Origin of the sequence: Enterococcus sp. DIV0421 (genome assembly GCF_051713745.1) — a bacterium.
GTDB lineage: Bacteria > Bacillota > Bacilli > Lactobacillales > Enterococcaceae > Enterococcus_D > Enterococcus_D casseliflavus.
The window spans coordinates 403701-461371 of sequence record NZ_JBIOQM010000002.1 but is presented as its reverse complement, the minus strand read 5'-3'; the positions used below and the strand labels follow the sequence as shown (position 1 = coordinate 461371).

Below are 57671 nucleotides of genomic sequence, written 5' to 3'. Positions count from 1 at the left end.
GGTGGTTTCCAGCAATAACTGATCTTTTTCGGACAAAGCGTCGATGCCGACAAGTCGAACGATCTCTGACAACTCAGATTCTTTTTGCAGCATCCGCATGGCTTCTGTTACTTGTTTGGACCAATCTACTTGCATTTGTTGGTCCAAAAAGGCACCCAATTCGTTTTCGTATAATGAATAGCTCTTCAACCAATCGATCGATGGAAAATGACGCTTTTGCGCTAAAGTGGCATCTAAGCCCCAAAAGACTTTTACGACCCGCAACGTATTTTGGGTAACTGGTTCTGAAATATCGCCGCCTGATGGTGAAACGGCGCTGATGGCAGTGATACTGCCTTCTTGATCAGAACCTAAGCAAATCGCTTTTCCAGAACGCTCATAATACTCTGCCAAGCGGCTGCCTAAGTAAGCTGGATACCCTTCATCCCCAGGCATTTCTTCCAGACGACCAGACATTTCTCGCAGTGCTTCTGCCCAACGTGAGGTGGAATCCGCCATGATCGCCACTGAATACCCCATGTCTCGGAAGTATTCCGCAATCGTGATCCCAGTATAAATCGACGCTTCCCGAGCGGCTACCGGCATATTGGAGGTGTTAGCGATCAACACGGTTCTCGCCATTAAAGATTCACCACTACGAGGGTCGATCAACTCTGGAAACTCGTTCATTACATCGGTCATTTCATTGCCGCGTTCGCCGCAGCCGACATAGACGACCAGATCGACATCCGCCCATTTGGCGATTTGGTGCTGAACGACAGTTTTCCCTGCACCAAAAGGTCCTGGAACGGCTGACGCCCCGCCTTTAGCGATTGGAAAGAAGGTGTCGATCACTCGCTGACCAGTAATCATTGGTTCGACTGGATTCAGTTTTTGCTTTACTGGACGGCTATGACGAACGGGCCATTTTTGCAGCATCGTGAAAGAACGTTCTCCTTTGGGTGTATCTAAAACATAAATCGTTTCATCGATGGTAAATTCCCCCGCATAAACAGCCTTGACTGTTCCTGAAACGCCATGAGGAACCATGATCTTGTGATTGATCAACGGTGTTTCTTGCACGGTGCCGATGACCATCCCGGTACTGACTACTTCGCCGACTTCGACTGTCGGTACAAAGGGCCACTTTTTCTCATGATCCAACGCAGGCAATTGCACCCCACGCGTCAAGAAGTTGCTTTGGGTGACAGACATGAAGGTTTCTAAGGGACGTTGGATGCCATCAAACATTTGTGACATGATCCCAGGCGCCAATTCGACGGATAGCGGTTCACCGGTGGTTTCGACTGGTTCACCAGGTCCGATCCCAGACGTTTCTTCATAGACTTGGATCGAAGCGACGTCGCCGCGCATTTCGATGATCTCACCGACCACGCCTAAATCTCCTACATAACAGATATCTTCTAAACTTGCATGGCCCATATTTTTGGCTAGCACCAATGGACCAGATACTTTAATAATTGTTCCTTTTTCCACAACATCGGCTCCTCTCTATAGTATGTTTTGTCCAACTGCTTTTTCGACATTTTCTTGAATCATTCGCTTGCCGATTCCTCGGGAACCATCATAATCAGGAATCAAGATGACTGCAGGTGTCATTTTTTGTTGGACTTTTGCTAATTCATCGGGAATCAGCTCGGCACATTTTTCAGTCAGGTAGATGATCGTACTGTTCTTCATTAATTTTGCCAACGCCTGCTTCACTTCTTTTTCTTCCGAGGCATAGCAGACCTGAAAGCCAAATAATTGAAAAGGAATGACGGATTCTTTCTCGCCGATTACGCCGATTTTATGAGTCATAGTGCCGCATCCTTTCTCTGAGTTGTTCTTCCGTAAAGCCACTGCGTTTGCCTACTAGCAAGATACGCAGATTTTGCAGTTCCAAAACCTTAGCATTCAAAAATGCGAGTAAAGGCAGTGGTCCTAAAGCATCTGTTTGGGCTTGGCCATAGCTTTCTGTGATCAAATTGTCTTGCAAAAGTGCCAAGCCAGCAAAGTCGATCACCTGTTCATGAATCAAAGGCCGCAACACTTCCTGATAATCACTTTCTAATAAGAAGGCTAAAAAGTCACTATAGGACGCATCCGCAAACGCTAAAAATTCTTCTTTCGGGATACTGCCGACACTCACTAAGACTGCCTCCATAAAACTACGCGATCGTTTTTGAAGTACACAACGAGCGGCAATCGTTATATTGGTCAGATCGATCATCTTGATGACAGCTTCTTGTAGCTCAGGGATCTTGATTTCATCTGCCAGTCGCCGTTGTTCATGTAAATACCGGCGATCGTAAATGATATCGATGCCTTGCAGCACGGCGCCGCCTTCTAAGTACTCCCGCACTTCTTGGATTGTAGTCACGATTTTCTCAGGCAATACCTCTGAGGTTCCCGTTTTGATGGCGGTCCGACACTCATCGATCGTGTAAAAACCATCTTCGATCAGTAGATGATCATAATCTTTTCCAGTGACTGACTCTTTGGTCAAGACTTTTAGATTATGGAAAGTAAAAGGCATCATATACAGTCGGAGGATCTCTTGATCAGGAACCAGCTCGGCCAATTCTTTGATCGTCTTTAACAATTCTTCATCGAGATAGGTTTCGAATCGTTCATGAAAATCTGGCTTCAAATAGCGTTGATAATGGGTCTGCTGCAAGACAGCTTCGACTTCAGCAAACCCTTCTGCCGCAATCATTTGCTCGACTTCTTGCGGCTTTAGCAACGTCATCTCTTTCAGCCGAATGATTGGATTCAATTGATGATAGTTCCTCATGGATCAACCTCCTTGTTGTATGATCTGCAACCACCGTTCCCGGGTTTCTTTCTTGTATTCATCAAGCAAAACCTGATAGGTAAAATTGTATTGAATGCCGTTGTCATCCACCAAAAAGCCTGCTTCTGACAATGGTGCGCCTGCTTTGATTTGATACGGTAGTTTTGATTGACAAGACGTAAGCCAAGCGGCATCTAGATGGGCTGCTTGCTCAGGACCAGCGTGGAAGGTCACCGTCCCGCTGATCGGCAGCTGTTGCAGCACATTTTCAGCAAATGACTGCAGCTCTTCTGGCGTCCAGGCAACCATTTGTTGATACGCTTGCTCAAAAAGTTGTGTCAGGTATTCGTTTTGTTTCACCATTTGCTGCTGCTTAGCGGCACTTGCTTGGCGATTCAGCGCTTGCTGATAATTTTTTTCGGCTTGCTTTTTTGCTTGCTGGGCACGAAGCTGCAAGTCCGACTCTTTTTTCGCCCAGTCACGTGCCATCGTTTCACTGATCCTAGCACGTTCAGCGGCAGCCAAACGTTCCCGTTTTGTCTGCGCTTCTTGGTCTAGTTCAGCAATCATTTTGTCGATTGCATCCATACCTTCGCCCCCTTTAAATCGTTCCTAAAAGTAAGAAAGAAATAACAAAGCCTAAGATGGCATACATCTCAACCATTACTGAGAACATGACCCCTTTAAAGAAATGCTCTGGTTTCTTCGCTAAAATTTGAATCCCAGCTGCAGCGACCTTCCCTTGGGCCATTCCTGAGAATAAGCCAGTAAAGGCAACTGGCAGTGAGGCCATCAAGTACGCCATACCAGTCACTGTCGACATTTCACCACTTAAGCTACCATAGATCATAAACGCAATAACGAATCCGTAAAGTCCTTGCGTTCCGGGAAGCAATTGTAAAATCAAGGCTTGTCCAAACTTCTCCGGCTGATTCGTCGTTAAGGCTGCCGCTGCTTCACCAGTTTGGCCCACCCCTTTGGCTGAACCGATCCCAGAAAAGATCGTAGCGATCCCCATTCCGATAATTGCAAACACCATACCACCATTATTATTAATTAAGTAATCAATCATTTATTGTCTCCTCCATTTTCTTTATCAAAATCAACGTATTTCTCACTTGGCTTAAAGGTTTCAAATTGGCGCCCCCCACCAGTGAAAAATTTTCCGAAAAACTCTACATATTGTAAACGAGCGGCATGCACATACGCACTCAGTAACGATAAAAAGATGTTTAAAGCTTGTAGGACAACCAATAAGAGAATGCCTACAGAAAAACGAGCGGCTGGCGGCAAATAGCCCACCAATAAGTTGAAGGCTGCTGCGATACTCCCACCAGAGATCCCTAATGCCATCAAGCGGCTATAGCTGACAAAGTCGCCGATGTAACTGGTCACACCGTATAAGTCATACAAGCCTAAAAAGAAGCCGCCCACTTTGGTTTTCCCTTTCAGAATCGGTACCACGATGATCAATAAGGCACTAAAGCCTGCTAAAATCAAGCCGACGGTTGTTAGTGCTGGGACATCGATCAAAAGATTGCCTGCGGCTGCCACTAAAAGACCACTCAAAAGTCCTAGCCACGCAAAGCCTTCGTTGACTGCACCTAAAAGATCCTTTTTGCGGATATTTTCTTTGGCTGCTAAATAAAGGCCTGTAAACAGTTGGATGCCACCAAAAATCATGGATAGACCAAAGATCGCCATAAAATCTTCGGAGGGCGATAAAAGTTGGAAGGGCAATGTAGCACCAAAGAAGGAGCCGTAGATTGCGCCCCAAATCATAGTTGGCACAGACAAAATCTGGAACAATTTCAGAAACCGTTTGGTTCCTTTGGGCAAACGCAAGGCGTGTAGCCCAATCGTGGTCGCGACAGCCATTAATGCACCATAACCTAAGTCAGCCACCATCATACCAAAGAAAACATAGTAAAAAGGCGTCATCCATGGGGTTGGATCGATCTCATCGTATTTTGGCAAGCTGTACATTTCCGTCAACATTTCAAAGGGTTGAATAAACGAGGCGTTTTTTAGCTTCGTTGGCACTTGATTGGCAGCGATCTCCTCTGCAGTGGGTTCTTCAAATGAATAGTAAATCTCGTTGGCAAAGGATTCTTGGACCATTTCCGCCACTAACGGCTGATCCTTTTCTGCAATCCAGCCGCGCAAGAGGGCAAAGGTCTGACCAGCTGCTAAACGCTGTTGCATCATTGCCCGATTCTCACGAGTCAAAAAAAGTTCTTCCGCTTGCTGCAGCAGGATCAGCCGTTGTTTGTGCTGACTAATTTCTGTAATCAGTTCTTTGCGCTGCTGCGTCAAGGAAGTCAAGGCTTGTTTCGCATTTTGCAAAACCACTTTTGGTGATTCGGATGTCAGGCCAGTTTCTTTCTTCACCCCATATCGGTGAAACAATTGGAACACTTGCTCTTCGATCGCTGTTAAAAACAGGCAGCTGAAATTGACTTTTTTGGGTTCAGAATAGATCACTTCGATATGAACCTCTTCCAATTGACGCAAGGCTTCAGCTAGATCTTCCCAGCGTGGGCCTTCGACACTCCCAGCAAAAAAACTTGTATGTGCAGGCGCTTCGATCTCCAAGGGTACGTCAAGATTTTGCCATTGTGTCGCCCATTCTTCCGACTGCGTCGCTGCTTCGATCGCTTCGATCGTCTCTACCCAGCGCTCCTGCAAATTCTCGATTTCAACCAGCTCCGTTAATGCTGCGGCTTCATCGAAGCTTGTTTCAAAGTCCGACAGCCGCAAGGCATCTCGTTGCCATTCCGTGCCTTTTTTCGCATCACCATTTTGACGAATAAAGCGGATCGCTTCTTGCAGTCGACGAATCATTGGTTGATGAGAAGCACCTTCTGGGGTGGCTCCTGCAAAAAATTCCTGCAGCCAAGTTTCGTTGGCTTCCTGCTCAAATACGTTCTCGATTTCAACAAACTGCATCGTTTGCAGCTTCGTCAATAACCTTTCTTGGTAGTGCTTCGGGGTGATCAACGTTAGTTTATTTAGTTTGGTTACTGCCATAAGTCCCGATCACTCCTTCAACGATCTGTTGAACCGCTTGCTCTTGGAAGCTTTGCATATTTTTTTGGTAACGATCTAACACTTGCTGGTTCTCTTTTGCCAGCTGCTGCTTTTGTGCTGCTAGTGACTGTTGCAACTGCTCTTCGATTGTTGCTTGTTCTTGAGCAAGCGCCTCTTCCAAAGCGGCTGATCGCTCTTGCAATACTTGTTGCTGCTGCGCTTCTTCCGACTGCAATTCTTTTTTCAAAGCGCGCAATTGCTGTTCATTGGCTTCTTCTGCTTCTCGTAAACGAGTCAAAGCTTCTCTCATCGATTCCCCTCCTATAATGATTTGTATTCTCAACTGAAAAATAAACAAAAAAAGCATACCTCACGAAGAAGTATGCTGATATGAAAAAAGGCCAGCATTCCTCCAAGAATGTTTGCCTCACCCCTTGGCAAACCTGATCCTTGAAGCATAAAAAATGCTCAACCTTTGTCTATTTTATTTTTCAATTCCTGAACTATTATAGCAAAAAACGGCGTTCTATTCAAGTAAAATCATCTTTTGTGAGAAAAAAGTGTTTTTCACCTATTACTGATCCACTTGCTACCTGCCCAACTTTCCACCTAACATTTGCCAGGGATCGGATTGTTCTTACTAAATTGAAATCGGTCAAAATCAATTTAAGACTTAGAATGGTATGAATGAAGAACGTTGAGATTTTTTGAAAATGCTAGACATCATTTGATTGGTACCCAAAAGGAGATAACAGTTCCAACAACCCATTCGATCCCTGACAAATCTTAAGTGAGAAGTTCGCTTATTTCACTTCTCTTTTTATCGGTGGCAGAGGTTGGCCCTTTTCTTCACAAATGAAATAACCGCCTCGATATAGGCATGTGTAAATTTTACCTGGTTCCATTATTAAAGGAAGCCCATTTTTTAAATACATCGGTTTTCTTTCCATTGTGCTCACCTTGTCTTTCGTGGGAAAATCAGTCAAAATAAAAAACAACAGCTATTTCTAATCTTATCTTCAAGATTACCAAAAAATAAATCATTTTTCTAGTTTTTTAATCAAAATATCGCAACTCTATCAATTATTTTATATAAAGATGGATATTTAACGAAGTGTGTGTGTAAAGAATGAACAGGAGGAAAAAAGGATGTCAGATGAACGTTGGTTTAAAATTAGAAGAAAGCGAAACATCGAATTGGTTCTTTGTTTGCTTGTCGTCCTGCCGATGGTCTATGGCTTATGGTTTCAGCTCGCTTTTTTGATCCACTACATGTCGTTTTTGTTTCTGGTAGCTGTCTTCACTGCAATCTATGAAGGAATTCGTTGGATCTGGGCTTTTATTAGAAAAAAACGAGCGTGAAAAAGCTTGGCTCTGCTATAATAAATGAAACGAGCAGAGAGGAGTGCTTCTATGAAACGAATCATTATGGCTTGTGACTTACAACATGCCCCCAAAGCTTTACAAGAATCCGCCCTTTCTTTTGAGCCTTTTCTCCCGAATTCTCGAAGTGTCGCAGAGCTTTTTTATTCCGCCTATCATGAAACGACAGATGACGAAGGGGAATCGCTTGCTGACTGGCAAAGAGAGCTGAGAGAGACTGCTGACGGAAAATACGGTCCCTTGATCCCAGAGCTTTCTTTTCAGTTACAAAAGGATGATCACCCTATCGGTGCCGTAGTAACCAGCACGTTTCAAGAGCTTCCCCTGCTATTATTTGTCGTTATGGACGCAGCCTTTAAAGGCAAAGGCTTATCCAAGCTGCTGATGAAGGAAGTGATCCAACGAGCAAAAGCCATGGGACTCACTCACCTTTACTTGGTAGTGACGGTTGAAAACCAGCCAGCCTACAAGCTGTATGAAGCATGCGGTTTTTCTTTTGCAGGTGAAAGCTGGGCTGATCTTTCTCCTTAGCTAAGCTTGCAAGTTATCTAAGTCATTTTCTACTATTTGAAAAGGAGCTTCCAACCAATGAATGAACGACTAGCTGCTGCGATCCAACTGCGGACTGAAAAAAAACTGCAACAATCAAATGAACAATTGATTCAATTAGCTGCCGAAAATCCCCAAGATGCCTTTGTGCAGTACCAAACGGCTTGGAGCTATGATCTTTTAGGGGAAGAACAACAGGCAATTCCTTATTATGAACAAGCAATCGCTTTAGGGTTATCAGAAAACGACTTGCCAGATGCCTACCTAGGTCTAGGCAGCACTTATCGTGCCCTCGGCACTTATCAAAAAGCCGAAGAAGTGTTTTTACAAGCGATGAAGCAGTTTCCAAAAAATCATGCTTTGCAAACCTTCTATGCCATGACACTGTTTAATCTCGCCGAGTATGAGCAAGCCACTAAACGATTATTGACCCTGCTTGCCGAAACCTCTAGCGATCCAGACATCCAGTCTTACCGACAGGCACTTTTGTTTTATGCGGATAAACTCAATGAGACATGGGCATAAATATCCCCTATGAAGCAGCTCCTCTGCTCCCTTTTCTCGTAAAAGGGAGTCTTTCTTTTTTCATTTTCCCACGATCATCCTTTGCTACCACCGACTCTCCTTTGAACCTTTTCCTCCAAGCAACGCTACCCATCATTATCGAATTTTTCGATAAAAAACCAGTTGACGGCTCTCAATAAATCTGTTAGTTTATCTATGTTTTTTTAATAACAGATTGGAGGAATGACTATGCCCTTTATTGTCTATTTTTTCCTATCCTTATTGATCATTTATATTCCGACACCAACCCTTTTGCTGTTTTTTCAAAAACTCGCCTCGCAGCATGACAATCTGACGGCTTTCAGCAAACTTTTTCTATTATTGATGATCTTGCTGGATTATTACTTAAGCTATTATTGGTTAAAAAACTGCAAAGTCAAAAAAGCGCACTACCTTTATTTAGTCTTTGTCAATGTCTTCGAATGGCTGATCCACTTCTATCTTTATTCACGATTTGAAACGATCAATCTACTAGTCATTTTGTTGTTCCAGACTGTGCTTTTGTGCTGCATGGTTTTCTTCCCTTTGTCGGAGAAGTTCCGACGTTTCTTATTTACATAGTCAGTGAGAAGAAGGGTTCACAGTTTTCGGTTTCCTTGATACACTATCCTTATCTATTTGCGAAAGGAAGTGCGCGTATCCACACACCGGAACAAGCTCTTGAAGGCTATATTCAAGCAACCAATACCCACGATTTTCGTCAAGTTCAGCCATTCCTTGGAAAACAGGCGATCTATTACTTTTCTGATGCAACCTGTCGAACACCTATGGAAATTTGCCAATATTTTGAGAATGCTTGGGACTTAATCAAAGACGAACATTATCATATTTCAGATGTACAATGGCTCCACAAATCTGCTCAATCCGCAGTCTGTCTTTATACGTATCACTATGAAGGTTTTCTGAATGAAGAATTTATTGAAGGCTCGGGTAGAGCCACGAATGTTTTTGAAAAGATCGAAGGAAACTGGGTTTTGGTCCACGAACACTTAAGCTCCTCAGTTACCCCCTAGCCTACGTCATGATTTAAATGATCACAAGAACTGATTTACATTGCAAACCACCTTTGTTACGATTGATAAAAAGGATGTGTTGTGATGTCATTGATCGTCTTGATTGGCGCACAAGCCGTAGGGAAAATGACTGTGGGCAAAGAACTGGAAAAACGATTGGATGCAAAGCTTTTATTCAATCACCAGACCATTGATCTTTTTGCGAACTTTCTTGGCTATAGCCCCGCAGCATTCGCTTTGTCTAATCAAACGCGGATCGAACTCTTCAAAGCCTTTGTTCAAAATGAAGCCAATAATACGACAAAATCAATCATTTTTACGGTCTTGATTGGTTTCGATCAAGCGGGAGATTTAGCTTTTTTACAAGAGATCGCCCAACTATTTACCGATGCCCAGCAAAAGGTCTATTTTATCGAATTAGTGGCTGATATTGAGGAACGCTTAAAGCGCAATTGCCATGAGGACCGTTTAGCCGCAAAGCCGTCAAAAAGAGCGCTGGCTTTTTCTAGAAACGAGCTTTTGTCTTCGTTTGAAAACTATCGCTTAGAAAGCCTGCCACAGGAATTAGCTACCCTTTTTCCAACGATTCCTTCGCTGAAAATCAACAATACCCACTTACCACCTGATGAAGTGAGTCAAACAATTATTGCCCATTTTTCCTTGACTTAAGTCTAAAAGAAACGCCATTTTCAAGCTTTGCTTCAATACGAAATTGTCTATTGACTTTGACGCTGCGTCAAGCGGTATCCTCTAATTAAGAGGAGGTGTCAAAATGAACGTTTATGTTATGCCAATGTTTTATCAATTGAAGACAAAAGATATTGAACAATCATCAAAATGGTTTGCTGAAATCTTGGGGTTCCAGTCATTGTATCAGTTTCGCAATCAAGAAAATCAAGTGACGATGGACCATCTGCGTCTTGCTGACTACCAAGATTTGATGCTGATTGCCGCAGACTCGTTCACTGTTGGCGATGGGGCAATTTTGAATGTAGCGATGATTGATCTTCAGAATATCGCTCAGAAAATTCCCGAAAAGTGGATCGTGGAACCTTTGATGGAAAAGCCGTGGAATGCCCTTGAAATGACCATCAAAGACCCCAACGGTTATTTGTTTACCCTAACAGAGGCGATAAGAAAAAACGAATCAGACTTTCAAACCTTGATGGACCAAACCAAGGATTACTTACAATAAAATGGAACCGAGTAAGAAGGATGGCTTTCTTACTCGGTTCCTTTTTTATAAAACTTGATTCTGGCAACAATGACAAAAACGAACGCTCCCTAGATTTACCTAGCGAAACTTTTTATCCCATCAGATATACCGTTTTAGTATATTTTTAAATATTGAAGTTAATTATTAACACACTTAACTCAGAACATGCTACACTATTTAAAAAGGAGGAGTTCCTATGGAAAAGAAATCGCAGCTTCCGTGGTACAAGCGCAAAACGTTCTACCTTCCAGTTGCCGTCGTCCTCGGCGTGATTGGGGTTCTTCCCAGTCTCGTTTCTCTTTTCGGAGTCTCGATCGATGATGAATTCAATCCTGATTACTATTCTGATCCAAATGAACCAATGTTCAAGAAAAAACAAAACTGACTGTTGCGATGCCGTATGCAGGTTTTTTGACCAACAAAAAAAGAGCAATCACTCGCTGTTGTGTTTGCTCCTTTTTTAAAAGGGATTCGGCAAACCTACGCACCTTGACAGGGTAAGCTGTTTGGGGAGAGGGCGTTTGAATGCACGAATGAACAGTAACTTATTACGTGAAACCACTTATACTTTTTCCTGTTAAAAAATCAATTGCTAACCAATCACAAAGGATCGATTATTTGAAGAAAGAAAAAACGTTAGCCATTAGTTCTACAACTTCCCAGGGAAAACTAAAAAAATCAAACATCCATTTCTCCTCCTTTAATTGACTTTCTTCAAGTTTACCCGCAAAATAAAGCTGTAACATATTTGGACTATTTTTCCGTCCACTTTTTTTAGGAGGGATTTTTTGAAGGCCAATGACTTGTTAAAAGAGTTACGAACGGAACGAAATATCTCACAGCGAAAATTGGTTGAGAACATTTCAGAACGCAGTACACTGGCAACCTTTGAACAAAAAGGGCACCGCATCGCCTTTGATATTTTGCACCAATATTTGGACCGCTTAAATGTCACTTTGGAGGAATTTGAGTATCGCTTGGATGACAATCAAGTCAGCGAGAAAAAGCAGCTATCCAAACAGTTGACCACCGCTTACTATGAAAGCAAGTATTCTGAAGTCCTCTCTTTGATCAACAAAGCCCAAGCGCTGTATAAAACCACGAAGGATTTCTTCTATTATGTCCTGTATAGTCAATTCTTTTTGATTTTAGAGAAAAAAGGCGTGGTTACCGACGAGGAAGAACGGCGCATCATCGAAGCGACCATCAAGAAATACTTGGAACGCATCGACACGTGGGGAAAATTTGAAATCTCCTTATTTACCAATCTGCTCTTCCTCTTTTCTGACGAGTACATCTTGTATCAAATGAAACACCTGAATAAAAAAATTTTTTACAGCAATGCGTTAAGTATCAATTATCAAATCTACACAAAATTGCTGACGAATGCGGCTTTCTTGTTTATCGATCGCAAAAAACCTGCCGAGTTGGCGCATGTGCTGACGTATCTAGCCGATCACCTGCCGCCGGACAATGATCGTATCCGCTTGATGATTCGTTATTTCGAAGGCATCTACGCCTTGTTTCAAGGAGATCGTACGCTGGGAATGGCCACGATTGAAAAAGCACTGGATTATCTGCGTTTTATTGGGCAAGAAGCCTTTGCCAAAGAATTAGAGGCACTGGCTCAGAGTATCTAAAAAAAACCTGCTGCTTCCTCTCAGTAAGAGAACGACTCTCTTACACGGAGGAAACAGCAGGTTTATTTTTTTCTTAAAGTAAATGCAATGCTTCTTTCCAGAGCAAGACCCGTTTGACGGAAGCATTCAAATCAGCTTCTAAATAGCGGCCATCTTCAACCGCTTGTACCACAAAAGGAATCTGTTCTTGATAGGTAGAGGAGATCACTAGATCATTTCCCGCCTGCAACGCCTGTAATGCGGCTTCTTTTTGCGGAATGAACTCAGAAAGTCCTGCCATATCCAAGTCATCCGTCATGATGACCCCTTTAAAATGCAATTCATTTCGCAGCAGCTCATGCACGGGTTTTGAAATAGAGGCGGGTACGGTCTTATCGATACTATTGACGATCGTATGGGCGACCAAAATACTATCGGCACCAGCTTTGATCCCTGCGGCAAAAGGCAGAAAATCCGTTTCCCGCAGTGCAGATAGCGGGCGGTCATCGGTGACGATTTCGACATGCGAGTCACGATTATTGCCATAGCCAGGAAAATGCTTCAAGGTAGACCCAACGTGGTGTTTCTGTAAAACTTGAACCACACGTTCTACAAACGCACTCGTGCCCTGCGCATCCATACCAATGGTTCGGTCGTAGATAAAGGACTGCGGATCAGTGGAAACATCGGCAACGGGAAACAGCCCAGCATTGATGCCGTAAGCTTTTAAAATTTCCGCTTTCTTTGCTGTATCTTCTTCGATCGCTGACCATCCACCTTGGGCATACAGCTGTTGTGGTGAGAGAAAACGCTGATCCGTAAGGTTCGGATTGCGGCTGATGCGAGTCACTGTGCCCCCTTCTTCATCCATACCGATTAACAGCGGGATGGCGCTGGCTGCTTGGTAATCTGAAATTTTCTGTTTCAAGCTCGCCGCCGTCTCATTTTCGGTATCACGGCCGAATAACAGATAGCCACCAAAGTGATACTTTTGAAGCTCTTCGATTTGATTGCTTTCTGGCACACGCACAAAAAACAATTGCCCGACCTTTTCCTCCAAACTCATCGTGGCGATTTTTTCTGCTATTGCCTCTTCTGGCTGTTCTTGCGTGGAAGTTGAAACAGAAGTTGACGTGGAAACTGAGGTGGGTTCCTGACTTTCCCTGCTTTCTTCCTGTGTTTCGTCCCTCAAGCTACTTTGCTGGATCATGGCTGGCTCTTCGGTTTGCTGTTTTTGCTGTTCTATCATCCACTTCATCCCTCCCATTGCTGCTAAGACCAAGAAAAGAAACAGTCCCATAGCGAGTCCTTTTTTATTCATAGGTTCCCCTTCCCCTCTAAACAAGTTATTGAGAATGATTAAGCCAATCCTTAGAAAGAAAAAAGTGAACCACTGACGAAATATTCGCAGATGATTCACTTCAATGGATGTTATCGTTCTTTTTTACTCGTTAAACGAACCGTCGGATCAGCCGTTTGTATGGTACCGCACGCCCTACGATGTAAATCAACGCAGTTTGTATCGGGAACATGATGACTGCTTTTAGCAAGCGGACCGACCAGATCGCCCAGCTTGTCAAAGGAATATTCAGCATCATAGCTAACCAGATCGGTGTTAAGATCAAGGTTATTAAAAGTGTATTTAACAAGACGACCATCGCCGCTCGTTTTAATGTGACTTCTTTCCGATAAAAGAAGTAGCCATAAATCAGTCCACCAACGAAGGCATTGATGGTAAAGCCGAAAAAGTAGGCTGATTTTGGAAAAATCACCATTCCTGCGATATCGGCTAATGAGGAGCCAACTGCTGTCCAGAACGGACCAAACAGCATACCCATGATCAGCTGTGGTACAAAGGAAAATGTGATTTTGATATAGGAGGTTTCAAACCCCAAGATTTGCGACAAGACGACCATTAAGGCAATCAAAAGTCCCATGACCGCAATCATGTGTGCATCGACTTTTCTTTTCATAGCGAGCATCTCCTTTTAGAGTTGCTACAAATTCATGCAGCGAATGCGAAAATAAAACCGCGAACGAATGATCGTTCTTCGTCCGAAAGGCAACATCCCATCCTTTCAGCACTTAACGCTTTATTTCCTACTCTGATTTTTTTTAGGTATTTCTACCCAGACACACTATAGCATACAAGCGCGGACTGCTACAATTTTTCTTGCTTATTTTCTTGTACAAAATCTGCCAATGTTCGCTTTTCTTTTTTTGTGCATCAAAAAAACGCTTTTCTCATGTGAATCTTTCTGCCACCAGTAAGTGAGCAGCAAACATTCTCAAAAAAAGCGTTCATTCCTGTTTCTTGTTTCCTTTCAAGCCTTATGACAATTTACCCAATCAGATTGTCATTGATCAATACCGATTTGATGTCGCGTAATTGATGATCGATAGCAAGCTGTTCATGGGTCATTGTTGCGGTAACCTCTTTCATGGCATGCATTTCTTCATTCAATTCGTTGATATTCGTTACTAATTTGTTCAATGCTTCAATAATCAATTGATTGTTATCCATGGTGAAACACTCCTTTTTGTAATGGTTGAGGTTAGTCTTCTTCGTTGATTGGCTGATTCATCGTACCAACGGCGGCAACTGCGCGTTTCGTTTTATAAAACAATTTGTATAAAACAAGAACGACGACTGGGATCAGTCCGCATAAGATGTAGATTTGCGAATAATCAAACAGACCGTGTAAGCTTCCTAATGCATAGGGACCTACGCCTAAGCCGAGATCCAGCCCGATGAAATAAGTGGAGAGCGCTACGCCGACTCGGTGAGGATCGACTTCTTTCAGACAGACAGCTTGGCCATTGGACATGAAGGTGCCATAGCCCAAGCCGACAAAGCAACCCGCAAGCAACAACATCCAGCTGTTGCCAGTAATACTCAATAAGAAAAGACCAAGGGTCAAGAATAGAAAGCTGGGATACATGACCGCATCTGCGCCATGGCGGTCAAACAGTTTGCCCGTCATTGGCCGTGTGAAGGTCACAGAAAGTGCATAGACGATGAAGAAAAAGGCACCGGCCGTTTCCAACCCAAGGTCACTGGCGTAGATCGACAAGAAGCCGAGAACGCTGGAATAAGCCAACCCGATCAAAAAGGCAATCCCAGAAATGAAAAAGACTTTTGGTTCGACAAAACTTTTGATGGACCATTTTTGCAGCTGTGCTTTGTGTTCTTCCGTCAATGGGATGTTTTTGACCGGGAACCAGAAACAAGCGATGGCTGTTGCGATCGATAAAATAGTTGCTAACCAAATAATGAAATCAAAGCCGACCGTCGGTAGTAATAGCATACCAATAAAAGGTCCGACCGCCGCTGCTAAACTAGTACTTAATCCATAGTAATTGATCCCTTCGCCATGTTTGGAAGCTGGGATATAAGCGGTGACGATCGCATTAGCCGCAGTCGAGACGGCACCATAAGCAAAGCCATTGAAAAAGCGCACCGCATCTAAAATATAAATGTTGACTGAGACCAAATAAGTAGCGGTGGTAATGACATAAAACAATATCCCCCAGCGCAAAACGGCTTTACGACCAACTAATTCTAAAATTTTCCCAACATACAAGCGAGCGATCAAGGTCCCGATAATATAGATCCCCGCTGCCAAGCCAGCTTGTGCAGTGGATGCCCCTAACTCCTGCGTGGCAAATTTCGCGGTGATGACGACAAAACAATAATACACGAGAAAGACGATAAAATTGATCAAGGTAATCGTGATAAACCCTTTGTTCCATAGTTTTTCATTTTTAGTTGTCGGCAACGAGCTGACGACTCCTTCTTGATTGGTTTCCCTATCTGACATGTTTCTTCCATTCCTCCTGTTTGTGCTGTGATGCGTTTTACTATACCGAAACTTCCTCTGCTTGAAATGCGCTTTTGCTGTTAAAAAAGAGCATTAACAAGAAACATTAACATTTGTTATTGCTTTTTCACCAGAAATGTCTTTTAATGAAGCATGAATAGAGGAAATTTCAGATTTTTTTCAGAAAATGTTGGGTTGGCATGAAGTGAAGGAGTAACGTGGGTGGAGAAACAGATATTACGTGATTATTTAGAAAAACAAGCAATACCGGTCGTTATCCGTAAGAAAAAGAGTTACTTGACATATGAAGGCATCCCGGATCGGTACGTCTATATTTTAAAAAAAGGCATCATCAAAACTAGCGTAGTGACCCATGAAGGGCGCGAATTCAACTTGCGCTATTTGACGGATTTTGAGATCGTCTCTTTGTTTAAAGACGAATCCTCTCAAGAAGTCGAAGCCCCTTTTAATGTGCGGGTTGAATCAGAAGAAGCCGAATTATACAAAATCGTGCGGGATCAATTTTGGGCAGATGTCAATCGTGACCGTCTGCTGCAGGATTATGTCAAAGAGTATTATCGAAGAAACTTGATGGATACGATGAAAAAGATGCAGCAAATGCTGATGAACGGCAAATTTGGTGCTGTCTGTACCCAAATCAATGAGCTGTATGAAACGTTCGGAATCCAGACAACAGATGGTGTCTTGATTGACTTTGAAGTCACCAATGAGGAGATCGCTCGCTTTTGCGGCATTACCTCTGCCAGCAGTGTCAATCGAATGATGCAAAAATTACGAGAATCTGGCGCCCTAAAAAGTGTCGATCGCAAACTATTAGTGACAGATATCGACTTTATTCGGGAGAATATTATTTATTGATCAAAAAAAAGACTTTGCACGCCTATTGGTTTCAGGCACACAAAGTCTTTTTCGATTAAATAAACGTCACTGTTTCCGTCACTTCGATCGCTGGATCTAATGATTGGATCACGGGGCAATTTGGTGAAACGAGTTTTAGGCAACGGGTCGCTTTGTCATGGTCGGCTTCAGCGATTTTCGCATAAAACTGAATGTGGATGGCACTGACTGGTTGGGCTTTTTTGTTGTCGTCCCGGTCATAGCTGACTTCGATCTTTTCGATTTCTGCTGTGATTTTTGAATTCTCTAGGACGGATGCGTATACATAGCCGCCGCAAGCAGCGACCGCACTCACCAGCATTTGGACTGGCGAATAGCCTTTTTCCCGTGCTAATACCCAATTGCCAGTTGGGGTCGTCATTTCAAATTTGTCGCTTCCTTGATGGATCGTCAATGTTTCTACTGTCATCGTTTTTCTCTCCTCACAAAATGATCTGGTTCAACTTCGACCCATTCATACAATGGTGTCAAAGTAATCGTGCTTTGAATTTCCGTTTGTTCCATCGCACCTCTTGCTAACACAGGATCAGCGATCGGCGCTGCTGCTAATAATTTCTTCGTGTAAGGATGCAGCGGATTGTCAAACAAACGGTCGGTAGGTGCCAATTCAACTAATTTCCCTTGATACATGACGGCTGTTCGGTCACTGATATGACGAATCACGGACAAGTCATGGGAAATGAACAAATAAGACAATGAAAACTCTTTTTGCAGACGCAGCAGCAATTGGATGATCTGAGCCTGAATGGAGACATCTAATGCCGAAGTCGGTTCATCACACAAGACGAACGCCGGGCGATTGACCACCGCACGAGCGATGCCGATCCGTTGCCGTTGTCCGCCGCTGAAACTGCGGGGCAGTTTATGGACATCATCACCCGTGATCCCGACGATCGCTAAGATTTCTTTGGCTTTCGCTCGGGCAGCATCTTTCGTTTCATGATACAACGGCTCCATCACCAGTTCAAGTGCCGTCATGCGGGGATTCAATGATGAATACGGATCTTGGAAAATGATCTGCATTTGCTGATACGCTGCTTTGCGATCTTCTGCCGTCAATGCTGTTAGCTCTTTGCCTTCGAAGAAAATCTCCCCGCTTGTTAAGGTCTCTAAATTTAAAATACTGCGTCCTAAAGTGGTTTTCCCACTCCCAGATTCCCCTACTAGCCCCAATGTCTCGCCCCGATGGATCGTTAGGCTGACATCTTCGACCGCTCGGACTTCACTGACAGTGCCGCGCCAGTTTTTGCTGCGAAAGGTTTTCGTCGCATGTTCTACGCGAATCAGTTCTTCCATTATTCTGTCACCTCCTGATTGCGCCAAACGCGATGGGTCTTAGATAACTGCGTTTCTTGCAACTCATCTGCCAATGTCTCATGATAGTCAAAGACTTTTAATTCGGCATGCTTGTCGCCTAAATGGGCCGCCTGCAATAATTGTTTCGTATAAGGATGCGCAGGTTGATAAAAGATTTCTTCTGTGGTGCCTTCTTCCACGACTCGACCTTGATACATCACTTTAATAAAGTCGCACATTCCTGCAACGACCCCAAAGTCATGGGTCACAAGGACGACGGAAAGCTGGTTCTCTCTTTGCAGGTTTTTGATCAAGGCCAAAATCTGTGCTTGGATCGTCACATCTAAAGCCGTCGTCGGTTCATCTGCGATCAGCAATTTCGGTTGCGCCAATAAAGCCATGGCGATCATCACCCGCTGACGCATCCCCCCTGATAGCTCGTGGGGATATTGTTTCATGCGTTGCGCTGGAAAAGGTATGCCGACTTTTTCTAACTCTTTGACGGCGATTTCTTGAGCTGCTTTTTTCGATACTTTTTGTGAGCGGCGAATCACTTCGATCAAATGATAGCCAATCGTACGCAAAGGATTCAACGAAGTCATCGGGTCTTGAAAAATCATGGCGATCGGTAATGTTCGACGATCGGTCACTGCTGCTCCTTCAAATGTATAACTGGCATAGTGATCGGTCACCTTATCAGGCAAAAGATCCATGACACTTTTCATGGTCATACTTTTGCCACTACCAGATTCGCCGACGATCCCAACCACTTTGCCTTTTGGAATCACTAGATCCAGCTTTTTGACTAACGGTTTCGGACCGGTTTTGCTGTGAAACGTCACATTCAACGCTTCGATCGCTAATAATTCTGTCTTCATCGGTCACACCTCCCTTTGCAAGACATGTTTGATCATGTCGCCGATGTTGTTGAAGGAATAGATGGTGAAAATAACAAAGAGCCCTGGAAGGATCGCCATGTATGGTGCCCGCTGCAAGCTGTTTTGCGCGTTTTGCAACAGACTGCCCCACGAAGCCATCGGCTGCTGAATGCCTAATCCGAGGAAGCTCAACGCTGATTCGGTCATGATCGCTCCAGAAATACTTGCGGATGCCGCAACGATCAAGGTTGGCAGTACTGCTGGGAAAACATGCTTCACGATAATACTGAATGAAGAACGACCGATAAATTTCCCGTAAGCAACATACTCCCGTTCTTTCGCTGCTAACGTTTCACCACGAATCAAACGAGCGATGTTCATCCATGAAAACCCGCCGATCACAATAATGATCGTGGTTAGTCCAGGACGTAAAAAGACGCTCAAAACGATCACTAACACCAGCCAAGGAATCGATGACAACACATCGACGAGCCGCATCAGCAAGTTATCGATCCATCCGCCAAAGTAGCCAGAAACAAGACCGACAAGGGTCCCGATAAACGTCGCAGTGATCATTGCCAACACACCTACAAACAAGGACACCCGACCGCCGTAGACGACCCGAATAAAGTAATCCCGCCCCACTTCATCAGTCCCAAATAAATGAGACCAACTCGGTGGCTGTGACATGTTGCTGACATCCGTTGCATTGGGATCGATCGGGATCAAAGGTGCAACAAGCGACAAAATAATCAATAACGTCAAGAAAACGACAGAAAAAGTATAGATGGGCGAAGCAAGCATGACTTCACTGATTTTTTTGAAACGTTTCATTACTTGCTCCCTCCTTTACGGATACGTGGATCAACCACGGAATATAATACATCCGCTAACAAATTCCCTAAGATGACCAGTGTTGCTGACAGCAGCATGATCGCCATAATCACAGGATAATCGAGGCTTTTCGTTGCACTCATCAAGTAAGGTCCGACGCCTGGCCAGCCGTAGATCGTTTCTGTAATGATCGCACCGGTAACTAACATCGGTAACGCCAAGCCGATTTGGGTGACAACGGGAATCAAAATATTGCGACTAATGTGACGACTGAAGATCTGCCATTTGCTGGCGTGGAATGCCCGTTGCACCATCACGTAGTCTTCTGATACTTGCTGAGTCGCTGATGCCCGAATATACCTTGTCAAATCTGGGAAGAAGGCGACAGTCAATGTGATATAAGGCAAAATAAAGTGCTGCAGAAAATCGCCAAAATCCCCTTCTTTGCCGACTGTATACATGCCAATGATTGGGAACATATTCAATAAGTAACCAAATACATAAATCAAGATCATCGCAAACCAGAAGGTCGGCACGGCGATCCCTAGAGATGCCACAGCGTCAATGATCCGATCCCAAATCTTTCCTTTGTTGGCAGCGGCTAACAGACCTAAAATGATCGCCAGCAATAAAGCGGTCAAATAAGCAGGGATCACTAGCCGCATCGTATTCGGGATCCGAGTGGCAAGTTCCTGTGAAATGCTGCTTTGAGAAACCAACGAAAAGCCAAGATTACCAGTAAGAACATTTCTGATCCAAAGAAAATATTGAACCAAAAAGGGTTGATCCAAGCCATAGCGCTGCCGCAACAGATCGATTTGCTCTTGTGACATATTCGGTGTCGTGATGGAATCGATCACATCATACGGGGCGATATGTATTAGTGAAAATACGATAAAAGAGATCACAAATAGCAAAGGGATTGCTTGCAATACTCGTTTTGCAATATATCGAAACATAATTGACCTTCTTTCTTTTTCATAGAAAAAAGCTGTGATAAAAAAGATTCCTCTTTATCACAGCCAATGGATTTACTTGATTGTCAATTTAGACATATCTTCGAATGTATAGATTGGGATCAAGCCTGCATCTTCTACATTACCAATTCGGTTATTGACCGCTAAGATTTTCTTGTTGTCAACGATTGGGTAAATGATCGCTTCGTCAGCAATGGCTTTTTGCAGATCATCGTACAATGCTTCACGCTTGTCTGTGTCCAATTCAACTGCTGCTTGCGCAAACAAATTGTCAATGGTTTCGCTATTGCTTTGGAAGTAGTTGGCACTGCCGCCAGTTTCGAATAAACTGCCGTATAAGTCAGGGTCATTCCCCATGATATATCCGCCAAGGAACAGGTTGTATTTCGTTGAATCAGGTTTTTTCAACTCAGTGAAGATCGCAGTACCATCGCCCCCTTCAAGGGTAACTGTAATGCCTGCTTGTTGCAATTGTTGTTGGATCAACGTAGCTTGGATCGTTTGAGCTGGGTCAGTTGAGTTGAACGCCAAGTTCAATGACAAATCAGTCACACCTGCTTCTTGTAAAAGCTCTTTTGCTTTTTCAGCATTTGTTTCATATTTCTCGACATCTTCGGTAACGTATGGATTGTTGGGTGGTAAGAATGAATACGGTGTTGCATAATAGTCTTCATCTAAATACGCTGCTTGATTTAATTCATCTTTGTTCAAAGCATACAAGACTGCTTGACGGACCTTCACATCTTGTAATGCATCTGAATGAGTATTTAAGCCTAAGTATCCGATGCGGTTTTCTGTATAGGGATAAACAGAAATTTGCGTATCATCTAAGTCTTCGATATCTGAAGGCAAAACAACGGCTGCGTCAACTTCCCCTTTTTGCAAAGCAACTTTGGCCGTATCAGTACTTTCAATGATCCGCAAGGTCACGTTTTGAATCGAAGGCTTGCCGCCATAATAGTTTTCATTGGCTTCAAAAGTAAAGTACTCACCACGTTTGTATTCTTTCAATTGATATGGACCCGTACCAACTGGTTTTTCAGGCAGTTCACTGACCGAAAAGTCGCTAACATCTTTAAAGATGTGCTCTGGAATGATGTATGTTTCAGTTGCGATATTGCTGATTGCTGCTGCACTCGGTGTTGGCAACACAAATTTCACGGTGTATTCATCCACTTTTTCGATCGCGATCGGCTGGTCGTCGACCCAAAGCGAATCGGCATTGCCGTTTTCTTTTTTGACTTTTTGTTCATACGTGAAAACAACGTCATCGGCAGTAAAATCTTCGCCATCTGACCATTTGACATCTTGTTTCAAATGCACGGTCAATGAAAGGCCGTCTTCCGCCGGTTCCACTGATTCTGCTAACGCATTTTGTGTTGTTCCATCTGCTTCCACTGTAACGAGTGGAGAATAGATCATGTTTGTCACTGTCAAGCCCCAGCGATCACTGGTGTTGATCGGGTTGGTGGACGATGGGTCCCCACTGATGGCATAAGTGAATGTTGCATCATCGCCAGCACCAGCTGCACTGCTGCTTGCCGTTTCCTCTGTATTTGATCCACCGCAGGCTGCTAGAACTAATCCTAGTCCGACGACGGCAACACTTGCTAAACCTTTTTTCCAATTGATCATTTTTCCATCCTACTTCCTGTTCCTATATAATTATAGTAGATTTTTTGCTTTTTATTCCCAAACAGGGATACTTGATTTCTTGGTAACTTCGTCAATAATTGCTTTTACTTCATCGGTCTGATAATACGCTACGACCGTTTGGTACACATCATTTTCTGCTTCGTCTGCTCGCGCAGCAATGACATTATAATAGGGCGTGGAGGAGTCAGCCACAGGTTCTAAGAAAATCGCATCTTCTGTAGGAACCAAGCCAGCATCGACTGCCATGCCGTTGTTGATCAAAGAGATGTCGACATCGGTCATTGCCCGAGCCGTTTGATTGGAATCAAGCAGCTTAAATTTCAAGGCTTTGGGATTCTCAGTGACATCACTGGTTGTTGGCAGTAACCCTTTTGATTCATCCAAAGTGATCAAACCGGCCGTTTGTAAGAGTAGTAGTGCGCGGCTCTCATTTGACACATCATTGGGTAAAGCCACCGTGGCACCATCTGCCAATTCGCTGACATCAGTGATTTTATCGGAATAAATACCAAGTGGGTTTAATGTCGTATACGCAATCGTCGTGTTGGAATAACCACTTTCTTCGTTGACATTATCCATAAAAATTTCCGTCAATGCTGCGTGAAGATCGATTGACCCATCCTCTAGTGCGACGATTGGTTGGCGATAATCGGTGAACTTCACCAGTTGCAAGTCGATATTTTCGTTTTCCTTCAATTCTTCTTGCACATGTTCCCAGGCTTCATTTTGTTCGCCAACGACACCTAATTTAACGACGGTCGTTTCTTCATCCGCTTGGTTGGTGCCACAGGCAGCCAAGCTAAACAAGGCAAGCAGCCCAATCACTCCTGTCGTCAACACATTTACTACATTTCTTTTCATCCCTTTTTCCCCTTTTGTTCCCTCCTCAGATCAATCGTCCTATTTCCTTGTCGAATGGCCCAACTAGACCAATTTCCCCTCTGTTTCTCAAAACAACCTACTTTTTCAAAGGAGAAATGGTTAATCCCTGTTGCCGTCAACCGAAAACATCGGACTCACTATTCATATGTAGTGTAACTTTATCCTATACAACTAAAACTGTCAATAAAATTACTCTACAAAAGTAAGTTTTTCACTAGCTGATCTGTGGTTGGGTTATTTGAATATCTTCAGTGCATTTTCTAAGTCATCGATCAAATCTTTACTACTTTCGATCCCAATGGAAATCCGTAAAAGATCCGGCGTCAATCCATAAGATTCTCTTACCTCTTGAGGAATATCTGCGTGGGTCTGTGTCGTTGGATACGTGATGAGACTTTCCACACCACCCAGGCTTTCCGCAAAGGTAAAGACCTTTAATGCCGCTAAGAAGCCGCTGATTTTGGTTTCATCAAGCACCCGAATACTGATCATCGCCCCTGCATTTGGGTACAGCACCTCTTTGACCGCCGGATGGGCTCGTAAAAAGCGGCCAACTTCCTTGGCGTTGGCTTCCTGTCGTTCAAAGCGCAACGGCAGCGTCTTTAAACTTCGGATAAATAACCACGTATCAAAGCTGCTCAAGGTCGGGCCTGAAGTATTGGCTAAATAATTCAAGCGCTCCCCTACTTGCGCATCTTTGGCGATGACGACGCCAGCCAAAATATCATTGTGACCTGATAAGAACTTGGTGCCTGAATGGATCACTAGATCCGCGCCTTCTTCTAAGGGCAGCTGTCGTAATGGCGTCAAAAAGGTATTATCTACGATCAGTAGCGCCCCATGGTCGTGAGCAAGCTTGGCGGTTTCAGCAATATCCGTCACGGTCATCAAAGGATTCGTTGGGGTCTCTAAAAAGACAGCCGTTACCTCGTCAGTTAGTTTTTCACTTAATTCTGTTACAGTGCTGAAGGTATCGAAGAATGCCCGTTGGCTTTTTTCCAATTCCGCAAAGTAGCGAAAGCTACCGCCATACAAATCACGAGAAACCAAAAAGCGACTCCCGCTGGTAAATAAGTCAAAAATCAAAGCAATCGCACTCATGCCAGAGCTGGTCACTACTGCCCGAGCTCCTTTTTCTAATTCAGCAAGACCTGCTTCTAAGATATCACGGGTCGGGTTTTTGGTACGGGTATAATCATAGCCTGTACTTTGCCCTAACTCGGGATGAGCAAAGGTCGTGGAAAGATAGATCGGTGGGCTGATCGCCCCAGTTTGCTGATCCGAATGATTGCCTAATTGTGCCAGAAAAGTTGCTGTATCAATCGTCATGTCGTTCCTCCTTTTTGATTGCCTCGATCATGCGATCAAGGGCTTCTTGAATGATCGTCGGTGTTGTCGCAAGATTCAGACGAATCAAGCCCTGACCGTCTTGTGAAAACCATTCCCCATAGTCGACTGCCAGACCGGCAGTATCTTGGATCACGTGCTTGGTTCGTTCTTTGGCAATGACTTGCCGCAGATCGACCCAGAGAAGATAGGTTCCTTCTAATGGCAGGAGCTCAATTTTGGGAAATGCTTCTTGCAGTTGCTGGCGGACCATTTGTTCATTGGCAGCAATCACCAAAAGCAGGTCATCTAGCCATTGATCCCCCGATTCATACGCGGCTTTCGCAGCCACCAATCCCAAACGATTAACTTCCGTCTGCTTGTATTGTCGGCACCACGCCTGATAGGCTCTGCGCATCTCTAAATCAGGAATCCAAACATGAGAGAGCAATAATCCTGCTAAGTTGAAGGTTTTTGAGGGCGAATCCAGAACGATCAGCTTCTCAAAGCCGAACCCCTTTGCCACTGTCACGGCTGAAACAAATTGCTGCTCACCGAGTATCAGCTCACAATGGATCTCGTCGGCGATCACGACAACCTCATGTTTTTGGCAAATGGCCAATAACTGATGCAGTTCTTTCTCTTGCCAGACCCGCCCTACTGGATTGTGGGGGGAGCAGAGAATAAATAGTTTCACTTTTTCTTCAATGATTTTGCCTTCAAAAGCAGCAAAATCGATTTGATAAGAATTCCCCACCTTTTGTAAGGGTGCTTCTATCAAGCGCCTTTTCGTCTCTTTGATGCTGTCAAAAAAGGGATAATAGACGGGCGGCTGGATCAAGATGCCATCGTCTGGTTCTGTGAAACAATGAAGCAAATCAACCAAAGATTGGACGACCCCTGTGGAAAACGAGAGCCATTTTTCTTCGAATTTCGTCCCCCAGTGGCGATCTTGCCAAGCTTGATAGGCTAAAAAATAGCCTGAGGGGGGAATCGCATAGCCAAAGGTTCCTTGAACAACCAGTTGCTGCAAGGCTTCTTCCACTGCCTTTGGCGCAGCAAAATCCATGTCAGCTACCCATAAAGGCAAAAGCTTTTCTCCTTGGAACCGTTGATCCACAAGATCCCATTTTAAAGAATCAGTGCCTTTTCGCTGTCTAGCATAGTGGGAGAGAAAATGCTCAATCGTCATTGATACTCACCCGACCTTCTGGCTCACTGCCAATTCGGTAACCTTCTTTCGTCGGCGTGACGGACAGGTCATACGGTGTTCGCAAATAGGTTTCATTGATCCAATTGCTGAAAAACAAAGAGGCATGTCCCCGCCAACGGTTGGTAATTTTTCCGCCTAAACGGTCATAGGCAAAGTAATTTTTGGGCAATGCGGTAGCTAAGCCCCGTTCCATGTCTCGCAAGTACTCTTCATTCAAGGTCGTTGTGTGGTATTCAAAATGACCTAGCAAGAAGGCATTTTTATGATCTTCTGATACGAAGATGGAAGGCCCAGTTTCAACACCCGCTGCCAAGATTTCTAAAGGCGCCTGGGCGAGCTGGCCTTCATCGATGCCAGTATAGCGCGAATGGGGCGTATAAAAGACGTCGTCAAAACCGCGAACGAGCGGATGAAAATGCGTGACTGCTTGTTCGAAGACACCGAACAATTTGCTTGGGTACAACACTTTGTCGATACCATAATGGTAATAAAGACCAGCTTGTGCCCCCCAACAAATATGCAGGACTGAAGTGCAATTCGTCTGGCTCCAATCCATGATCTCTTGCAGTTCTTGCCAATAATCAATGGCTTCAAAGGCCATTTTTTCAACAGGGGCACCAGTGATGATCAAGCCGTCGAATCGTTGGGACTGGATCACTGAGAATTCTTGATAAAACTTTTCCATGTGATCGACAGACGTGTTTTTACTTTCGTGGTACTTCATTTTCAGTAAAGTTACTTCAATTTGCAGCGGACTTTGGGAAAGCAGGCGCAGCAATTGATTTTCTGTGGCGATCTTTTTCGGCATCAAATTGACGATTGCGATCTTCAAGGGACGAATCTCTTGTTTCGCCGCTTTATGCTGCAGTAAGGCAAAAACATTTTCTTTTTGCAGGACCGCTGCAGCGGGTAGTTCTTTGGGAATAATGATCGGCATTGCTTCAACTCCTTACAGTTAAATTTCTTGTTGAAGAAAAGGCGAATAGTTTCAGCTGTGAAAAAACAAAAAAAGCCGCCCTTTTATCCTTACGGATAAAAGGGACGACTTGATGCGCGTTACCACCCTAATTCGTGCTATTCTCACAAATAACACCTCAACAGTACACTATGATACTTGGCGCTGTAACGGGCGCATGCCGTTTTGCTGGCGTGAACCAACAAAAAAACTCAGAGTTCATCTTCACTGATCACCGCATGTCTCCTTTTTCACCAACCGGAGTCTCTGTACCTTTGTTGATCTGCTACTCTTCTCTTCAACGTTATCGATTTCTTTGTTTAATTTTAAAAAATTATAATTGTTTTTTCATTTACTGTCAACGGCAAGTTAGGGGTTTTTCTTAGATTTCTTCTAAATATAAGTATTGCTGACCCATTTTTTCATAGATCGCTGCTAAGTCTTCTTTGCTGACTTCACGATCCTTATGCCCATAAGGGTCGTTGACATACATCGTATCACCATCGATGCCAGTGATCACCACCGAATGGACCAATGCCGTCACAAGGATTTCGCCATTTTGGGTATTCCATTGAAAGAAATCCGCATCGGTAGGTACTTGTAATTCTAACGTCGCAATCATCCAAACTGGTTTCCCAGATTGTAGTACTTTGACGATCTCATCAAAGCTTTTGTCTCGTCCACTAACGACTTCGTATTGCTCTTTTACAATCCTTTCGGCGACATCGGTGATCGGTTCTACGTCAACCCCCATCGCACTATCGCCGCCATAGATGTTTCCAACAAAGCCTTCTCGTGGATCTCCATGGTGATAATAATCCTCATAAAGCGGAACATACGCTAATTCTTCCGCCAATTGATTTTTATTGGTATCAAATCCGTAAAAATTCAAGAGCATCGATAAAGCCGTTACCTCACAGCCGTTCCCTAACGCCACTTCATCGAATTGATTTTCTAACGGAACATCCAATTGAATAACCTCACTGTATTCAGGCTCTGGTGTTTGTTCTTCATCCGAAAGTGCTAGTGTCAATTCATCCTCTATCTTTTCAAAGGGGGACTGCCCGTTCTTACTGTCATAAAAAATCAGCAGAAAGAAGAGCATCAAGACGAACATACCTAAAAGTAACCGTTTTAACTTTTTCTTCTTCATCTACTTCCTCCTCTTGTATATTATAACTTATTTCTGTTTATTATTTCACTATAATAAACTTTTTAGGAAGGAGTATTTTCTTAATCTAAACACAAAAAAATAGACCCGTTTAGGCAGCGGGTCTATTCAAACTGGCGCTTATGCCGCTTTCTTCTGTTTCTGAATAAAGCGTCCTTTTGCTTTTGAAAACGAACGAATATCAAATTGTTTGCTTAAGGCACCTGCAACAAAATAAGCCAAATTGAAATCGATCAAGCTATGGATCAAACCGCCGATCCCCATCAAAACGAACAAGAAATAGTAGAAATTACCATCGAATGCGGTCCCTGGTACATTTCCTGTGAAGTAAAAGGCGGCAACGACTGCCATTTCTACGGCAGAATGGATCAGTCCGATAATCAAGTTAAAGCTCTGAAATTTGATATTCAATAAAGAGGGTTTGCCATTTTTCAGCAAAATATCTGGGTGCTTCTGTAAATAAAAGGCACCGATGACGGCAAAAACAACATGGGACAATGCCCGTAAAGCAATGATTGGTGGCAGTGTTAAGAAAAAGCCAAAGGTCGTTCCTAAAGCTACCGCGATCGCCATCGCAGGTGAAAAGAACATCGCCACAAAGACGGGCACATGGCTAGCTAAGGTAAAAGATGCTGGTCCGATGACGATTTTGGGCATTACCATGGGAATGACGATCCCCATGCCGATCAACAATGCAGCGATCGTTAAATGGCGAATGGAATGATTTTTCATTTATACTCTCTCCTTCAATGTGTCATGACAGTTCTGTCTTGCTTATTCTACTGGTATTTCCACGAGGTGTCAAGACACACACAAAAAAAAAAAAAAAAACGAATGTTTATTCAACATCCGTTTATATTGAAGTTATCCTTTACGCGCTTGCATTTCATTGCTTAATTTGGCAAATTCCGCTAACGACAGCGTTTCTCCACGTCGTTTCGGATCGATCCCACTTGCTTCTAAGCTGTCTGCCAACCACTGTTTGGTTGTTTCATCTTTTCCATAGCTATTTTGCAAATTGTTCCAAAGGGTTTTACGACGCAGCTGAAAGGCTGCTTTCGTTAATTTGAAAAACTCTTTTTCATCGGTGACTGCGACTGCTGGTTGTGATCGACGCGTCAATTTCAAAATAGCCGAATCAACATTCGGTTGGGGCACAAAAACGGTTTTCGGGACGATGAATGCCAGTTTTGCTTCCATGTAGTATTGTACAGCGATCGACAACGAACCATAGGCTTTAGTCCCGGGAACTGCTGAGATTCGATCTGCCACTTCTTTTTGCATCATCACGACCATTTCATCTACTTTTACCTGAGACTCTAAAAAGTGCATCATAATTGGCGTAGTGATGTAGTAGGGTAAATTTGCGACAACTTTTAATGAAGCAGCCGTATCGCTGAATGCTGACTGAATGGTCGTTGCCAGATCTGCTTGCAAGACATCTTGATGAATGATTTTCACATTTTGATATGGCTGCATTGTGTCGGCTAAAACTGGAATCAACCGATCATCAATTTCAAACGCCAACACTTGCTTGGCATGTTTTGCCAACTGTTCGGTCAGCGCACCGATTCCAGGACCAACCTCAATGACGTTTGTCGTCTCGTCGATGCCTGCAGTTTCTACGATTTTCCGTAAAATATTCGGTTCTGTTAAGAAGTTTTGCCCTAAACTTTTTTTAAAGGTAAAGCCATGTTTTGCTAAAATCTCTTTGGTTCTTGAGGGGGTTGCTATATCCCGTTCTTCCTTCACAATTCTTCCTCCACTATTTTCATTGCTTCTGCCAACTCTGCATCGGTGATACGAAACATTGCCAGCCGCTTCTCTAATTGTTTGCCGTTCGTATAGCCGATGCGTAAAAGATCCCCCAACCGCTCTCGTTTCTCTTTCGCTCCAGCCCCTGCGATCAAGCCATACGCTAACAACTGTTGCCGATCAATGGTCCCTTCACTGACTTCATTTGAAGCAATCGGGGTTACGACTTTTCGCAAGGCTTCTTTCAACGCTTCATGGCTGGCGTGTTCCACGCCTAAACTGCCCTTGCTTTTCGGTGCTGCCTGGCTGCGCGGTAAAAAGGCATGCTTGGCATCAGGAACGACTTCCATAATGATTTTGCGGATCTTTTCTCCCGAAAAATCGGGATCGGTAAACACGATAACCCCTCGTGTCTCTTGGGCGTGCTCGATTTGATCAAGGATCGTGTCATCGATCGCCGAACCGATCGTCTCGATGGTATCTACATCGAACACTTCTTGCAATCGGCGGGTGTCGTCTTTGCCTTCGACGACAATGATTTCTTCGATTTTCGGTTTATTAGTCATTGATCCTAAACAAGCGATGGGCATTTTTTGTCGTGTAGGCCGCAACATCAGCCACCGCTTCTTGCCGCAGCTCCGCGATTTTATCCACTACATAATGAGTATAGCCCGGTTCATTGCGCTTGCCACGATAAGGAACAGGGGCTAAATACGGCGCGTCAGTCTCAACGAGCAGCCGATCTTGTGGCACGACTTGCGCAGCTTCTTGTACCTCCGTCGCCTTTTTGAAGGTCACGACACCACTAAAGGAAATATACATTCCTAGGTCCAAGAACTTTTTCGCCCATTCGCCTTCCCCACTAAAGCTGTGCATGATGCCGCCGATCGTTTGGACTTTTTCATCCTTTAAAATCGCATAGGTATCTTCTAAGGCTTCACGGGTATGAATACTGATGGGCAGCTGATGTTCACGGGCGATCGCCATTTGCCGACGAAAGACCTTTTCTTGAACTTCCTTCGGATCTTCCATCCAGTGATAGTCTAAACCGATTTCACCTAGGGCAACGACTTTTGGTCGTTCCAAGCGCTCTTGCAAATAGGTTTCCACTTGTGGGGTATAAGAACCAGCTTCGGTTGGATGCCAACCGATAATACTGTAAATGCCAGGATATTCTTTGCTTAATGCTAACGATTTTTCAATCGTTGGTTGATCGAAACCGACGACCGCCATCTCCGTTACTCCTAGTTCTTGCGCACGGGCGACCGTTTCGGGAATGTCTTCGTTAAACTGTTCTGCATTCAAATGTGTATGAGAATCAAAAATCATGAAATCTCCTCCTTAGTCCTTCTATACTCTAGCATATTTTTACGGTTTAAGAAACGAATCCTCTTCGCTTTTTTCAGCAGTTTAAGAAAACTTTCAGCAAGCAAAAAAAATCCGCCCAAAGTTGGAGGACGCCGAAGCTGATTTTCTCTATACTGAGGGTAACGAAATCGTATGGAGGTGGAAATATGGAACGATCAAAAATTGATCCCGGCCGCTTTTTTTCTGGCCAAAAAGCAGCAACGAAAGGCACATTAAAACATCAATATCATTACTATCGGCAGCAAAATGCCCATCAAGCATTCAACAGCGATTTTCAGCGAAATTTCCAGCATGATTTCCCGAATTTTGCTACCTGGCTAAAATTGCAGCAACAGACACCACAAAAGAATCAAACAGCGACTTTTTCTCACTGGTTATTGGTTGGTTTCTTCGGACTTTTGACAGCAGCAAGTTTTTCGCAACAGCTCTTATTCCTACTTTTTGTCTTTGTCTTAGCCGCTCTCGTCAAAGGACCTGGCATGATCGTATGGGGCATCGTGTATTCCTTCTTAGTTAGTCTGTTCCCGCCATTGGGTATCGTTCTTTCTGGCTTATTTTTCTTACTGACCCTGCGTCAATTAACCAAAAACGTCACTTTCGTTTTGACTGCATTGTACTTTTACGGCTATCCCTTTGTCATCACAGCCCTCCAACACTTTACGAATTGGGACCCGCAATGGCTGTGGGTCGGCAGTATCGGTTTTGCCTTGATCAGTGGCCATTTTGTCTTAAAGCAAAACTATCCCTTTGCTTCAAGTAAAAGTCTCGCATGGGCGATCATCTCCGTCCCTTATGATTGTGTCATGGCTTTGATCCCCGTCAAACACAAAGCACGCTTTAAACGTTTGGTGAAAATCAAATAATTGCGTTCTAGGATACAAAAGTCGGCTATTACAGCCCCTTTTGTATCTTTTTTTCATGGAAGAAACAAACGAAATACGATGGATATTTTTTGTTATTTTTGCTTTCGCATGATTGCTTTTTTTGTAAGAATCTACTATGCTAGAAACTAGCAAATCAAAAAAGGAGCCACGCCATGTACACCCTCATTCTTATTGCATTCCTCCTTACGGGCTTGCTAGTTTACTCCTTTATTATTGAACCGCATCTTCTCAAACAACGGCACTACCTCATAAAAAAAGACAAGCGCACCGTCTTAGATATTTCAAAGGCTTACGATCTTTATCAAGCAGAAAGCAATCTCGTGATCGCCCATATCAGCGACCTTCATTTTTCTCGTTGGTACAAACCACGGCGAATGAATCGTATCATTCGATCAACGATCCAAAACAAGCCGGATCTGATCATCATCACGGGGGATCTGATCGATAATTATAAAAAATGGCCGCATCGTTCAACCAAGCGACTGATCGAAAAGCTGAAAAAATTGCAAGCGCCTCTGGGTAAGATCGCAGTTATGGGGAACCATGACCATTTGAATGACGGGCATTACTTTGTTAAGGAAATATACCAGCATGCAGGGTTTACCTTACTTGATAATGAGTCGGTTTTTGGTTCTGATGACAAGACGTCGATGAATATTGTCGGTATCGATATAGAAAGTCCGAAAGTCAGTTTTACCTATGAAGCAACCTTAGCAGAGTGGCAGCTGCTTTTGCTCCATGAACCCGATTATGTTTCTCGGATCACCAATCTGCCAAACTACGACTTGATTCTTTCTGGCCATAGCCATGGCGGGCAGATTCGCTTGCCTTTTTATTATGCGAAAACAAAGGGCGCGTTGAAATATACCGATGGGCTCTACCTTTTAGGCAATGAGACCTTATTAAGTGTTTCCAGCGGGGTTGGTATGACCAAGATTCCCGCCCGACTCGGTGTCCCACCTGAGATCCTTTATTACCATTTAGAACCGCAACAGCAATTGAACGTTTCTTAACTGTTCATCGGTGCAATTGGGAAAAAATCAGCGACTCGTTTCAGCAAACGTTCGATTCGCTGATTTTCTTTTTGCGCCTACCGTGTTAAAACATACTAAATAAACACTTTTCAACAATTAGGAGGAACCAAAAAATGCTCATCTCGGGAACGCTTTGGTTTTTGATCGCCTTCTTCGCTTATACAGCCTATGTATACGGTCAGGGGTTGTACTTTCCTGTCATCGCTTTTCTTGCTGCTTTGATGGGCTGCGGATTTTATCTCTTTGCTTTTCTCCAGCACAAAAATACGACGAAAAAACATCCTTAGCCAGAACGAGCTAAGGATGTTTTTTGCATTATTGATTCAAGCCTTGATAAATCGTATCGAGATTCCACTTCATCATGTTATAGTAGCTGTCGCCTTCTTCTCCCGGCTCTGCAATCGAATCGGTAAAGACGGTTCCGAATATCGGAATACCTGCATCACGAGAAACACTTTGCATCGGACGAGTATTGACGCTGCTTTCGACAAATAAGGAAGCGACGGCTGAGTTTTGCAGCTGATCCACTAAGTTCTTGATTTGCGCAGGGGTTCCTTCTTCTTCGGTATTGATTTCCCAAATATAGGCAGACGGTACACCGTAGGCTTTGGAGAAGTATTTGAAGGCTCCCTCACTGGTGACGATCAATTTCTTCTCTTCGGGAATCGATTGGAAGTTTTCCTTCGCTTGCTGATCCAGTTCTTCTAATGAAGCCAAGTAGCGTTCAAGGTTTTCTTCATAGAAAGAGCGATTGTCAGGGTCCTTTTCGCTCAAGCGTTGAGCAATGTTGCGGGCATAGATCATACCGTTTTCTAGATTTAACCAGGCATGAGGATCGGCTTTGCTGTGGTCTTCATCATCAGAAAGATAAAGCACATCCACGCCATCACTGACGGCAAAGTAATCTTCATTTTCTACCTTATTGGCATTGTTCATCAATTTAGTAAACCAGCCATTGCCGCCAGTTTCTAGATTCAAGCCGTTATAAAGGATAAGATCGGCATCGGTCGCTTTTCGAACATCTTCCACTAAAGGTTCATATTCATGGGGATCACGCCCCACTGGTACGATACTGTGAAGATCGATTCGATCACCGGCAATGTTTTCCGTAATATCAGCAATGATCGAATTGGTCGCTACTACTGAAAGTTTCCCTTCTGTTTGGGCCATCTGTCCGTTTTGCTGTGCCAAAAAGAAGCCACCAGCTACAGCTGCCGTTGCTAAAACCGCCGTCGCTGACCAGCGTTTGACTGGACTGGTCTTTTGTTTTGGTGAGAACAAGAAACCGATCACGAAAAAGGCTCCTGCGGTCAAAACGATACTTGATCCTGCGGCAATATTAAAACTGTACCCGATAAACAAGCCGATAAATGAGGCGAAACCACCTAAAACCCCTGCGATGACCATCATATGCTTCAATTGTTTTGTATAAAGATAAGCCGTTGCTGCTGGAGTGACTAACAGAGCCACGATCAAGATCGTTCCGACGCTTTGCATCGCTGTCACTGAAACCAAAGTCAACAAGAACATCAATAAATAGTGATAGGCTTGCACTTTCATCCCAAAGGCCTTTGCCATCATCGGATCAAAAGACGTGATCAACAGTGGACGGAAGAAGAGGATGATCACTGCCAGCACAAGGATAGCGATAGCGATCGTCAGCCATTTGTCGCTGTCTTGCACCGCTAGCACATTCCCAAACAAAATGTGAAACAAATCAGTCGAACTATTTGCTACTCCAATCAAGATAACCCCTAAAGCTAGAAACGAACTAAAGGTGATACCGATCGCCGTATCGCTTTTGATCAGGCTGTTATTGGCGATATAGGTAATGATCATGGAAGCCAAGATCCCAAAGAAGATCGCCCCGACAAAAAAATGAACGCCGAAGATATAAGACAAGGCTACCCCTGGTAAGACCGCATGAGAGATTGCATCCCCCATCAAGGACATCCCTCGTAAGATAATAAAACAACCGATCACCCCTGCCACAATCCCGATCGCGACTGCCGTGATCAAGGCATTTTGCAAGAAATGATAGTTACTTAAACTCGTAAAAAAGCTTGTCAACATGTTAAACGCCTCCTTTCACGATGATCGCATCGCCAAATGTTTGCTTCAAATTGCTTTCGGTAAAGACTTCACTGACTGGTCCCGCAGCGATCAGGGTTTGATTGAGCAGAACCAAGTAATCAAAGTATTCGGTGATTTTCCCCAGATCATGGTGAACGATAAAAATCGTCTTGCCAGCATCTCTCAAGTTACGCAACAGGCCGACGATGATCGCTTCACTGGTGGCATCGATCCCTACAAAGGGCTCATCGAGGAAAATATAGTTGGCATCTTGCACCAACGTTCGAGCAATCAAGACCCGCTGAAACTGCCCGCCGGACAATTCCCCAATCTGACGTTCCGCAAAGGATTCCATTTCTACCGCTGCCAGAGCGGCTGTCACTTTCTGCCAATCGTTTGCCGACATCCTTTGGAACATGCGCATCTTAGGATACAAGCCTAAAGATACGACTTCTTTGACTGTGATCGGAAACGTGTAATCAACCGCGGTCTTTTGTTCGACATAGGCAATTTCCTTTTGAAAGTCTTTTAACGCTTTTTTGTCGACACTCATGTTCCCACTGGAAGGGATCAATTTCAACGCCGCTTTGATCAGCGTCGACTTCCCTGCCCCATTTGGACCAATGATCCCTACGATCGACGGTTTTTCTACTTGAAACGACAAATCCGAGATCACTTGATGATCGCCATCATAGGCTGCGGATATTTCTGAAAAAGTAATCATTATTTTCACTCCATTTCCATAGTTAAGGATAGTTTATTTATTTTTTAGGTAGACCTAACTTATTTTTATTATACTAGAAAGGATTTGTTTTGCAAGACAGTTCTCTTGATTTTTTTAAGAAACACCGCAGTTTCTTGGCAATGACTCTTGAAAACTAAGATTCTATCTTTATTTATTGAGTAAAAGTTGGTGCCCACAAACACGGATGCCATCAATTTCTTTCTATATTTTGAGCGCAAAGCATTTGATTTATTCTTAATAAAAGAGATCATTCCTCGGCACCTCAGTGACGTACGTTTTTTCAATAACAGAAGAGAGGCGAATCAAAGCCTCTTCGCTTTCTCCCTTCATGATTAATACCAAACAAATCAAAGAATCAATAATTCTTCTATTTCCATAAATTCACGAATTCACTCTTTTTTATGATGACCAAGAAACCCTTTCACCTCGACTAAAACGCTTTATAAATTAAACTTTTCTAATTATTATGTGATTTTTCGAACAAAAGCTAAAAATAACACGACAACTATGTTAGTCTTTGATTTGGAAAAAGTTTTAGGAGGAATAAAAACAATGAAGAAAATTTTCCAAACACTATTAGTCCTAACCTCGTTAGCAACTTTGAGTGCTTGTGGCGCTGATTCACAAACAAGCAGCAGCTCAAGTACTGGTTCATCTGCTAATGAAGAAACAGATGCAACTTCTGCTGCATCTGGTCAAGAATACACAGACCCTAGCGAACTTGCAGACAGCTACGATGTCGTGATCGTCGGTGCGGGTGGCGCTGGAATGGCCGCTGCGATCCAAGCAAAAGAAGCTGGCGCAAACCCAGTTATTTTAGAAAAAATGCCAATTTCTGGTGGAAATACATTGAAATCTTCAGCAGGAATGAACGCTTCAGAAACCAAATTCCAAGAAGCAGAAGGCATCGAAGATTCAAACGATCTATTTTATGAAGAAACATTAGCTGGCGGTCACAACACCAATGATGAAGAATTGTTGCGCTACTTTGTGGATCATTCAGCAGAAGCGATCGATTGGTTAGATTCCATGGGTATCACTTTAGACAACTTAACAACGACTGGCGGGATGAGTGAAAAAAGAACGCACCGTCCATCTGATGGTTCTGCTGTTGGGGAATACTTAGTTGATGGCTTGATGCGCAACATCCATGAATTGGAAATCCCAATTTTTGTGAATGCCGATGTCAAAGAAATCAATGAAGAAGATGGCCAAGTCAACGGGGTGACGGTTGAAGTGGAAGGAACCGAACAAACCATTGATGCCAAAGCAGTTGTCGTTACAACAGGCGGTTTCGGTGCCAATTTCGACATGATCACCGAATACAAACCAGAATTGGCAGACTACGTGACAACGAACCAAGAGGGTTCAACTGGTGATGGGATCAAAATGATCGAAGCATTAGGTGGACAAACGGTTGATTTAGAGCAAATCCAAATCCACCCAACAGTGGATCAGTCTAAATCACTGTTGATCACTGAAGCTGTCCGTGGAGAAGGCGCGATCTTGGTCAATCAAGAAGGCGAACGGTTCTTCAATGAAATGGAAACACGAGACAAAGTCTCTGAAGCGATCATTGCCCTACCTGAAAAATCAGCAACGTTAGTTTTTGATGCAGGTGTCAAAGAACGCGTGACAGCCATTGATTTTTACGAGCAACAAGGGTTAGTCAAATCCGCTGACACGATCGAAGAATTAGCAAAAGAATTGGACATGCCAGAAGCAGCGCTTGCTGACACGATCGCTACGTGGAACAGCAGTGTGGCTGCTGGTGAAGACGAAGCCTTTGGACGCAGCACAGCAATGGACAACGATTTGTCAACAGGACCTTACTATGCCATTGCCATCGCTCCTGGTATCCACCACACGATGGGCGGCGTGAAGATCAACACCAACACAGAAGTGATCGCTACGGATAACGAGATCATTCCAGGTCTTTTTGCAGCCGGTGAAGTAACTGGTGGGTTGCATGGTGAAAACCGAATTGGCGGAAATGCCGTTGCCGATATCATCATCTTCGGACGCCAAGCAGGAACAAAAGCTGCCGAATTTGCGCAAGAAAATTAAAACACTCTCTATAAAAAAGAAGTACTTACGTTTTTTTCATCAACGTAAGTACTTCTTTTTTCATATAATTGACACAATAGTTTTTATTGTTCTGGTGCTGTCACTTTGATAATCTGCACCTCATAAGGCGCCAACTGAAGCTTTTGGTTTGTCGTTTTTCCAGTAAGCAAATCGATTCCTGAAGTTGCTACCTCTACTTCTTGATTTTCTTCGGAAAAATTCATCACAAAATAATAGGTGGTCGGAGCGAGCTGCTCTTGCTGACTTTCTCTACTTTGGATCGACACGTTCGTTGAACCTTGACGGACCCACTCATTTTGTATGCGAAGCTGTTGTGTTACTTCTTGATAGAAGTCTTCCAAAAAGGCTTGATCCGTCCGTCCCCCAAGATAGTAGGCACTTCCTTCACCATAATCATTTACGGTCACTGCAGCTTGACCTTGATAAAAATCAGCACCGTAGACCCCTAACGTTTGGGCAGTGTTTGTTTGAACAACACTACAATAATCATGAACTTGGTACTGCTGCTCCTTCATTAAAAGCAAATTTTTTTGTTTCGGATATAACGTATCGATTTCTTTCACAGACACACCAAACAGTTCTTCTAACTCTTGGGGCCAGCCCCCTAAATAGGTCAAGTCCGTTTCATTCACGATCCCCGTCAAATAAGTGGAAACCAGCGTCCCGCCATTTTTCGTATACTGTTGAAACTTTTTCATAGTTTCTTTTGGTAAAAGGTAAAGCATCGGAGCGATGATCAATTGGTAAGCATCAAAGTCATGGTCTTTCGTGATGACATCAACCGCGATGTCATGATCCCAAAAATAGCGATAATGCTCTTGCAACGTTTGTGGGTAGCGTTTGCTCTCCAAACCAAAACCTTGCGCATCATTGAGCGCCCAATTGTTATCCCAATCATAGATGATCGCCACTTTGGCTTTTTTGTGCAATCCTTTGATTTCTTTGATTTCTTCTAAGGCTTTTCCCACTTCTGCTACATCTTGAAAAACACGATTCTGTTCGTCGTTGTCATGGTCCACGACGGCCCCATGGAACTTCTCAGATGAGCCTCGAGATTTTCGCCATTGGAAATAAAGATTACTATCTGAACCGTGAGCAATAAATTGCATAGAAGACAACAGATGCATCCCGGGGCGTTTCGTGCGATTGACTGGATGCCAATTCACACCACTAGGGGTTGATTCCATGATCAAAAAGGGTTGCTTTTTCAAGCTACGGTACTGATCATTGATAAACCCAACCTTACTTGCCAAATCAGCGGTCGTTCCCCAATCATTGTGCCAAGCAGGATAACAATCCCAACTAATGACATCTACATGCTGGGCAAATTTTCCATAGTCAAGGCTATAAAAGGGAATCAAATCTCGGGTATCTGCCATGAAATTCGTTGTGATCGGTACATCTGGAGACAAACGACGAATGTCTTTGATCTCATGTTCATAGAAATCAATGGTCTGATCGGTCACAAAACGATGCCAGTCTAGATTTAGTCCATGAACTTGCATTTCGCCGATCGGTGAAGGAGATTCGATTTGCGACCAATCGGTGATTGTATGGCTCCAGAAAGGTCCCCACCAGGCCTCATTCAAGGCTGCTAATGTTTGGTACTTCTGCTTGACCCACTGACGAAAGTTTTCTTGGCAAATGGGACAATGACAATCGCCAGAATACTCATTGGAAATATGCCACATCAATAGTGCTGGGTGATCGTGGTAGCGTTCAGCTAATTTCCGATTGATGATCGCCACTTTCTCACGATAGATCGGTGAAAAAAAGCAGTGATTGTGACGCCCGCCGTGTAACATTTTTTCCCGTTTTTCATTGGTCCGTAGAACTTCAGGGTATGCTTTAGACAACCAGGCAGGACGCGCGCCGCTTGGCGTCGCTAAAATGACGTTGCTGTTTCGTTCGGCGAGCTCATCCATGATTTTGTCTAACCATTCAAATTCAAACACCCCTTCTGCTGGCTCTAAGGCACTCCAAGCAAAAATACCAAGGGAAAATGTATTAGCATGAGCTTTTTCCATTAGTTCTAAATCTTTGGCTAAGATCTCGGGATAATTTAGCCACTGGTCAGGATTATAATCCCCACCATGTAAAAAGCGTTCTTCTAAGTTATATCTTGTCATCTTCTCTTCCTATCCTTTTGTGCCACCAGCGGTCAAACCGGAGACAAAATGTTTTTGTAATGCAATAAAGACGAGTGCGATCGGAATACTGATCAAAATAGCCCCTGCCGCAAAAGTCGTATAGCTGGCTCCCATTTTATCCGTGACTAATTTGTATAACCCGATGGGTAATGTATAGTACTCAGGATTACGTAAAATCACAGAAGACAGGGCAAAGTCTCCAAGTGGTCCAGTAAAGCCATTCATGGCAACGACTGCCAGCATTGGTCGTGATAAAGGAATCAAAATTTGCCAGAATATTCGCGTATTGCTTGCGCCATCTATCTTGGCACTCTCGTCTAAATCTAACGGGATCGAGTCAAAATACCCTTTCAATAAGTACGTGTTCATGGGAATCTGGCCCCCAACGTAAATCAAGATCAGCAACCAATGGCTATTGATCAAGCCGAGCATTTGCGCCAATACAAAAATTGCGATCAAGGCAGAGAACTGCGGGATCATTTGTAGGAGTAAGAACAGCATCAACCCATTTTTACGGCCTGTAAAACGAAATCGTGAAAAGGAATACGCCGTCATGGAGACAAAAATCAGTGACAAGAACATGGTGCATACACTGATTTTTAATGAATTCAAATACCATTGACTATAATAAAGCGAGTTGTCGCCAGCAAACAATTTCGTGTAGTGACTTAATGTCGGACTCGTCGGAATCAAACTCGTACTTACTAAACTGTTCCCAGGATTAAAACTAGCACCGATCGTCCAAAGTAAAGGGTAGACGATCACCACTACCGTAAAAATCAGTACGAGATACGTCAAGGATAGGCGGACAAATTTTTGTTTCTTCATACTTGCTGCCTTCATGTTATCCAACCTCCTTGAATGAATTTGTTCGGCGGAATTGCCATAAAGCAATCGCGATCACGACGATCGATAAGAGAATCGTCAACGCTGCTGCCAGTGCATATTGACTATTTTGCATCGTGAGCTTATAGATCCACGAAACCAAAATATCGGTACCACCAGCGGTCGAACCAGGAACTGCTGGTCCACCAGAATTAAACAGATAAATGATATTGAAATTGTTGAAGTTAAACGTATATTGCGTAATCAAAATCGGTGCCATTGCATAAAGCAATAATGGCAATGTGATTCGGCGGAATTTTTGTAAAGCTGAAGCACCATCGATGGTCGCAGCCTCATACAAATCATCAGGAATGGATTGCAGCGTCCCTGTAGTCACGATAAAAATATACGGGAAGCCTAGCCAGCCTTGAATCAGTAGCAAAGCTAAGCGGGTCCAATTCGCACTCGTTAGCCAAGGAATCGGTGAAATCTGGAAGAAATTCAAAATCGAATGATTGATCGCACCAAAGGAATCATTGAACATTCCTGAAAACACCAAGATCGTAACAAATCCCGGAACTGCCCATGGGAGGATCAAAATCGTTCGAAAGAACTTTTTGAGTCGTAATTCTTTTTGATGCACCAGCACCGCTAAAAATATTCCGATTGAAACTTGTAACGTTGAGGCGATCAAGGTCCAGATAACTGTCCAGCCCAGAACATTGAAGAAGGTACTACGCCAAATATCGACAGTAAAAATCTTCTTAAAGGTCTCTAATCCCACCCAATCTGCTAAATTGGCAGGTGCAGAATGATACAGATCATAGTTCGTAAAAGCTAACGCGATACTAAAGAGAATCGGAAAAATAACAGAAAACACGAGTAAGAAAAATGCTGGGCTACTCATTAAATAAGGATAGCCTTCTCTTAATAGTGCCTGGTAGCTTTCACGGATAGAGTTGACTGGTAGCTCATTGTCTCTTAATTCACCGTTTTTATAGGCATCACGGATGTTTAAATAATAGAACAACAGACCAAAACCGATGACGATCAAGGCAACTAATCCTTCTGCTAATAAAAAGATGGAATTGTCTCTCGGCACTTCCACGCCTAATGTCACGATGCCCCAAAGTCCCATATTAAATAAATCTTTAAAGACGACAAGATACATAGTAAAAAAGAAGAAAAATAAAGCGCCTTTGATTTTTTGCCGATTATAAAATTGACCGAATCCTGGTATTATCGAGAATAGCATTGCTCGTTTTGCATACGACTGCCTGTTTTTCACATTTTCGCCCCCTGTAAGAAAAAGCCGCTGACAAACGTTTCGTTCGGCCTTACTTGATTCCTAATGATGAATGACCATCCGAAACGTTTGTCCTTGAGACGACTTTCTAGTTTTGAATTGCCGCAATGGCTGATTTGATCTGTTCGACTGCTTGTGGTAAAGCTGTTTTCGGTTCAGCCTTTCCAGTAGCAATGGTTTGCAATGCGGCATCCATTGGTTCCCATACTGAATTCATTTCAGTGATCCCAGGCGTTAGTTCTGCGTGTTGGGACTGAGCGGCAATGGCTGCAGCACTTTCACTTTCTTGAACTGCTGGATCATCTGCTAATGAAGCAACCGCTGGTACTTCCTGTGTTTTTTCATAACGAACTTTTGAATTTTCCTCATTGCTGATAAATTTGACGAATGCTTCAGCTAATTCAGGATTTTGGGAATAGCTACTTACGTTGTAGCTTTTGACACCGATAAAGGAGCCCATATGTTCACCATTGCCTAATAATGGCAATTCTTTCACACCATAGTCGATGCCCGCTTCTTTATAAGGAGACAAGTTCCATGGTCCCGAGATGACAGCGGCAGCTTTTCCTTCCGTAAATAAAGAGTCCAACACATTGATTCCTTGTTCACCGACCAATCCCGATGGAAAAACACCTGCATCATAAAATTGTTGGATATAGTCTGCTCCTTCGATCGCGCCTTCATTAGCTAATCCAATATCTTCAGGGTCATAGGATCCATCGGCATTCTCGCCAAAAACATAACCGCCATAACCGCTCAATACACCTTGTGCGTAATAAATTTGATCCCATAATGCCAGTAACCCATAACTGTCAGCACCTAAAACAGACTTGGAATACTCCAGCCACTCATCCGTTGTCTGTGGCAAGTCTTCTTCGGAAATTAGTTCTTTGTTATAATACAAAATTTGTGTTTCAACCGCTTTTGGTAAGCCGTAGACTTTGCCGTCAACGATTTGCGATTGCATTGCTGATTCTGTATACAGCTCTTGTAGCGTTTGATCGACTGTTAATTCTTTCAACAAACCTTCGGTAACGGCTGTACCGATTTGATCGCCAGGAATCGTGATGACATCCGCACCTGTACCAGCGGGTCCATCCAATCGTAAATCTTCGATCTGTCCACCATAGGCTTTTTCGACCACTTTGATCGTCACATCGTGTTCTTCTTCAAATTGTTTGACTGCCTCTTCAATCCCAGCTGATTTTGCTTGGTCCTCCCAGACCAATAGATCATAGTCCTTATTGCTGCCACTATTTGCTGCAGTACTATCTGTCCCTTCACTTTGTGGACCGCAAGCACCTAATCCTAAAGCTGCTACACTTAAAAAAAGAACTCGAGACATTTTTTTCATCATCATTTCTCCACCTTTTCTTTATTTTGCAAACGCTATCTTCTCGTTTATAATAAATTATTTTACTTAATATGTAAATAGTTTTACTAAATTAATTTCTCCAACGGAGTAAATAAACGGATAAAATCAAGGTTTATCTCACAAATAATTTTTCAAAATACCTCCACGCTCTAAACTTTCACTATTGAGTAAATATATTTAGTAAATTCATTTACTTGGTAAAGTTGTTAGCGTATACTAGAAGAAAGAGGTGAAGAAGATTGGTTACAATAAAAAAAATTGCCGAGCAATCAGGCTTTTCACAAGCGACTGTTTCCCGATTATTGAAAGGCGACGAATCGTTGTCGATCGCAGCCGATACGCGTCAAAAAATTATTCATACCGCTTTATCACTAGGTTATGATCGCTCAAAAATAAAAACAACACTAGAAAAAATCGCCGTCCTTTTCTGGCTGACAGAACAAGAAGAGCTGCAAGATGTCTATTTTCGACAATTGCGTATCTCTTTAGAAAAATATGCGAAAATCAACAATTTGGAAATTCAACTGATCACCCATGAAGATGATGTTTTAGAAACACTGCAAGAAGTCGCCGGATTTATTGGGATTGGCTCTTTCACTGAGAAAGAAACGCAGCAGTTCAAATCCGTTTGCCCCTATGGCGTCCTTTTGGAAATCAACCCCTGTCCAGAGCTGTTCGATACGGTCAAACCTGATACTGATCGAATGACGCAACTGGCGATCGATCTATTTTTAACAAAAGGATACCGAAAGATCGGCTTTATTGGTGGTGCTTATCTAAATCCTGATACCCAACGTGCAGAAATGGATAGTCGCGAGGTCATCTTCCGTCAAACGCTGGCTCGTCGAGATGCGCTCGATGAGGCGTTCTTATTTAGTGGTGGCAATTTTTCCGTTGAAACCGGCTATCGTTTGGCGAAAAAAATGGTGGAATCCCTTGGTGACAATTTGCCAGAGGCGCTCTTTGTGGCTTCTGACACCATCGCAGTTGGTGTGCTCCAAGCGTTAAATGAACGATCCATCATCATTCCTGATCGCTTGGAATTAATCAGTATCAACGACAATGAGATCGCAAAATTTGTGGCTCCCCCTCTAACAACGTTTAAAATTGATGTGGAGGAAATCGCCAAAACCGCGATCGATTTATTGGTGGATCAGATCGTTCATCCTCGAGCGATCACCAAAACAGTCCTTTTAGGTGCTGAACTCATCGAACGAAAAAGCTTTACGCAAGCATAAAAAACGCCCCTAGAAAGTTAGAAAAAGCTAACTTTCTAAGGGCGTTTCATTGTCTAAATCGAAAAAAGCATTCTTACGTTTTTCACATCTCTTTCGCCACAGCATACACAAGATGCGGCATGTCCACTTGCCGATAGTGTTTGACAAAGCGATCCACCAGCTTCATTCCATTGCGCAATGCCACATTTATGGAGGCTTGATTGGTCTCACGAATGATCGAATAAACAATGGCGGCATTCAGCGTTGCAAACGCATAGTCTTTACAAGCCTGGGCGGCTTCTGTGGCAAACCCATGATGCCAGAAGTTCTTTTGAAACAAGTACCCAATTTCTAAAACGGCTTCTCCCTTGACGTCTTGCCATGTCAACCCGCATTGACCGATCGCTTGCCCTGATGCTTTCTCAATCACTAGCCACAAGCCAATGTGATCGTTTTGATAGCGTTGCAGCTGTTTGTCGATCCAACCAGTGACTTCTTGCTCACTGAAGGGTCCTTCATAGGCAATCATAACTTCTGGATCTTGCAAAATCTTTTCAATCGCTGGTCGATCGTCATGACTCATTTCTCGCAGCACTAATCGCTTAGTTTCAATTAGTGGTTCCATGGTGGTTGCGCTCCTTCCTATTCCATTCGGTTTCTTTTCAAAAAATACCAACTCGCTGCCCATGCGGTGATGGGTAAAATAATCACCGCTGCCAGACCCGTGATCAAACAAACGACCAATTCTGAGACGAACGCCTTCGAATTGATCATTTCACCAAAGGAGATCGACAAATCTTGAAACCACGCAATCAACGCCAGATTACTTCCCATAAAGGCAAACAATAAGGTATTGATCGTTGAAGACAATACGTCTGATACCACGGTCATACTACTTTTACTTAATGCCTTGATCGAGACTTGCGGGTTTGCTTGAAAAAGTTCATAGGTCGCAGTGCTGATCGCCATACTCCCATCTGCCACCGCCCCCGAAAAACTCATCAAAATGATCGCAGTCATCAATGTCTTAAAATCGATGGCTACATCAAAGGAATACATCGCCAACTCATCCAGTTCCTCTGCCGAAAACCCATGCAGATTCATTGCAGCGAGCACAAGCGGAAATAGTAGTAGAAAAAGCCCTAGAAAGACCAACACACAGACAAAGGCAATTTTGGTTTTCTGATTGACGCCGTTCACGAAAAACAAGGTGATCGCCGCCACGGCTAAAAAGGCAACACAAGCCGCTGGTAAGATCGGTGCCCCTCGGTCAATCAGGACCAGCAGCGCTAGAAAGACAGCCACATTCATAAACAGACCAGTAACTTGAAACAGCCCTTCGATCCGAAAAACAGCGAAAGTCAGCAAGAGAAAAAGCAAGATCAACACAAACAAAATATTCATCCTGCTTTCCTCCTTTGTAGTTCAAAGCAAAGGAGCGTCAACGGTACCGATAAAACCAGCGCAAAGCCGCCGCATAATGTACGCACTATTTCTAAAGAAAGATGCATCGGCAATGCTTGCGACAGCAGCCAGCCATTTGCTAGGTAAAACAATAGCGCTGGCATACTCCCACTTAAATAAGCAAACAACAAGACATTGATCATCGAAGAAGTCGTATCTTGCGCGATGGACCGACCGATCGCTAATCGTTCCTTGCGGCTAGTCTGGGGATTGATGCGCTGGATCTCATCTAGACTGGCAATCAGCATGACAATATTGTCCATGCTGGCACCAATCGCGCCAATCAGCAGACTCCCTAGATAGACACTGCGATACGGACGGGTCAGAAACGACATTTCTTCATAGCGCAACCCATGATCTTGCAAAAGATCCATGGCGAACCGACAGAGAAAAAACGCCAAGAGGACGCTGGCTAACGAGGCAATGATTTTGCGACTGTCGATCGTACGAAAGCCATAGGAAATCCCCATCGTCAAAACCAACGAGACGATCGTAAAAACGATCATCAAAAAGACCAATGAAAAGGAGCTGTTGCCTTTGTGAAACCAAAGAAAAAGGAGCAGCAAGCCAGTATTCACAAAGATACTAAGTAAAGCCAGCAAGCCCTTTTTGCCACCAATTGCGACTACTGCCATCAAAAATAAGGCAAGGAAGAAAAAGAGATACCCATCCCGTTTTTGTGCTTGTACCTGCCAGCCATCCCCTTCTTTTTGCAAAAGCAGCTGTTGTCCGGTCTGATACAACGGATGAATCGCACCGTTGGGGGTGTATTGCGTAGTGACTGTCCGTAGTACCCCCGCTTCTTCTCCGTTACGAACGATCCCTTGGATCTGCTGCTGGTCGGCGGCGACTTGAACCGTTTGTACTTCTATGATCGGCTGTGCATAAAAGCGGCTGCTTTGGGTTTGGATCAGCCAGCTCAAGACCAGCACGCTAACAAAGGCCGCTAGATAATAATACTTTTTCAAGACCGTCTCCTTTCATTTTCAGCAAAAAAAGACTTAGACAAACCACCAGTCCTACGACCAATCACCTTGTGAGGCTGGATGACTGGTCGAAATGGTTACTGTGTCGGCGAGACTAACTGCTTTGCTAGTCGCCTGTTTTGTCAAAGTCCTTTTACTTGCTCGTTTTGCTTACACGACATTTTGCGGTGTACCTGCTTTAAAGCCGCTTAAGTTCGCCACAGCAATCCCCATCAAACGACGCCGCGTTTCGACGGGTGCCCAAGCGATATGCGGTGTCAAATAGCAATTTGGCGCCTGTAATAAGGGATTGTCAGCTTCGATCGGTTCTTTTGAAACGACATCTGCCGCCAAGGCTGCGATCTGCCCAGTTTGCAGCGCTTCAGCAACTGCCGCTTCATCGATCAAGCCGCCACGGGCGGTATTGATCAGGATCGCAGAAGATTTCATTTGTGCCAATGCGGTGCGATCGATCATTTTTTCTGTCTCAGGAAACTGCGGAACATGAAGGCTGATGATATCTGCTTCTTGATACAATTCCGCCAGCGAAACTTGTTTTGCCCAATCTGCTTGTGCTGGTTTTGGTCGATGATTAAAGTAGATCACCTTCAGCTGAAACGCATGAGCGATCGTGGCAACTGCTTGAGCAATCGCACCATATCCAATCAGCCCAATCGTTTTGCCTGCCAATTCCATCAATGGTGTCTGCCAATAAGAAAAATCTTTGCTGGTTTGCCAGTCGCCCTGATGCACGGAACGATTATGGTGTCCCACTTGATTCGTCACTTCCAGCAGCAAAGCAAAGGTCGCTTGTGCCACTGCATTTGTACTGTAGCTAGGAATATTGGTCACGGTGATTCCCTGTTCCTTCGCTGCTGCCAAATCAACGACATTGTATCCAGTTGCCAAGACCCCAATGTAGGTCAATTGCGGACATGCTTTGAGCACATCTGCGGTGATCGGCGTTTTATTTGTCAAAATTGCTTCGGCATCGCCGATTCGCTCAATAATTTCTTGTTTATCTGTATACGAGGTACGATCATACACCGTCACCTCTCCTAATTCTTCAAACCCTTGCCAAGACAAATCTCCTGGATTCAACGCATAGCCATCAAGTACAACGATCTTCATTCTTTCGCTCCTCTCGCTTTTCCTTTTGCTTTTCCATAAAAAACGGGAATTCCTAGTAACGTCACGCCAATTCCCACGACTGCTAACCACGTGTCAGTGATCAAGGTCATAATCAAGATAAAACAGCCACCTAAGATCGCAATCAAGGGAATGATTGGATAGAAGGGAACTTTATACGGACGCTTCATCTGCGGTTCTGTTTTTCGCAAACGAAAAACTCCTACAAACAATAATACACTAAAGAACCACATAACAAAAACCAGCATATCGGTCAAGAGATCAAAGGTGCCTAAAAGCATCATGATACACGCGATCCCTAATTGTAAAAAAGCCGCCGCATAGGGTGCATTGGTGGTTTTACTTAAAGTGGCAAAGGTCTTGCTGAAAGGAATCTCATCTTCCAACGCCATGGCATATGGGACCCGCAAGCCAGTCATTGTATAGCCGTTCAATGCGCCATACACAGAGATCAAGATACCGATCGTGACCAGTTTTCCGCCAAAGCTGCCAAACAAGGCCATCGCAGTTTCTGAGGCACTGTTCAAATTACCAGCGATTTGATCGATCGGCAATGTTTTTAAAAAGGCAACATTGATCAACACATACACCAAGGTAACAAAACTCAACCCAAAGATGATGGCTTTTGGTAAATCTTTTTCGGGTCGCTTCATTTCCCCAGCGACATTACCGACTCCCATCCAGCCGTCATAAGCAAAAAGGGTTGCTAAGAGGGCACTACTGATGCCAGCTGCAAGCGATCCTTGAGTATTGGAAGAAAAATCCACCAATGAGACCGATACTTGCCCTGGTGTCAACAGGCCCGCCACGATGATCACCGCAATCGGAATCAGCTTGACTGCTAACGTGACGGACTGGACTTGAGCAGCGGCTTTTGTTCCCAAAAGATTGATCAATGTCACACTCGTTCCGGTCAAAATCGATAAAGGAAGCAAATAATTGCTGGGTAGATGAAATAAGTTCAAACACTGGGTCGCAAAAATAATACTTAAAGCCGCCACGTTCGCTGGAAAGTAAATGATACTTTGTGCCCAGCCTAATAAAAAGGAGGGTAATTTTCCATAAATTCTTTCAATATATCGAATGGGTCCGCCAGTCTCAGGAATCGCCGTCGCTAACTCCGCCACCGTCAAACCGCCGCAAATCGTTAGAAAGCCGGCAAGCAGCCAGACCAACAAGGTCAAACCGGTGGATTGGGTCTGCTGGACCACAGCCGCTGCTTTGAAAAACACGCCGGCGCCGATCACCGTTCCCATTACTGTCGATAATGCCCCAAAAAAACTGATTTCTTTTTTCAATTGACTTTTCACAACATCACTTCCTTTTTAAATGAATAAGTCAAAGTATAGCGGATAGAAACTATCTTGACTAGAGGAATTTCAGAAAACAAAAAGCAAATACCATGAAAAGACGGCATTTGCTCCAAAATTTTTTTATTCTTTTGTGGATTCTTGAAAAACCAGCAACGGAAGCTGTCGTTTTTTGTGCATTTGTTGAACCAAATAAATTCCTGCCAGCAAGATGATCGGGAAAACGATCGCCCCTAGAATCCCAACCTGCAGCTGTTGTCCCGTCCATTCGACGATACTGCCGACGACAGCGGGTCCGATTGAACACCCTAAATCTCCTGCTAATGCCAAATAAGCAAATAGCGCCGTTCCGCCGTTGCGAATGTATTGCGCAGAAAGACTAAAGACCCCTGGCCACATGATCCCTACGGCAAAACCGCTTAAGCCACAGCCAAGGAACCCGATCAATGGCAATGAAGCAAAGCCGATCATCATATACGCCAGTAGGCAAAGCAAAACACTCAAAAACATAAAGCGTTTCAAATCGATGCGTTCCCCAAACTTGCCGTAAAGCAAGCGGGAGATCCCCATCATCAAGGCAAAAACCATTGGCCCTGCTAAATCGCCTAGCGTCTTACTAACGCCTAAGCCCTGTTCGGCAAAGGTCGATGCCCATTGGCTGACTGCTTGTTCGCTGGCTCCAGCACAGACCATCATCACCAGAAACAGCCAAAAGCTTTTCAAGGAAAAGAGCTGCCGAGTGGTCAACCCTCGTTCTCCTTCGGCAACGATTGGCGCCAACGGGACTTTGGTAAAGAAAAACAAATTGACCAACGGGATCAGCGCCCAGATGATCGCCAAAATCGGCCACTGTTGAATACCGAACACCATGAAGAACGCAGTTGAGAACAAAACGACCCCCACGTACCCCCAGCAATAAAACGAGTGCAGCATGCTCATCGTTTTTTCCTTATGTTCCGTTGGACAGGCTTCAACGATGGGACTGACTAAGACTTCCAGCAAGCCACCGCCAATGGCATACAACAAAACCGCTGCTAACAATCCGCTAAACGGGGTCGGAAACCATAAGGGAAAAACGGCTAGACCAATCAAGCCGATCGCTGCAAAAAAATGCGCGGCTACGATCGACACTCGATAGCCGATGCGGTCTACAAAAAAGATTGCTGCAAAATCGACGGCTAACTGGGTCAAAAAGTTAAAACTAACCAGCAAAGTAATCTGGCTGATCGGTAGCTGGTATTGGCTTTGAAAGGTCAAAAATAATAAGGGGGCAAAATTATTGATGACGGCTTGAACGATGTACCCTACAAAGCAAGCCGCAATCGTCGAACGATAACTTTTCATTTTCACTTCTCCTTTACTCGTCTTATCAGTATACCAAGTCCAATAAGACAGTAACCATGGAGAAAACACTTTTTTTACCCAGAGAATCTTAAGGAAATCAGGATTTTTCTTCCCTCAGATAATTCCCTTAAATGGAAGCAGCAAAAAAGCTGTCCTCACAGACAGCTTTTTCCGACTTATTTTCAAGGCTAGGCGTTTTTCTTCCGAGCAGCGATGGTTTTCATGGTGGCTTCAAAGATTGGGCCAATAAAGACGATACACAAGAGAGTACCTAACCCAACACTGGCGCCTAACGCAAAACCGATCAAGACCATGGCTGCATCCAAGCCGATACGGATCGTTTTTTGCGTCAATTTGCTTCGTTTGTAGATCAAGGCAGTCAAGGCTTCTAACGCCGCTGATCCTTTGTTGGAAGAAACGTAGATACCAGCGCCGATCCCAAATAAGATCGGTGCAGCGAAAATAGCGATCCAAGGATAAAAAGGCAAATGAATCGATACTTTGTCCATCACTGGTTCAAAGATCCCAATCAACAGGCCTAAGCCAATCCCATTGATAAAACTGCCAATGCCTAATTCAGCACGATCAAAGACTGCAACGATCAACAAAACAATAATATTAAAACACAAACTGGCAATCCAAAAAGGGACATCGACGAAATTCAAAATTCCTAGTAAAAACGTACTGATCGTATCATATCCTTGATGGGCGGTGATCAATAAGGAAATGGCCAACGCAATCAGCCCGGTACCTATCAAAACTTGTGCAAATTTTTTGGTTTCTTTCACAACATCACGCTCTCTTCTTTATTTTTCCTCTCTTAGTTTACCGTGAAAGCGTCACAATTACTATCATTTAATCACAAAAACCAGATTTTTTTTGAAGAAATCTAAATTCAATCAAGGGATTCATAATGCTGTTCATAGGTATCGCGAAACTCTTTGGGGGTCAGACCATTCAATTTCTTAAACATTTTGGAAAAATAGTTGGTATTGTTGTAACCAATACGATCGCCGATCTCACTGATCGTGGCTTTCGAATGAAGCAGCAGCTGCTGGGCTTGCTTGATCCGCACCAGATTGACGTACTGATTAAAACTCATTTCCGTTTCTTTCTTAAAGAGCTGCCCCAAATAAACGACACTGACATGCAGTTCTTCAGCCGCTGATTTGACCGTCAAATCATGGGTATAGCCTTCTTCGATCAACTGGATCGTCTTTTGAACGATCTCTGAATAGCGTTTTTGCGGCGGCTGCGATTTCGCCAACTCCAGCACATCATCAAAGAGCTGCCGCAAATCTGCCAGTGTATTAGACTCACGAATCCGTGCCAAAATCTGTTCATGGTTTTCGTGGGAAAGTACTGGCAGCTGCCGATAAATATCATTGAACAACAAGAACGAAACATAGCGAACATGCTCAGGGTCTGCTTGGGTTTGTTCCAAAATAGCGAACATTTTATCCAGCTCATGTTGGATCGTTTTGACATCCCCAATGGTCAGTGCTTTGTTAAAAGACAGAAACGGGAGTTCTTCGTTTCGCTCTAAAATATCCACGTGGATCGTCTGTTCTTGTAAGAACAGATCTGGGTAGAAGGCTTGCAGTGACTGAACCTGCTTGATTTTTTCATAGGCTTTATACAAATTCTCCCACTCGTTGATGGTCTCGCTCATAATCAACTGCCAGTCAGTACTATTGAGCTGCTGTGCCAGTGCTTTTAGATCAGCGTTGATTTGCTGCCTTGGTCCAGCAGCAGTAATGATCACTTGGTTTTCATCTAATCGCCCTGGTAAGATCAATGGCTGATCGTGTTGCTGAAAAAACGTCGTGATTTTTTGTAAGATCTCAGCAGTCCCATTGAACTGCAAAACGGTAAAGGGTGCTGCTAGTGGCACCCGCTGTTGCGCCAGCAAATGGAGGTACTCGCTTTCGTTCAATTCATCATTCAACCAAAGCAGCAGGCTTGACTCTTGATACAGTTCTTTTTCTGCCAACAGTTTTTGCTGCTCCTCTAACTCAGCTGCAATTGCTTGTACACTGCTGCGTAGTTCTTCTTTGTTAACAGGTTTGACGAGATAATTACGCACACCTAACGCCATGCCTTGTTTGACAAAGGCAAACTCCTGATAGCCTGATAGAATGATCGAGAAAAATCGATTCCCAAACGCTTGTGCTTGGCGGATCATATCGATGCCATTCATTTCTGGCATCCGAATATCCGTGATCAGCAAATCAACGGAATGCTCTTGCAAGTACTCGAGGGCTTCACTAGCACTTTTCGCTGTATGCACCACTTCAAAGCCCAGTTCTTGCCAAGGCAAGATCATTTGCAGCCCCTGCAAGATCATGTATTCATCATCAACGAACATTGCTTTATACATCTGTCTCATGCCCCCTTTGCAAACGTTTCTCATCTAAGCGGATCTTGACCGTAAACCCAGCACCTGCCTGAGACGTAACGTCCATTTGATAGGCGCTGTTGAACATGCCCCGCAACCGTTCGTGAACATTTTTGATCCCGATCGAGGTTTGGGCTCCGATCTCCTGATTTTGCAGTTCTTCTTGGATCATCGCCAACTGCTGTGCATCTGCGCCTTTGCCGTTGTCTTTGACCTCAATCACGATCTGATCGACTTCTTTATAAGCCTTGATACTGATGGCATTATCATTGCGCTGATAATCGATGCCGTGAACAAAATAGTTTTCGACAAGCGGCTGCAGCGTGAACTTCGGCAATTCCAACTGTTCTAATGCCGAATCGATGGTTACATGATAGGCGATCTTATCTGGGTAGCGCATCTGAAACAAGTAGACATATTTTTCACAAAAATCGATTTCTTCTTTTAAGGTCTTCGTCTTTTCTTGCGTCGTATTGTTCCGTAGCAGTGCCGAAAAGGCATAGACGACATCCGCCAGCTCTTCTTGGTTGCGACTCAAGGCATACATTCGAATGTATTCTAACGTGTTATACAGAAAATGCGGATTGATCTGTGCTTGCAGCGCCCGCATATCGGCGTCTCGCTGCTTGATCTCTAACGTGTAGATGTCTTTGATATACTCGTTGATACTGTAAGTCATTTGATTGATGGCTTCTGCGATTTCTTTCAGCTCTTGTTGGACATTGGCGGTATCGATCCGCTTATCAAAATTCCCTTGACTGACTTCTTTCGTCGCATAGACGATCTGCTGTACTTGCGAGGTATAGCGCTTGAAGGTCCGATGGAGCACCCATAGGACCAATAAGAGAATCCCAATCCCAAAGCTAAAGATCCAAATGGCGCTAGAAAAAATATCCCGCCAGATCACACCTTTTGACAACAAGATCAGTGACAACTCTCCGCTGACGGTCGTTTGTTTTTTGATATAAAAGTCTTTCGACAGAGTGTCGTGAATAGTTCCATGAGCCACCGCCTGATCAATTTTCGCTAAGGTCTGCTTGCTAAGGTTCGCGGCATCCTTGTATAGCCGCTGACCATTGGAGGTATACAAAAAACTGTTAATACCATGCGCTTGGTTGTCTTCTTGTCGATTGGCTAAGACATCGTCTGAGTGAAAAATCACGTAGGCTTGCCCTAACGGTTGCGCATAATTACTTGGTTGGGCGATCGAACGAACAAAAAACAGACGATTTTTCAAATCGATCTGCTTGCCGCTGCGTTTTTCTCCATAAGGGGTATCTGGGGTTGCCACTAGTGTCTCATTGCTTTCATCTAGTTGAATAATGATCTCTTCGATACTAGGATGATTACGGATCAAGCGATAGAGGATGTTTGGCAAATACACACTTTGTCCCGTCTGGCGAAAAATATCATTACTATAGGAAAAATAGTCTGGCAATGAAAGCTGTAAATAATTGCGCAGCGATTCAAAAGCAGTATCCGAACTGGTAAATTCGCCTAATACCGTTGAAACGACCGCGTTTTGATCCTGCACGTATGCATCCAGCTGCATACTGGTAGCTTCCACGAGGCGTTCGCTGCTATTGAAGCGGTCTGCCCCAGTATATGCCGTCAGAACCAGCATGATAATAATCGAGATGATCACCAAAAGGACGCTATACAACTGCATCAACTGATTGATCAAAAAGTCATGTTTAAACAAACGAAAGCGCTGCTTAGTCATGTGCCAAGTCCCGATCAATGACGGTTTTTTCCTGACTGATCGCCACGTGGCACCACAAAATCAATAGACTGAAGGTTCCAAAGAGCAAGAGCCCTTTCATCATCCAAGTAAAAGCGAAAATACTGGCAATCCCCACGAACAATTTTAAAAAGGTCGCCATATGAAGAAACAGACACACGAAGGACAATTTCAGGTTATTCCACAAGGAAATCTCATAGGATGTGTCAAAAACCACACTTAGTAAGTACAGTAAGATACTCAATCCGCTGACGACAACTAAAACAAAAGAGATCATCAGCCAGATCAAGCCTTGGATCTGGGTAGCTAAATACAAGTTATACACTAAGAAACCTGTCAGTAGGAAGAAAAGATAAAACTGTTTATTGGCTTTGACAAAGACGCTGCGCCAAATGCGCCATGCGCTGCGAAAGCTTTGCTGCTCATAATTTAAACCGTCTTCGTGGATCAAGGTACTAATGGTATGAAACGCTGGACCGATCCCTAAGATTCCGCCACCTGCCAATGTCAATACGACGAAAAACAAATTCAACTTCACGATCGCCCAAATCAAGCGAAAGCCCTTGACCAACCCACTATTTGCTGTTTCTTCCATTTAAAATTCCTCCCTTATTTGTTCCCTATCGAAAATGTAGCATGATTTTAGCTTCCTACTCAAGCTACCTGAGAATCTTTTAATGCTATGTACGTTTTAGAGGCACTATGCTTGCTGCTTGAAGGTTAAAAAACAAAAGTAACGTTATTTTTCCATCAAAGATTCCGCTACTTACTTTAAAGAAAAAGCAACCAGAAGCTAGACGTGGGAACCATTGGTCCTGATGCGTTTAGCCTCCGGCTTACTTGATCTATTGATTGGTGAGCGGCGCCTGTTGCTTATTCTTGGCTTGCACGATACTCATCAAATTGTTTTTGCATTTCATCACGGACTTTCTCCCAGCCAGCAGTTTTTAATTCTTCGTTTAGTTTCGGAACATTTTCTTCTGGATCGATCGTTCCCGTTGCTAAACTTGCTTTGTAACGGTTCATGACATTGGCGATATTCGTGATTTCTGTTTTCACATTATCAGTCTTGAAGTTGAACCCTAAGATTGGTGATGCTTCAGCGTTAGCAATATTTTCATCACGCTCTTTGATCATATCGTCTGTGATGGATTCTTGTGTATAAAGGATCATGTTGTTCCCAGTGTTCCAAGCAGCCATCCGGGTATTTGGCAAGTAGCCATCAAGGAGACGGATTTTGTTGTCTTCGCCCTCGATTTTTTCCCATGCTTCGCCTTCGACACCCCAAACCAATCCATTCAACAATTCAGGATCGCTGTTCAACAAGCCCAACACTTCCACTGCTTTTTCTTTGTTTTTCGAAACATTCGCTACGACAAAGTTTGCCATTTGCGCTTGGCCTGTTGATTTTAATTGTTTCGTGATTGGACGTGAAACCAATTCATGACCTGCGGCATTGCTTAAGATCGTATCGCCGTAATCCATTGGTCCTTGGGTTTCTTCACGCATGAACCATGTGTTGCCTTCTAATGGGTAACCAGTCGTATTAGTGGCTGCATCAGTTGGGATCAAGCCTTCGTTGTACCATTTGTGCATCAATTTCAAGTTTTCCATTTGTTCATCATCTTCGTATTGATTGATGATCTTCGTTGTATCGCCGTCCAATTTAACAGCAAATGGGTAATCTTTCCCGATCACATAATCATAGTTTCCAGAAACATTAAAGGTTTGTCCGATCGCAAACGGTGCGATGTTTGGTTCTTCTTCTTTAAACTTCTTCAACACGTCTTCGGCATCTGCATAAGATTCGATCCCGCTAATATCCAAATCATATTTATCTAAATACTCTTTATTGAAGGTCAAGACTTGTTGGGCATAAATATTGCCGTTGACTGGAAAGGCATATAATTTTCCGTCGATCGTATTGCCTTTGATATAAGATTCGTCTAATTGATCATACGCTTCTTTGGCATATTTTGGTGCTAACTCCGTCAAATCTGCATACGCGCCTTTTTGCGCATTCGCAACATAGTTTGAGGCAAAGGAAATATCGTAGTTTTCACCCGATGAAATGATGGTACTCATTTTTTGATCCCAATCACCCCAGCCGATATACTGCAGATCGATGCGAGCGTTGGTTTTTTCTTCAATGCGTTTATTGGCGATCTCCATTAATTGATCAAAGTTTTCTGGCTTGTCCCCGACTTGATACATCAATAAAGTCGTTACGCCATCTGCATTGTTTTCTGAATCGGATGTTGCGCCGTTCGACCCACAGGCAGCCATTCCCAAAGTTGCCGCTGCGGCCATCCCAGCAAAAGCTGTTTTTTTCCACAAATTCATTTTTGTTTCCTCCCTATACTTATTTGATTATTCTTTGACGCCACCAATTGTCAGACCACC

The 57671-nt window shown here is 43.7% G+C and carries 59 protein-coding genes, 1 riboswitch and 1 other annotated feature (2 of these 61 cut by a window edge); of the genes, 15 read left to right on the top strand and 44 right to left on the bottom strand.

The window, feature by feature from the left end; translation table 11 throughout:
* The 7 genes in view from IGI96_RS13260 to IGI96_RS13230 are tightly spaced (at most 15 nt apart) and all read right to left on the bottom strand, a layout consistent with a single transcriptional unit that may run on beyond the window.
* A protein-coding gene (locus IGI96_RS13260; protein ID WP_086292067.1) for a V-type ATP synthase subunit A crosses the window boundary here: on the bottom strand, positions 1–1476 show its 5' portion. 312 nt of this gene lie to the left of the window's left edge; only the first 1476 of its 1788 coding nucleotides appear in the window; its start codon is at positions 1474–1476; its stop codon lies off the left edge, out of view.
* A 15-nt stretch (positions 1477–1491) separates the two neighbouring features.
* Positions 1492–1800: a V-type ATP synthase subunit F gene (locus IGI96_RS13255; RefSeq protein ID WP_005225570.1), complete on the bottom strand. Its 309-nt coding sequence runs from the start codon at positions 1798–1800 to the stop codon at positions 1492–1494.
* Complete coding sequence (locus tag IGI96_RS13250) at positions 1790–2776, bottom strand: V-type ATPase subunit (protein ID WP_074535045.1); 987 nt, start codon at positions 2774–2776, stop codon at positions 1790–1792. The genes IGI96_RS13255 and IGI96_RS13250 overlap by 11 nt, the downstream gene beginning before the upstream one ends.
* A 3-nt stretch (positions 2777–2779) precedes the next feature.
* Positions 2780–3364, bottom strand: a complete 585-nt coding sequence (locus tag IGI96_RS13245) for a hypothetical protein (protein ID WP_087627187.1) — start codon at positions 3362–3364, stop codon at positions 2780–2782.
* 13 nt (positions 3365–3377) lie between these two features.
* The gene (locus tag IGI96_RS13240) at positions 3378–3848 is read right to left on the bottom strand and encodes a V-type ATP synthase subunit K (RefSeq protein ID WP_005225567.1); all 471 of its coding nucleotides are present in this window, start codon (positions 3846–3848) and stop codon (positions 3378–3380) included.
* The gene (locus IGI96_RS13235; RefSeq protein ID WP_375838483.1) at positions 3845–5806 is read right to left on the bottom strand and encodes a V-type ATP synthase subunit I; all 1962 of its coding nucleotides are present in this window, start codon (positions 5804–5806) and stop codon (positions 3845–3847) included. Before IGI96_RS13235 ends, IGI96_RS13240 begins: the two co-directional genes overlap by 4 nt.
* Entirely contained in the window at positions 5784–6116 is a 333-nt protein-coding gene (locus tag IGI96_RS13230; protein ID WP_172462566.1) for a V-type ATPase, subunit F family protein, read from the bottom strand. The genes IGI96_RS13235 and IGI96_RS13230 overlap by 23 nt, the downstream gene beginning before the upstream one ends.
* 110 nt (positions 6117–6226) lie before the next feature.
* Positions 6227–6280 (bottom strand) — a sequence feature (sodium ion sensor (DUF1646 type); this cis-regulatory element may regulate processes involved in with the transportation of sodium ions).
* A gap of 675 nt (positions 6281–6955) precedes the next feature.
* Here IGI96_RS13230 and IGI96_RS13225 point away from each other — a divergent pair.
* The 9 genes from IGI96_RS13225 to IGI96_RS13185 all read left to right on the top strand — a co-directional run bounded on the left by IGI96_RS13225 (position 6956) and on the right by IGI96_RS13185 (position 12171).
* Entirely contained in the window at positions 6956–7168 is a 213-nt protein-coding gene (locus IGI96_RS13225) for a hypothetical protein (protein WP_347482602.1), read from the top strand.
* A gap of 24 nt (positions 7169–7192) precedes the next feature.
* Positions 7193–7720: a GNAT family N-acetyltransferase gene (locus tag IGI96_RS13220; RefSeq protein WP_375838484.1), complete on the top strand. Its 528-nt coding sequence runs from the start codon at positions 7193–7195 to the stop codon at positions 7718–7720.
* 57 nt (positions 7721–7777) lie between these two features.
* Positions 7778–8263 (top strand): tetratricopeptide repeat protein, encoded by a 486-nt coding sequence (locus IGI96_RS13215; protein WP_375838485.1) that lies wholly within the window; start codon positions 7778–7780, stop codon positions 8261–8263.
* A gap of 228 nt (positions 8264–8491) precedes the next feature.
* Positions 8492–8863 carry a hypothetical protein gene (locus tag IGI96_RS13210; RefSeq protein ID WP_074535041.1) on the top strand — a complete coding sequence of 124 codons (372 nt, stop codon included), beginning with the start codon at positions 8492–8494 and terminating at the stop codon, positions 8861–8863.
* Between the two features lie 35 nt (positions 8864–8898).
* Complete coding sequence (locus IGI96_RS13205; protein WP_086294897.1) at positions 8899–9315, top strand: YybH family protein; 417 nt, start codon at positions 8899–8901, stop codon at positions 9313–9315.
* Positions 9316–9399: 84 nt separating this feature from the next.
* Entirely contained in the window at positions 9400–9984 is a 585-nt protein-coding gene (locus IGI96_RS13200; RefSeq protein WP_271772896.1) for an AAA family ATPase, read from the top strand.
* Between the two features lie 103 nt (positions 9985–10087).
* Positions 10088–10510, top strand: coding sequence for a VOC family protein (locus IGI96_RS13195; protein ID WP_271772898.1), 423 nt, complete (start codon positions 10088–10090; stop codon positions 10508–10510).
* Between the two features lie 217 nt (positions 10511–10727).
* Positions 10728–10916: a hypothetical protein gene (locus IGI96_RS13190; RefSeq protein WP_123834347.1), complete on the top strand. Its 189-nt coding sequence runs from the start codon at positions 10728–10730 to the stop codon at positions 10914–10916.
* A 403-nt stretch (positions 10917–11319) separates the two neighbouring features.
* Positions 11320–12171, top strand: a complete 852-nt coding sequence (locus IGI96_RS13185; RefSeq protein ID WP_081116612.1) for an Rgg/GadR/MutR family transcriptional regulator — start codon at positions 11320–11322, stop codon at positions 12169–12171.
* A gap of 73 nt (positions 12172–12244) precedes the next feature.
* Here IGI96_RS13185 and IGI96_RS13180 read toward each other — a convergent pair whose 3' ends face one another.
* The 4 genes from IGI96_RS13180 to IGI96_RS13165 form a co-directional block, all read right to left on the bottom strand.
* Positions 12245–13471 carry a glycoside hydrolase family 3 protein gene (locus tag IGI96_RS13180; protein ID WP_077452719.1) on the bottom strand — a complete coding sequence of 409 codons (1227 nt, stop codon included), beginning with the start codon at positions 13469–13471 and terminating at the stop codon, positions 12245–12247.
* 130 nt (positions 13472–13601) lie between these two features.
* Complete coding sequence (locus tag IGI96_RS13175; RefSeq protein WP_005225551.1) at positions 13602–14132, bottom strand: folate family ECF transporter S component; 531 nt, start codon at positions 14130–14132, stop codon at positions 13602–13604.
* A 26-nt stretch (positions 14133–14158) separates the two neighbouring features.
* Positions 14159–14260, bottom strand: a riboswitch (THF riboswitch).
* Between the two features lie 231 nt (positions 14261–14491).
* On the bottom strand, positions 14492–14674 hold the full coding sequence (locus IGI96_RS13170; RefSeq protein WP_005225550.1) for a hypothetical protein: 183 nt from the start codon (positions 14672–14674) through the stop codon (positions 14492–14494).
* Positions 14675–14705: 31 nt separating this feature from the next.
* Positions 14706–15971 (bottom strand): MFS transporter, encoded by a 1266-nt coding sequence (locus IGI96_RS13165; protein ID WP_375838486.1) that lies wholly within the window; start codon positions 15969–15971, stop codon positions 14706–14708.
* Positions 15972–16193: 222 nt separating this feature from the next.
* Here IGI96_RS13165 and IGI96_RS13160 point away from each other — a divergent pair, with 222 nt between their 5' ends.
* Positions 16194–16850, top strand: a complete 657-nt coding sequence (locus tag IGI96_RS13160; protein ID WP_008378905.1) for a Crp/Fnr family transcriptional regulator — start codon at positions 16194–16196, stop codon at positions 16848–16850.
* Between the two features lie 55 nt (positions 16851–16905).
* On the opposite strand, the gene IGI96_RS13155 is transcribed toward IGI96_RS13160, so the two are convergent.
* From IGI96_RS13155 to IGI96_RS13085, 15 genes are all read right to left on the bottom strand, one after another.
* Positions 16906–17298 carry an OsmC family protein gene (locus tag IGI96_RS13155; RefSeq protein WP_010747810.1) on the bottom strand — a complete coding sequence of 131 codons (393 nt, stop codon included), beginning with the start codon at positions 17296–17298 and terminating at the stop codon, positions 16906–16908.
* Complete coding sequence (locus IGI96_RS13150) at positions 17295–18185, bottom strand: ATP-binding cassette domain-containing protein (RefSeq protein ID WP_002316738.1); 891 nt, start codon at positions 18183–18185, stop codon at positions 17295–17297. The genes IGI96_RS13155 and IGI96_RS13150 overlap by 4 nt, the downstream gene beginning before the upstream one ends.
* Positions 18185–19063 carry an ABC transporter ATP-binding protein gene (locus tag IGI96_RS13145; RefSeq protein WP_005225545.1) on the bottom strand — a complete coding sequence of 293 codons (879 nt, stop codon included), beginning with the start codon at positions 19061–19063 and terminating at the stop codon, positions 18185–18187. Before IGI96_RS13145 ends, IGI96_RS13150 begins: the two co-directional genes overlap by 1 nt.
* A 3-nt stretch (positions 19064–19066) precedes the next feature.
* Entirely contained in the window at positions 19067–19897 is an 831-nt protein-coding gene (locus IGI96_RS13140; RefSeq protein ID WP_005234832.1) for an ABC transporter permease, read from the bottom strand.
* Positions 19897–20856: an ABC transporter permease gene (locus IGI96_RS13135; protein ID WP_002307597.1), complete on the bottom strand. Its 960-nt coding sequence runs from the start codon at positions 20854–20856 to the stop codon at positions 19897–19899. The genes IGI96_RS13140 and IGI96_RS13135 overlap by 1 nt, the downstream gene beginning before the upstream one ends.
* Positions 20857–20928: 72 nt before the next feature.
* A complete protein-coding gene (locus tag IGI96_RS13130; RefSeq protein WP_375838487.1) occupies positions 20929–22509 on the bottom strand; it encodes an ABC transporter substrate-binding protein in 1581 nt (526 codons plus the stop codon).
* Positions 22510–22560: 51 nt separating this feature from the next.
* Positions 22561–23391, bottom strand: coding sequence for a MetQ/NlpA family ABC transporter substrate-binding protein (locus IGI96_RS13125; RefSeq protein WP_375838488.1), 831 nt, complete (start codon positions 23389–23391; stop codon positions 22561–22563).
* 255 nt (positions 23392–23646) lie between these two features.
* Entirely contained in the window at positions 23647–24741 is a 1095-nt protein-coding gene (locus tag IGI96_RS13120; RefSeq protein WP_016608218.1) for an aminotransferase class I/II-fold pyridoxal phosphate-dependent enzyme, read from the bottom strand.
* The gene (locus tag IGI96_RS13115) at positions 24731–25930 is read right to left on the bottom strand and encodes a MalY/PatB family protein (protein ID WP_375838489.1); all 1200 of its coding nucleotides are present in this window, start codon (positions 25928–25930) and stop codon (positions 24731–24733) included. The genes IGI96_RS13120 and IGI96_RS13115 overlap by 11 nt, the downstream gene beginning before the upstream one ends.
* Entirely contained in the window at positions 25920–26888 is a 969-nt protein-coding gene (locus tag IGI96_RS13110; RefSeq protein WP_010747802.1) for a homoserine O-succinyltransferase, read from the bottom strand. The genes IGI96_RS13115 and IGI96_RS13110 overlap by 11 nt, the downstream gene beginning before the upstream one ends.
* 400 nt (positions 26889–27288) lie before the next feature.
* The gene (locus IGI96_RS13105; protein ID WP_128431814.1) at positions 27289–28059 is read right to left on the bottom strand and encodes a C39 family peptidase; all 771 of its coding nucleotides are present in this window, start codon (positions 28057–28059) and stop codon (positions 27289–27291) included.
* 138 nt (positions 28060–28197) lie between these two features.
* Positions 28198–28809 carry a hypothetical protein gene (locus IGI96_RS13100; protein WP_005225537.1) on the bottom strand — a complete coding sequence of 204 codons (612 nt, stop codon included), beginning with the start codon at positions 28807–28809 and terminating at the stop codon, positions 28198–28200.
* 132 nt (positions 28810–28941) lie between these two features.
* Positions 28942–29829 (bottom strand): 16S rRNA (adenine(1518)-N(6)/adenine(1519)-N(6))-dimethyltransferase RsmA, encoded by an 888-nt coding sequence (gene rsmA / locus IGI96_RS13095; RefSeq protein WP_005225536.1) that lies wholly within the window; start codon positions 29827–29829, stop codon positions 28942–28944.
* The gene (gene rnmV / locus IGI96_RS13090) at positions 29826–30398 is read right to left on the bottom strand and encodes a ribonuclease M5 (RefSeq protein ID WP_118214878.1); all 573 of its coding nucleotides are present in this window, start codon (positions 30396–30398) and stop codon (positions 29826–29828) included. The genes rsmA and rnmV overlap by 4 nt, the downstream gene beginning before the upstream one ends.
* Positions 30391–31161, bottom strand: a complete 771-nt coding sequence (locus IGI96_RS13085; protein ID WP_375838490.1) for a TatD family hydrolase — start codon at positions 31159–31161, stop codon at positions 30391–30393. Before IGI96_RS13085 ends, rnmV begins: the two co-directional genes overlap by 8 nt.
* A gap of 185 nt (positions 31162–31346) precedes the next feature.
* On the opposite strand from IGI96_RS13085, the gene IGI96_RS13080 reads away from it, so the two are divergent.
* The 3 genes from IGI96_RS13080 to IGI96_RS13070 all read left to right on the top strand — a co-directional run bounded on the left by IGI96_RS13080 (position 31347) and on the right by IGI96_RS13070 (position 33405).
* Positions 31347–32063 (top strand): hypothetical protein, encoded by a 717-nt coding sequence (locus IGI96_RS13080; RefSeq protein ID WP_015509323.1) that lies wholly within the window; start codon positions 31347–31349, stop codon positions 32061–32063.
* A gap of 173 nt (positions 32064–32236) precedes the next feature.
* Positions 32237–33097, top strand: a complete 861-nt coding sequence (locus tag IGI96_RS13075; protein WP_015509322.1) for a metallophosphoesterase — start codon at positions 32237–32239, stop codon at positions 33095–33097.
* Positions 33098–33231: 134 nt separating this feature from the next.
* Positions 33232–33405 carry a hypothetical protein gene (locus IGI96_RS13070; protein ID WP_010747796.1) on the top strand — a complete coding sequence of 58 codons (174 nt, stop codon included), beginning with the start codon at positions 33232–33234 and terminating at the stop codon, positions 33403–33405.
* A gap of 28 nt (positions 33406–33433) precedes the next feature.
* Here IGI96_RS13070 and IGI96_RS13065 read toward each other — a convergent pair whose 3' ends face one another.
* Both IGI96_RS13065 and IGI96_RS13060 read right to left on the bottom strand, forming a co-directional pair.
* Entirely contained in the window at positions 33434–35191 is a 1758-nt protein-coding gene (locus IGI96_RS13065) for a metal ABC transporter permease subunit (RefSeq protein ID WP_005225531.1), read from the bottom strand.
* A gap of 1 nt (position 35192) precedes the next feature.
* A complete protein-coding gene (locus tag IGI96_RS13060) occupies positions 35193–35915 on the bottom strand; it encodes a metal ABC transporter ATP-binding protein (RefSeq protein WP_060791832.1) in 723 nt (240 codons plus the stop codon).
* A 573-nt stretch (positions 35916–36488) separates the two neighbouring features.
* Between IGI96_RS13060 and IGI96_RS13055 the strand changes: the two genes are divergently transcribed.
* Positions 36489–38003 carry a flavocytochrome c gene (locus tag IGI96_RS13055; protein WP_034857667.1) on the top strand — a complete coding sequence of 505 codons (1515 nt, stop codon included), beginning with the start codon at positions 36489–36491 and terminating at the stop codon, positions 38001–38003.
* 83 nt (positions 38004–38086) lie between these two features.
* On the opposite strand, the gene IGI96_RS13050 is transcribed toward IGI96_RS13055, so the two are convergent.
* The 4 genes from IGI96_RS13050 to IGI96_RS13035 all read right to left on the bottom strand — a co-directional run bounded on the left by IGI96_RS13050 (position 38087) and on the right by IGI96_RS13035 (position 43665).
* Complete coding sequence (locus IGI96_RS13050) at positions 38087–40153, bottom strand: beta-galactosidase (protein ID WP_438785191.1); 2067 nt, start codon at positions 40151–40153, stop codon at positions 38087–38089.
* 9 nt (positions 40154–40162) lie between these two features.
* Positions 40163–41017: a sugar ABC transporter permease gene (locus IGI96_RS13045; protein ID WP_010747791.1), complete on the bottom strand. Its 855-nt coding sequence runs from the start codon at positions 41015–41017 to the stop codon at positions 40163–40165.
* Position 41018: 1 nt separating this feature from the next.
* Positions 41019–42254, bottom strand: a complete 1236-nt coding sequence (locus IGI96_RS13040) for a carbohydrate ABC transporter permease (protein ID WP_375838548.1) — start codon at positions 42252–42254, stop codon at positions 41019–41021.
* 139 nt (positions 42255–42393) lie between these two features.
* Positions 42394–43665, bottom strand: coding sequence for an extracellular solute-binding protein (locus tag IGI96_RS13035; RefSeq protein WP_016608234.1), 1272 nt, complete (start codon positions 43663–43665; stop codon positions 42394–42396).
* A 254-nt stretch (positions 43666–43919) separates the two neighbouring features.
* Here IGI96_RS13035 and IGI96_RS13030 point away from each other — a divergent pair, with 254 nt between their 5' ends.
* On the top strand, positions 43920–44918 hold the full coding sequence (locus IGI96_RS13030) for a LacI family DNA-binding transcriptional regulator (RefSeq protein ID WP_081116594.1): 999 nt from the start codon (positions 43920–43922) through the stop codon (positions 44916–44918).
* Between the two features lie 82 nt (positions 44919–45000).
* On the opposite strand, the gene IGI96_RS13025 is transcribed toward IGI96_RS13030, so the two are convergent.
* From IGI96_RS13025 to IGI96_RS12970, 12 genes are all read right to left on the bottom strand, one after another.
* A complete protein-coding gene (locus IGI96_RS13025) occupies positions 45001–45522 on the bottom strand; it encodes a GNAT family N-acetyltransferase (protein ID WP_034857670.1) in 522 nt (173 codons plus the stop codon).
* A gap of 17 nt (positions 45523–45539) precedes the next feature.
* Entirely contained in the window at positions 45540–46301 is a 762-nt protein-coding gene (locus IGI96_RS13020; protein WP_375838491.1) for a YibE/F family protein, read from the bottom strand.
* Positions 46298–47329, bottom strand: coding sequence for a YibE/F family protein (locus tag IGI96_RS13015; RefSeq protein WP_375838492.1), 1032 nt, complete (start codon positions 47327–47329; stop codon positions 46298–46300). Before IGI96_RS13015 ends, IGI96_RS13020 begins: the two co-directional genes overlap by 4 nt.
* A gap of 168 nt (positions 47330–47497) precedes the next feature.
* Positions 47498–48457, bottom strand: coding sequence for a D-2-hydroxyacid dehydrogenase (locus IGI96_RS13010; RefSeq protein WP_167822993.1), 960 nt, complete (start codon positions 48455–48457; stop codon positions 47498–47500).
* Entirely contained in the window at positions 48454–49785 is a 1332-nt protein-coding gene (locus tag IGI96_RS13005) for an APC family permease (RefSeq protein WP_010747783.1), read from the bottom strand. Before IGI96_RS13005 ends, IGI96_RS13010 begins: the two co-directional genes overlap by 4 nt.
* Positions 49786–49908: 123 nt before the next feature.
* Positions 49909–51129: an MFS transporter gene (locus IGI96_RS13000; RefSeq protein WP_010747782.1), complete on the bottom strand. Its 1221-nt coding sequence runs from the start codon at positions 51127–51129 to the stop codon at positions 49909–49911.
* A 188-nt stretch (positions 51130–51317) separates the two neighbouring features.
* Complete coding sequence (locus tag IGI96_RS12995) at positions 51318–51917, bottom strand: YczE/YyaS/YitT family protein (RefSeq protein WP_005225521.1); 600 nt, start codon at positions 51915–51917, stop codon at positions 51318–51320.
* Positions 51918–52024: 107 nt separating this feature from the next.
* Positions 52025–53509 (bottom strand): response regulator transcription factor, encoded by a 1485-nt coding sequence (locus IGI96_RS12990; RefSeq protein ID WP_005225520.1) that lies wholly within the window; start codon positions 53507–53509, stop codon positions 52025–52027.
* Positions 53502–55250 (bottom strand): sensor histidine kinase, encoded by a 1749-nt coding sequence (locus IGI96_RS12985; protein WP_438785190.1) that lies wholly within the window; start codon positions 55248–55250, stop codon positions 53502–53504. The genes IGI96_RS12990 and IGI96_RS12985 overlap by 8 nt, the downstream gene beginning before the upstream one ends.
* Positions 55243–55863, bottom strand: a complete 621-nt coding sequence (locus IGI96_RS12980) for a DUF624 domain-containing protein (RefSeq protein WP_128488191.1) — start codon at positions 55861–55863, stop codon at positions 55243–55245. The genes IGI96_RS12985 and IGI96_RS12980 overlap by 8 nt, the downstream gene beginning before the upstream one ends.
* A 278-nt stretch (positions 55864–56141) precedes the next feature.
* Positions 56142–57611, bottom strand: coding sequence for an ABC transporter substrate-binding protein (locus IGI96_RS12975; RefSeq protein WP_005225517.1), 1470 nt, complete (start codon positions 57609–57611; stop codon positions 56142–56144).
* Between the two features lie 27 nt (positions 57612–57638).
* Positions 57639–57671, bottom strand: partial view of a carbohydrate ABC transporter permease gene (locus IGI96_RS12970; protein WP_005225516.1) — the 3' end only. 888 nt of this gene lie beyond the right edge of the window; the window shows 33 of its 921 coding nt (coding positions 889–921); its start codon lies off the right edge, out of view; its stop codon occupies positions 57639–57641.

What these genes read in the sequence shown, in the direction of transcription:
- IGI96_RS13225 (WP_347482602.1), top strand. Translation starts at nt 6,956, where the DNA reads ATGTCAGATGAACGTTGGTTTAAAATTAGAAGAAAGCGAAACATCGAA.
- IGI96_RS13230 (WP_172462566.1), bottom strand. Translation starts at nt 6,116, where the DNA reads ATGAGAGAAGCTTTGACTCGTTTACGAGAAGCAGAAGAAGCCAATGAA.
- IGI96_RS13075 (WP_015509322.1), top strand. Translation starts at nt 32,237, where the DNA reads ATGTACACCCTCATTCTTATTGCATTCCTCCTTACGGGCTTGCTAGTT.
- IGI96_RS13105 (WP_128431814.1), bottom strand. Translation starts at nt 28,059, where the DNA reads ATGAAGAAGAAAAAGTTAAAACGGTTACTTTTAGGTATGTTCGTCTTG.
- IGI96_RS13040 (WP_375838548.1), bottom strand. Translation starts at nt 42,254, where the DNA reads ATGCTATTCTCGATAATACCAGGATTCGGTCAATTTTATAATCGGCAA.
- IGI96_RS13120 (WP_016608218.1), bottom strand. Translation starts at nt 24,741, where the DNA reads ATGACGATTGATACAGCAACTTTTCTGGCACAATTAGGCAATCATTCG.
- IGI96_RS13135 (WP_002307597.1), bottom strand. Translation starts at nt 20,856, where the DNA reads ATGTTTCGATATATTGCAAAACGAGTATTGCAAGCAATCCCTTTGCTA.
- IGI96_RS13210 (WP_074535041.1), top strand. Translation starts at nt 8,492, where the DNA reads ATGCCCTTTATTGTCTATTTTTTCCTATCCTTATTGATCATTTATATT.
- IGI96_RS13035 (WP_016608234.1), bottom strand. Translation starts at nt 43,665, where the DNA reads ATGATGATGAAAAAAATGTCTCGAGTTCTTTTTTTAAGTGTAGCAGCT.
- IGI96_RS13190 (WP_123834347.1), top strand. Translation starts at nt 10,728, where the DNA reads ATGGAAAAGAAATCGCAGCTTCCGTGGTACAAGCGCAAAACGTTCTAC.
- IGI96_RS13070 (WP_010747796.1), top strand. Translation starts at nt 33,232, where the DNA reads ATGCTCATCTCGGGAACGCTTTGGTTTTTGATCGCCTTCTTCGCTTAT.
- IGI96_RS13155 (WP_010747810.1), bottom strand. Translation starts at nt 17,298, where the DNA reads ATGACAGTAGAAACATTGACGATCCATCAAGGAAGCGACAAATTTGAA.
- IGI96_RS13125 (WP_375838488.1), bottom strand. Translation starts at nt 23,391, where the DNA reads ATGAAAAGAAATGTAGTAAATGTGTTGACGACAGGAGTGATTGGGCTG.
- IGI96_RS12975 (WP_005225517.1), bottom strand. Translation starts at nt 57,611, where the DNA reads ATGAATTTGTGGAAAAAAACAGCTTTTGCTGGGATGGCCGCAGCGGCA.
- IGI96_RS13085 (WP_375838490.1), bottom strand. Translation starts at nt 31,161, where the DNA reads ATGATTTTTGATTCTCATACACATTTGAATGCAGAACAGTTTAACGAA.
- IGI96_RS13100 (WP_005225537.1), bottom strand. Translation starts at nt 28,809, where the DNA reads ATGAAAAATCATTCCATTCGCCATTTAACGATCGCTGCATTGTTGATC.
- IGI96_RS13050 (WP_438785191.1), bottom strand. Translation starts at nt 40,153, where the DNA reads ATGACAAGATATAACTTAGAAGAACGCTTTTTACATGGTGGGGATTAT.
- IGI96_RS13245 (WP_087627187.1), bottom strand. Translation starts at nt 3,364, where the DNA reads ATGGATGCAATCGACAAAATGATTGCTGAACTAGACCAAGAAGCGCAG.
- IGI96_RS13145 (WP_005225545.1), bottom strand. Translation starts at nt 19,063, where the DNA reads ATGAAGACAGAATTATTAGCGATCGAAGCGTTGAATGTGACGTTTCAC.
- IGI96_RS13250 (WP_074535045.1), bottom strand. Translation starts at nt 2,776, where the DNA reads ATGAGGAACTATCATCAATTGAATCCAATCATTCGGCTGAAAGAGATG.
- rnmV (WP_118214878.1), bottom strand. Translation starts at nt 30,398, where the DNA reads ATGACTAATAAACCGAAAATCGAAGAAATCATTGTCGTCGAAGGCAAA.
- IGI96_RS13235 (WP_375838483.1), bottom strand. Translation starts at nt 5,806, where the DNA reads ATGGCAGTAACCAAACTAAATAAACTAACGTTGATCACCCCGAAGCAC.
- IGI96_RS13065 (WP_005225531.1), bottom strand. Translation starts at nt 35,191, where the DNA reads ATGTTGACAAGCTTTTTTACGAGTTTAAGTAACTATCATTTCTTGCAA.
- IGI96_RS13000 (WP_010747782.1), bottom strand. Translation starts at nt 51,129, where the DNA reads ATGAAAAGTTATCGTTCGACGATTGCGGCTTGCTTTGTAGGGTACATC.
- IGI96_RS13220 (WP_375838484.1), top strand. Translation starts at nt 7,193, where the DNA reads ATGAAACGAGCAGAGAGGAGTGCTTCTATGAAACGAATCATTATGGCT.
- IGI96_RS13060 (WP_060791832.1), bottom strand. Translation starts at nt 35,915, where the DNA reads ATGATTACTTTTTCAGAAATATCCGCAGCCTATGATGGCGATCATCAA.
- IGI96_RS13055 (WP_034857667.1), top strand. Translation starts at nt 36,489, where the DNA reads ATGAAGAAAATTTTCCAAACACTATTAGTCCTAACCTCGTTAGCAACT.
- IGI96_RS13010 (WP_167822993.1), bottom strand. Translation starts at nt 48,457, where the DNA reads ATGAAGATCGTTGTACTTGATGGCTATGCGTTGAATCCAGGAGATTTG.
- IGI96_RS13240 (WP_005225567.1), bottom strand. Translation starts at nt 3,848, where the DNA reads ATGATTGATTACTTAATTAATAATAATGGTGGTATGGTGTTTGCAATT.
- IGI96_RS13215 (WP_375838485.1), top strand. Translation starts at nt 7,778, where the DNA reads ATGAATGAACGACTAGCTGCTGCGATCCAACTGCGGACTGAAAAAAAA.
- IGI96_RS13165 (WP_375838486.1), bottom strand. Translation starts at nt 15,971, where the DNA reads ATGTCAGATAGGGAAACCAATCAAGAAGGAGTCGTCAGCTCGTTGCCG.
- IGI96_RS13170 (WP_005225550.1), bottom strand. Translation starts at nt 14,674, where the DNA reads ATGGATAACAATCAATTGATTATTGAAGCATTGAACAAATTAGTAACG.
- IGI96_RS13025 (WP_034857670.1), bottom strand. Translation starts at nt 45,522, where the DNA reads ATGGAACCACTAATTGAAACTAAGCGATTAGTGCTGCGAGAAATGAGT.
- IGI96_RS13255 (WP_005225570.1), bottom strand. Translation starts at nt 1,800, where the DNA reads ATGACTCATAAAATCGGCGTAATCGGCGAGAAAGAATCCGTCATTCCT.
- IGI96_RS13115 (WP_375838489.1), bottom strand. Translation starts at nt 25,930, where the DNA reads ATGACGATTGAGCATTTTCTCTCCCACTATGCTAGACAGCGAAAAGGC.
- IGI96_RS12980 (WP_128488191.1), bottom strand. Translation starts at nt 55,863, where the DNA reads ATGGAAGAAACAGCAAATAGTGGGTTGGTCAAGGGCTTTCGCTTGATT.
- IGI96_RS12990 (WP_005225520.1), bottom strand. Translation starts at nt 53,509, where the DNA reads ATGTATAAAGCAATGTTCGTTGATGATGAATACATGATCTTGCAGGGG.
- IGI96_RS13180 (WP_077452719.1), bottom strand. Translation starts at nt 13,471, where the DNA reads ATGAATAAAAAAGGACTCGCTATGGGACTGTTTCTTTTCTTGGTCTTA.
- IGI96_RS13175 (WP_005225551.1), bottom strand. Translation starts at nt 14,132, where the DNA reads ATGCTCGCTATGAAAAGAAAAGTCGATGCACACATGATTGCGGTCATG.
- IGI96_RS13020 (WP_375838491.1), bottom strand. Translation starts at nt 46,301, where the DNA reads ATGAATATTTTGTTTGTGTTGATCTTGCTTTTTCTCTTGCTGACTTTC.
- IGI96_RS13200 (WP_271772896.1), top strand. Translation starts at nt 9,400, where the DNA reads ATGTCATTGATCGTCTTGATTGGCGCACAAGCCGTAGGGAAAATGACT.
- IGI96_RS13080 (WP_015509323.1), top strand. Translation starts at nt 31,347, where the DNA reads ATGGAACGATCAAAAATTGATCCCGGCCGCTTTTTTTCTGGCCAAAAA.
- IGI96_RS13045 (WP_010747791.1), bottom strand. Translation starts at nt 41,017, where the DNA reads ATGAAGGCAGCAAGTATGAAGAAACAAAAATTTGTCCGCCTATCCTTG.
- IGI96_RS13110 (WP_010747802.1), bottom strand. Translation starts at nt 26,888, where the DNA reads ATGCCGATCATTATTCCCAAAGAACTACCCGCTGCAGCGGTCCTGCAA.
- IGI96_RS13140 (WP_005234832.1), bottom strand. Translation starts at nt 19,897, where the DNA reads ATGAAACGTTTCAAAAAAATCAGTGAAGTCATGCTTGCTTCGCCCATC.
- IGI96_RS13150 (WP_002316738.1), bottom strand. Translation starts at nt 18,185, where the DNA reads ATGGAAGAACTGATTCGCGTAGAACATGCGACGAAAACCTTTCGCAGC.
- IGI96_RS13130 (WP_375838487.1), bottom strand. Translation starts at nt 22,509, where the DNA reads ATGATCAATTGGAAAAAAGGTTTAGCAAGTGTTGCCGTCGTCGGACTA.
- IGI96_RS13195 (WP_271772898.1), top strand. Translation starts at nt 10,088, where the DNA reads ATGAACGTTTATGTTATGCCAATGTTTTATCAATTGAAGACAAAAGAT.
- IGI96_RS12985 (WP_438785190.1), bottom strand. Translation starts at nt 55,250, where the DNA reads ATGACTAAGCAGCGCTTTCGTTTGTTTAAACATGACTTTTTGATCAAT.